The organism is Rhodopseudomonas palustris (assembly GCF_007005445.1).
GTDB lineage: Bacteria > Pseudomonadota > Alphaproteobacteria > Rhizobiales > Xanthobacteraceae > Rhodopseudomonas > Rhodopseudomonas palustris_G.
The window spans coordinates 2509551-2563662 of the sequence record NZ_CP041387.1 but is presented as its reverse complement, the minus strand read 5'-3'; the positions used below and the strand labels follow the sequence as shown (position 1 = coordinate 2563662).

The window sequence follows — 54112 nt, the reverse complement described above, 5'->3', positions numbered from 1 at the left end:
CGCCAGCCGCGCCGCCTCGCTGATCGAATTCCAGTTGCTGTTCGGCGTACTGGTCGGTGCCGCCACCGCCACTGTGTTCGCGCCGATGATGGCCTGCGTCACTGGCTGGTTCGATACCGGGCGGGGCCTTGCGGTGTCGCTGGTGTCCGCCGGCATGGGCATGGCGCCGCTGACGATGGCGCCGCTGGCGGCGTGGCTGGTGACGATCCACGACTGGCGCGGCGCGATGCTGATCATCGCAGCGGTCGTCGCCGCGCTGATGATCCCCGCGGCGCTGCTGGTGCGGCGTCCGCCGGCGCTCGAAGCTGGCGGCGCCGAGGCGGCGTCGGCCGATGCGCAGGACGAAATGACGGTGGGGCAGGCGGTGCGCTCGCCGCAATTCGTCACGCTGATGCTCGCCAACTTCTTTTGCTGCGCGACCCATTCCGGCCCGATCTTCCACACCGTCAGCTACGCGGTGACCTGCGGCATCCCAATGATCGCGGCGACCACGATCTACAGCGTCGAGGGACTGGCCGGGATGTTCGGCCGGATCGGCTTCGGCCTTGCAGGCGACCGCTTCGGCGCGCAGCGCGTGCTGGTCATCGGCCTGCTCGCGCAGGCGTTCGGCGTGCTGGCCTACGCCTTCGTCGGCGGGCTCGGCGGCTTCTATGCGGTCGCGGTCGCGGTCGGCTTCATCTACGCCGGAACCATGCCGCTCTACGCCGTGATCATCCGCGAGAACTTTCCGCTGCGGATGATGGGCACGATCGTCGGCGGCACCGCGATGGCTGGCAGCCTCGGCATGTCCACCGGCCCGGTGCTCGGCGGGCTGATCTACGATGCCTACGGCAGCTACGCGCCGATGTATGTCGCCTCCTGCGCCATGGGCCTCGCCGCGATGCTGATCCTGGCGACGTTCCGGCCGTTCCCGCAGCGGCGAGAGGAATTGGCGGTGGCGTAGGAGAGGGCGACGTCTGCTGGGGCGGCAGCACTGCTGTCGCCGCTACGGCGACAGCGCCTCGATGATGCGGCAGTCGGCGACAGTGCCGCAGTCACACTGCGTGATCATGTGATTCAGCTCCCTGCGCAGCGCTTGCAGGTCTGCGATCTTGCGGTCGACTTCGGCCAGATGCTGCTTGGCGATCGTGTCGATGGCATCGCAGGAGCGTTCCCGCTCGTCAGACAGATCCAAAAGCGCGCGGATCTGGTCGAGTGAAAAGCCGAGGTCGCGGGCGCGACGGATGAAGCTCAGCCGGTTCAGATGCGCCGTTGTGTAGGCGCGGTAGTTGCCCGGCGTGCGCGCTGGAGCCGACAGCAATCCGATCCGCTCGTAATACCGGATGGTTTCGACCTTGGTGTCCGTCTGGCGCCCGAGATCCCCAATCGCGAGGTGGTCCGTCGGCATGTCTTGACCCTGTAGCCGCTACAGGGTGCATATGGGGTGTCACAACGCTTTGTCGAGGTGATGCTGTGGCGACCGAGGCCTATAAAATTCGTGTGGAGGGCATGGACTGCGCCTCCTGCGCGCTCAAGATCGAGACCGCGATGCAGCGGCTGTCGGGTGTCGCGGATGTTCGCGTCAGCTACTCCGCCGGCACCTTGGCCCTTCGGCTTGATCGGGGCAGGATTTCGCCGAGCACCATCGACGAACAGCTTCGCTCGCTCGGTTACCGACCGCTAGCGACCGCGTCGTCGCCAAGCAGCCTCGCGACAGAACGACAACGCCTACCGTGGTGGCAGGACGCGAAGCTGCAATCGGTCATGTTCGCAGCGACGGTGTTTGCTCTGGCGTTCACCTTAGCGCAGCTCTTTCCGGCCTTCGAGCGATGGCTCTATTCCGCAGCGGCCGCGGTCTGTCTGATCCCGATCGCACGTCGGGCCTTGATCGGCGCGCGTTCGGGATCCCCGTTCAGCATCGAAACGCTGATGAGCGTTGCGGCGATCGGCGCGGTCATGATCGGCGAGGCCGAGGAGGCGGCCGTGGTCATCGTTCTGTTCAGCGTGGGCGAATGGCTGGAGACTTTCGCGGCGGGGCGCGCGCGATCCGGGATTGAAGCGCTGATCGGCGTGGTGCCGCGCACCGCGAGGCGGCTGCGCGATGGTTCAGACGAAGTCGAGGAGATTCCGGCTGCCGACCTCATGATCGGAGATGTGGTGGTGGTGCGTCCCGGCGACCGTATCCCGTCGGACGGCAAGGTTATCGACGGCCACTCTGACGTGAACGAAGCACCGATCACCGGCGAGTCCGTGCCGGTCGCCAAGGCGGTCGGCGATCACGTCTATGCCGGCAGCATCAACGCAAACGGAGAGCTGCGCATCGAGACGACGAATGCGGCGGCCGACAACACGATTGCGCGCATTATTCACCTCGTCGCAGAAGCGCAGGAATCCAAGGCGCCGACGGAGCGGATGATCGATCGTCTCAGCCGGTGGTACACGCCCGCCGCCATGCTGGTGGCGCTCCTTGTCATCATCGTACCGCCGCTTGGTTTCGGCGAGGATTGGACGACCTGGATCTATCGCGGACTCGCCACGCTGCTGATCGCCTGTCCATGCGCTCTCGTGATTTCGACGCCGGCCGCCATTGCGTCCGGACTTGCGGTGGGGGCTCGCAAAGGGCTGCTCATCAAGGGCGGTGCGGTGCTGGAGACGCTCGGCAAAGTCAAGACCGTCGCCTTCGACAAGACCGGCACGCTGACACTGGGTCGGCCTCAGGTGACCGACGTCATTTCCGTGATCGGCGATGAAGACCTCGTCCTCGCCCGCGCGGCGGCTGTCGAAGGCAACACCAACCACCCGATCGGACAGGCGATCGTCCGGACCGCGAAGGAGCGCAAGCTACAGCTTCCTGTGGCGTTTGGAGGCAGTCAGGCGGTCCCGGGCAAGGCGGTCTCGGCGCGCCTCAAAGATGGCTTCGCCTTCGTCGGGTCACCACGCTTTGCGGCAGAGCGGACGACGATTCCGCCGGAGCTTGCGGCGACGATCTCCCGTCTCGAGCGAGAGGGTAAAACCGTCGTGGTTCTGATCTCTGGAAAGACCTGCGACGGAGCGATTGCGCTGCGCGACGAGCCGCGTCCGGATGCGGCAGGTGCTTTGCGGCAACTCGCATCCAAAGGCATCGCGGTGGTCATGCTGACGGGCGACAACGCGCGAACGGCGGGCGCCATCGCGGACCGACTTGGCATGGAGGTCCGCGCGGAGCTTCTGCCCGACGCCAAGCTCGCGGAGATCAGCCGCCTGAAGGACGTATCCCCGGTGGCGATGGTTGGCGACGGCATCAATGATGCGCCGGCGCTCGCGGCTGCGTCCGTCGGCATCGCCATGGGGGGAGGAACGGACGTGGCGCTGGAGACCGCCGATGCTGCGCTGCTGAACGACCGCACACGCGGCGTCGTGGAATTGATTGCGCTGTCGCAGGCCACGCTCGGCAACATCTGGCAGAACATCTCGATCGCGCTCGGGCTGAAAGCGGTGTTCCTCGCCACCAGCCTGCTCGGCGTGACGACGTTGTGGATGGCGATCCTCGCCGACACCGGCGCCACCGTCCTGGTCACCGCGAACGCCCTCAGATTGCTGCGGTGGCGGGCGTCGGAGTCATGACGCCGGATGAGGGGCGGCTGGCTCGGCGTCGCGGCAGAGCCAGGCTGTGCTGATCGCCAGCAGCAGGGTGGAGGCGGCGCTGGCCCAGGCCATGCTGTCCCAGCCGGCCCAGGTGCCGGTGCCGAGCAGGCGAATGACGACCGGCCCGATGATCTGCCCGACGGCGAACGCCACCGTCATCCGCGCCAGCAGCGGCGTCGGATTGGCGGGACACAGCTCGCGGGCAAGCTGAAGTCCGGCCATCGTCGCGACCATGAAAGTGCCGCCGACCAGTACGGCGGAGGCGGCGAGGGACCACAGCGCGTGGCTGATCAGCGGCAGCGCCGTGCCGACCGCCATCGTCCCTTGCGCCAGCGCCCACACCCGCCGCCGCGGCCAGCCGTGGAGCCGATGCGCCGCGAGCGCCACCGAGATGGCGGCAGCCAGCCCGAACAGCGGCCAGGTGATGCCGAACACCAACGGGTTCGCGGTCAACTCCCGCGCCATCGCCGGCAGGAAGGTGGCCGGAATGATGTAGCCGAAGCCGAAGGCGCCGTAACACGCCACGATGCCCCACTGACGATCCGTACTCTTGGTCGCGAGTTGCGCGTGCGCAGGCGTGCCCGCCGGCGACGGCGCGCTGGTGCGGCGTCCGAGGCCGGCGGCGACGATGATCGTGCCGAGCGCCGTGATCGTTCCGAGTTCGAGCCAAAGCGCGGAAGCTGTCTGCTGCCCGCCGAGCCAGGCGATCGTCCCCGCCAGCGCAATGCCGAGGCCGACGCCGCAATAGATCCAGGCGCCGAGCTGCGCGCTGTGGCGCCGCGCGAGTTCAGTGAGGCACCAACTGCTGGCGCACACCAGCGCCCATGCGCTGCAGACCCCGGACACCGCGCGCAGCACGGCGCCGACAAGCTCCATCGAGCCGCGATCGATCCACGCTGGCGCCATCGTCGACAGCACGATGCCGATCAGCGACAAGCGCAGGCCGCGCTGCGGATGGCCGGCAAAGATCGAGGCGGTCAGCGCGCCCGCCAGGTAGCCGGCGTAGTTCGCCGCCGCCCATTCGGCACCGGCGGCGGCATTCAAGGTGCCGTCGCGCATCATCAGCGGCAACAGCGGCGTGAACGCGAACCGGCCGATCCCCATCGCGGCGGCGAGCGCCATAGTGCCGCTCATGACGATCAGCCAGGTCGGCGGATGAAGGTTGGCGGCTTCGACGGAAGTGCGGTGCATCAGGTTGCCCGATCAAGCCAAGCGAGGCATCGACAACAGCAAATCGGGCCAGCATTGAAAACTGAATTATTATGAACTACCGTTCTCGATATGAGAATGATGGACCTCGACGACCTCGAGATCTTCCGCGCCGTCGTCAGGGAGGGCGGGGTCACCCGCGCGGCGAACCGGCTGCACCGGGTGCCGTCCAACGTCACCACTCGCATCAAGCAATTCGAGGAGCGGATCGGGCACAGCCTGTTTCGCCGGCAGGGGCGCGGTCTGGTCCTCACCGATGTCGGCCGCACCCTGCTGAGCCACGCCGAACGTCTGCTGCAGATGGCTGATGCCGCCGAGCAGGAGTTGCGCAGCGGCAAGTCGAGGGGCGTGCTGCGGCTGGGCTCTCTGGAAAGTGCGGCCGGGGTGCGGCTGCCTCCGGTGCTCTCGCGCTTTCATGCGCGTTACCCCGACATCGCGATCCAGATGACGACGGACACCACCGCCGCGCTGCTTCGGCAATTGGAGCGGTTCGAGATCGACGCCGCCTTCGTCTCCGAGCCGTTCGAGCCGGGTAGCTTCGCCTCAGTTGCTGCGTTCGACGAAGAACTGGTGCTGATCACCGCCAAGGGCGACCGCCCGCTGCGCCGCTCCGCCGACCTCGGCGGTAAGACCGTGGTGGCGTTTCCGCACGGCTGCTCCTATCGCCGGCGCCTGATGGAATGGCTGGCATTGGAAGGCGTATCACCCGACCGAATTCTCGACCTCGGTTCGTATCACGCCATCGTCGCCTGCGTCGCGGCCGGCTCCGGCATCGCCATCGTGCCCGCAGGCGTGCTCGATCACGCCGCTTTGGGCACGGCGGTGGACCGCCACCCGCTGCCGGCCAAGCTGCGAAACAACCGGACGCATCTGGTCTGGTCCGGCGGGCCGAGTTCGTCGTTGCAGGCCCTGATGGCTCTGCTCCCGAATGCGGGCGCAAAGCGGCGGGGCGGTGGATAGCAGGGGGGCGTTTGACCGGCGCGCAATCTGTGGGAGGCTCGTCCTTCGACCGCTTCGAGATTGAAGCAGGCGTGCCGCCTTGCTTGGATGAGAATGGTGGTTGTGACCCGGAGCGGCCTTTGCGACCGAGTTACGGACGTGCGAATTCAGCCCCCTTCACCGACATGGCGACGACATTCTAGATCGGCGGTTTCGGGCCAATGCACAGCAGATCTCGGTACGCCTAACCAGAACTCTGCCAGGATTGCGTTGCGACCCGGCCTGAAGGGTGTGCCGGCGGGCGGCTATCAGGCTGCATCGCCGCTCCATCGCCACTGTTCTTAGCCACGCACTATCATGCGCACCGAAACAATGCTATTGACGAGCTTTCAACCAGACGAGCATCCGAGCATGTTCGACAAGACGCAAATCTCGTCCGATACGGCGATGTTCGATCAGATCGACGCGATCAACCTCTACATCGATCGTGTCCGGCAAACCCTTAAAGACAGCGTCAATATGGACCCGCTCGATGACGTATCGATGATACGAGGCCAAGCGGAGGTCTTCTTCCAGGCTCACATACGACGAGCACTGGCTTTTCTGGACGGCGGCAAACATGCGCTGGATGCCGGACACGGTTTGATCGCTTTGACTGCCGTCCGATGCTTGTACGAGTCCGCAGCATGTGTTCATGATTTCTGCAATCAGGTTATCAAACTTATCGACACCGATAGAGTGGTTGATGCTGTCGCCCTTGCGCACCAGCGCTCGTTAGCCCAGCGTTTCGAAGTCAAAAAGAAGAACACGGATCTTTACGACTACACTGCGGTCAGCATCCTCAAGCAGATCGACGCCATGGACAAGATCGTTCCTCATGCGCGGCGCGACTACGACCAACTTTCGGAATTCGTGCATCCCAACGCGTACGGGAGTGTCTATTACTTCATGCAGCCGACGGCTGATCAATCTATCGAATTTGGCTCACCGGAGAACGAGCGCAGCCAGACGATGGGCCTATTCCTATCGGGGGCTTCCCTCTTCAGCCTGATAGAAGGCGATCTATGGCGTTTTACGAGCTCAGTTCTTCATTTTGTCGAGAGACGCCTACAGGCTAAGATCGACGACTATTATGCTCGGAAAGCATCGGGTCAGTGCATTTAGCGCTTGCTCGCCGATGGCTACCGCTGGGCGTCGACCACTACGATATCCGCGGTTCTTTGGCCTGCGGCCCGATGCTCGGCTTGGAGTTTCTTAATGCTGGTGAGCTTCGAGCCCATCTTGCTCACGTCGATAATCAGGAATAGTGCCTCTTCGGTTTCCAAGCGCGTCGCGCTGCGGAGAGGGCATACGAGCCCTCGCGGTTCGTGCAAATCATGCGCGTTCATCAGCACGCCGCCTGCGCGGAGGATGGGCGTCAAGAGGTTCGAAGAGATGCTGATAGCCCCGCACGGTCATGTTGAAGAAATCGATGCGCATGTTGGCGAGTTCGTCGAGTATCCGATCGCGATGTTCGTCGTCGATGCGCGAGCCAAAATAGATCGCGTCGACCGCGTGGTGGTCGTCATAAGAAGTCCTCTTGATATTGCCTAAGACGCGCCATTCACGTTCGTAAGCCCAAGCCGCTTTCTTGTGCGAGAGGATTTTGATGGCAGCGCTCCTGCTATCCATAGCGTCGTCGTGGTCGACCGGCGGTGGAACATCTCCATAATTGACTCTGGCCACACAGACGTCGTTGGAAAGCCCGTCGAGTAACGCCTGCGTTTTGTATCGCACGCATATGCCTGCGTAGTTGTCTGCGTAATGTGCCCACATTAGCTCGTTGGAATTTGTTTCGCTGAAGCACGCGATACCGTGGTAGCTCTTGGCATCGTAGATGCGCCGTACGACGTGCTCATAGTCCTCTACCCCGCGTAGCCCCACGGTCGGGTCGTAGAAGCCCTCCATTGGGTCATTCATGGTGCGGAAGTTCGAGCAATAGAGGTACGCCTCGCGGATCGATCGTATCTCGCTCGCCAAACTGTTGGGCCGATGGGTTAGGGAGCGGTAGCGGTACAAGTTTGCCGGTGCCACCGGAGGTTCAATGCGGACCATCGATATACCTGTGATGAGTGAATAAGCCCGAGGGTTCAACCCTAGCGCTTGCATTCCGTCAATAGACCGCGATACCCGCGCACTGCGCGACGACTGCCTCGACATGTCCGAAATTCGCCCATAACTAACCTTTCGGGCGGGGGGCATCGACGTCCGTTTCCGGCCCATGGCAGCATCGGTCGCGCTCCCGCTTCGGTGCCGGTTCTCAGCGCAAGCGGACCTGCCTTGCCAGTTCTTCGTCAGATGCAAACGGCGGTCGCACCAAAGGCGGATCGGTCCGCGTCGCTGTCCACGATACCTGCGCGGTGATGCAGAATAGGTGGTTGTCGGTGTCGTCGATCTTGCGAGGGTCGATCACGCCTCCAGCTCCGCGCCGACGTCGCTCGCTTCCTCTGCGGTTGGCCTCGCCGCGATGCCGAGTCTCGCGGCGTTCGGGCTTGTTGCTCTGCCCGCTGGCGTCATCCGATCCGCACGGTGAATTCGTTGCCGCGGCCTTCGTCGATGTCGAGCGAGCGGGAGAAATAGCCATTGGCGGGGGCGCGGACGTAATCGAGATAGTCCTGCGCAAACGCGTTCTCGCCGAGGATCACGGCGCCGGGTGACAGCCGGGGCTCGATCAGTTTGAGCACCGGCAGGTACAGCGAGAACGCGCCGTCGATCGACAGGACGTCGACGTCGCCGCCGACGTCTTTCAGCGTGTCGAGTGCATCGCCCTCGCGGATCTCCACCAGATCGGCCAGCCCCGCCGCTTCGAGGTGAGCCCGCGCCCGCGTGACTTTGGTGGGCTCGATCTCGGAGCCGATCAGCCGGCCGCCGCCATTGTCGCGTAGCGCAGCCGCGAGGTAGATCGTCGAGATTCCCATCGATGTGCCGAACTCGACGATCCGGGTCGCTCTGCGGGCGCGCGCGATCGCGTAAAGGAAGCGGCCATAGGCTGGAGAAATCGCCAGAAAATGATCGGCGTGCTCTCGATAAGTCGTTCGATAGTTGAGACGTTCCTCATCGACAAATCTGGCGGCCAAGTCCTTCAGCGTTTCACCGGACCTTTCGGCCTGCGCCATCATCTCGGCCATCAGGGCGCGATCCGCGGCCTCGGCCTCTGCGTGCAGTTTGTCGAGCGTCTCTGCGATGCGCTTGCTGCTCTGCGATGTCATGCAAGTCCCTTTCGGTCATGCCGAGACCGGTTCGGCCTCGGCTGTCCGGGTGAGTAAAGGGAGGCTGCGGTGGCGTCATTACGTAGCTTAGACAGATTGTTATCCATTTGCGCCAAGCGGCATGGTAGGTCGGACCATGCCACTTCTCACTGAAAGCTCCACTGCGGCCGACTGGATCGAACCCGACGAGGTCGCGCGCCCGGTGGTTGCCTATGGCATCGCGTCGGAGATGATCGGCTCGTTCGAGATCGATCTGCACTGCCATGCCAAGGCGCAGATCCTGCTGGTGCAGCGCGGTGCACTGAGTTGCCGGGTGGAAGGCGGATTGTGGATCGTGCCGCCGCGCAGCGCGGTCTGGATACCAGGCGGCACGCTGCACGCGATCACGGCGACCGGCAGGCTCGAAGGCTATGCTGCGTTCGTCGCCGCCGGCATCGATGTGGGACTGCCGCAACGCTGCTGCACCGTCTCGGTGACGCCGCTGCTGCGCGAACTGCTGTTCCGTGCCGCCAGGCTGCCGCTGCTGTACGACGAGGACGGAGCGGCTTCGCGTCTGATCGCGGTGTTGCTCGACGAGATCGGGGCTGCCAGGATCGAGGATCTGCATCTGCCGATGCCGTCCGATCCGCGGCTGCGCGCGTTGGCCGACCTGATGATGGCCGCGCCCGCCGATCGTGGTTCGCTGCAGGGCTGGGCCGAGCGCACCGGCCTCAGCGAGCGGACGCTGGGGCGGTTGATCAGCCGCGAGACCGGGATGAGCTTCGGGCGCTGGCGCCAGCAGCTCGGCGTCATGCTCGCGGTGCAGTGGCTGGCCGGCGGCGCCTCGATCCAGCAGGTCGCCGCCGATCTGGGTTACGAGAGTGTGCCGAGCTTCGTCACCATGTTCCGCAAGACGCTCGGCACGTCACCGGGCCGCTACATGGCGGAACGCCATGCCGGCGCCCGAGTCACTTGCTGCTCAGATACAGCGGCGTCCGCACCGTGAGCTGATAGGCCGGCTTCGGCGTCCACGCCACCTGCGCGGTGATGCCGTACAGGCGGTTGTCGTTGTCGTCCATCTTGTCGAGGTCGATCCGCAGGATCGGCTGGGTGAAGGCGTCGATCGGGGTGAAGCGCAGCAGTTCGGCGCCGCCGAACGACTGCAGGCCGGCGCGGCCGGTCAGCTTCCAGTTGCTGTCCCACTGGTAATAGCCCCCGAGCCAGCCGACCGTGTTGGGGTGGATCGCGGCGCGGTCGGCATCGATCGCCGTGGTGGTGTACTGCACGCCAGCCAGAACGCCGCGGGTCTCGTCGGCGTCGAATGCGTAGGACGCCTCCAGGATGGTGTTGAGCGAGGTGGTGGCGAGCGGTCCGCTCGGCACCGAGCGGGTGAGGGTGGTCTGTAGTGTCAAGGTCGGCAGCGATCCGCCGTCCTGGCGATAGATGTCGGCCTGGACGCCGACGTTCCAACTGGTGATGTCGACCGCGCTCCAGCCAGATCCGCCGTTGCTGGTGGTGGCGCTGAAGCCGCCATACAGCGAGACGCGGTCGTTGACGTCGACGGTCAGTGGCACGTCCAGTTCCACGCTCTGGCTCGCCGGCAGCGTCGGCGTCTGCAGCGGCGGCAGCGCCGTCAGCTCCCGGAGCCGGGACAGCACCGCGATGGTCGGGCTCGCAAAGCCGATCGACAGCGCCCCGGCCGGGGTGCGGCCGTAAGTGGTGCGGAGATCGAGGTAGATATTGGGATAGGTCTGCGCGGGCGCCGCGTCGTCGTCATCTGCGTCGGCCGCCAAGGCGGGGGCGGCGAGGAGATGCAACACGCCGGCAGCGATGGCGGCGGCCGCGAGATGCCATGGCCGCCGGGTCAACCGAGCTCGCCCCCAACTCGCCATCTGATCCCATCTCTTGCTGCGGCCGGCCGATCGCGGCGTCCAGCTCCGGCAGTAAGCCACAGCGTCGCTGCGGCCGGCAATCGGGATCGTCTGCCATCTGTGGATCGCGGGACCGCGGGACGCGATCGTCCTTGAATCGGGCGGCGGTCGTTGGTCGAATGCGTCTCGGTCTCGATGTGGTGTTTAAATACCGTAGGGCGCCGAGGCGCGCAGGAAGGTCCGGTTTGTGCCGAATCGAGACGGCGGGAGCGGTCGATTCCCCCGACTCGGTGCCGGAATCGCCTGGGCAACACCTGACGATTCTATGAATCGCGCCCTGCAGACCCCGGATCGAGCCGCTGCGGACCCCACCCGGAGTCCGAAATCGGCGTCCCTGCGCGAGCCTGCCGCGATGCGATAACGCCCCATTCCATCGGCGTTTCATGCCGGTCGGATGGAGTGCGAAAAGTCGTCGCCGAACCGTCATCTGGCGGCTGTTTTGCCTTGACTTAGGGGGAGTGCGCCGATACAACCCGCCCACTTCAAGACAGGCGGTGAGCTTCGCCAACGTCGGAACGGACAACCCGGGCCGTCCTTTCAAGGACTTTCGGGCACCACCCTCGACCCAAGTCGCTCAAACGCTGTCGACATAAGCCAGGCAATGCCAGGACATTGAGCGTTCTTACGGGGCTCTTTCTCGTCGGAACGGTTTTGGAAGCATGACCTCGGTCGGAGCCGGTCAGTGGAAGCTGCCCGGTCTTTGCTGCGGTCCTCTGTTGCGTGGAAGCGCTTTCCGCTCAGCGATGGGTGGCTGGCGCGATTTCGCTTTGCGTGATCGGGCGTGGGTCCGGTCGAGCAGGGCGGCCGCTGGGGCGGGTAGCCCCGAATGAATTTGCGAAGCCGACTGATCGGTTTCGCGCGAAGCTTGAGGGTGAAGGCGAAGATGCCGACGATCAACCAGCTGATCGCAAATCCGCGCGTGGTGCAGAAGTCGCGCAAGAAGGTTCCCGCGCTGCAGCAGTCGCCGCAGAAGCGCGGCGTGTGCACCCGCGTCTACACCACGACGCCGAAGAAGCCGAACTCGGCGCTGCGTAAGGTTGCCAAGGTGCGCCTGACCAACGGCTTCGAGGTCATCGGTTACATCCCGGGTGAGGGTCACAACCTGCAGGAGCACTCGGTGGTGATGATCCGCGGCGGCCGCGTCAAGGACTTGCCGGGCGTGCGCTACCACATCCTCCGCGGCGTCCTCGATACCCAGGGCGTCAAGAACCGTAAGCAGCGCCGTTCGAAGTACGGCGCGAAGCGTCCGAAGTAAGCGGGGAGAGCATCCATGTCCCGTCGTCACGCCGCCGAAAAGCGCGAAGTTCTTCCGGATCCGAAGTTCGGGAACATCATCGTCACCAAGTTCATGAACTCGGTGATGTATGCCGGCAAGAAGTCGGTCGCCGAAAGCATCGTCTACGGTGCCTTCGACATCATCGAAGCCAAGACCAAGCAGCCGCCGCTCGGCGTGTTCGAGCAGGCGCTCGAGAACGTCATGCCGGCGATCGAAGTGCGCTCCCGCCGCGTCGGCGGCGCCACCTACCAGGTGCCGGTCGAGGTTCGCTCCACCCGCCGTCAGGCGCTGGGCATTCGCTGGCTGATCTCGGCCGCCCGCGGCCGCAACGAAAAGACCATGACCGAGCGTCTCTCCGCCGAGCTGCTCGACGCCTCGAACAATCGCGGCAACGCCGTGAAGAAGCGCGAAGACGTGCACAAGATGGCGGAAGCCAACCGCGCGTTCTCGCACTATCGCTGGTAACGGCGAAGCAACGGAATCAAGGAAGACGTCATGCCCCGCGTTCACGCCATCGAGGACTACCGCAACTTCGGCATCATGGCCCACATCGATGCCGGCAAGACCACGACGACCGAGCGCATCCTGTTCTACACCGGCAAGAGCCACAAGATCGGCGAAGTGCACGAAGGTGCCGCGACGATGGACTGGATGACGCAGGAGCAGGAGCGGGGCATCACCATCACGTCCGCCGCCACCACCGCGTTCTGGAACGGCAAGCGTCTGAACATCATCGACACCCCCGGCCACGTCGACTTCACCATCGAAGTCGAGCGTTCGCTGCGCGTGCTCGACGGTGCGGTGTGCGTTCTCGACTCCAACCAGGGCGTCGAGCCGCAGACCGAGACCGTGTGGCGCCAGGGCGACAAGTACAAGGTTCCGCGCATCGTCTTCGCCAACAAGATGGACAAGACCGGCGCTGACTTCTTCAAGTGCCTGCAGGACATCGTCGACCGTCTCGGCGCCAAGCCAGTGGCGATCCAGCTCCCGATCGGCTCGGAGAACAACTTCAAGGGCGTGATCGATCTGGTCCGCATGAAGGCCGTGGTGTGGAACGATGAATCGCTCGGCGCCAAGTTCGAGGACGTCGATATTCCCGAGGATCTGCTCGATCAGGCCAAGGAATATCGCGAGAAGATGATCGAAGCCGCCGTCGAGCTCGACGACGACGCGATGGGCGCCTATCTCGAAGGGACCATGCCGGACGAGGCGACCCTGAAGCGTCTGATCCGCAAGGCTGTGCTGACCGGTGCGTTCTATCCGGTGCTGTGCGGCTCGGCGTTCAAGAACAAGGGCGTGCAGCCGCTGCTCGACGCCGTGGTCGACTACCTGCCGTCGCCGCTCGACGTGCCGGCGATCAAGGGCACCGACGATCAGGGCAACGAAGTCGTGCGCAAGGCGGACGACAAGGAGCCGCTGTCGCTGCTCGCGTTCAAGATCATGGACGACCCGTTCGTCGGCACCATCACGTTCTGCCGCATCTACTCTGGCGTCCTGCAGAGCGGTACCGGCGTGGTGAACTCGACCCGCGAGAAGAAGGAGCGCATCGGCCGCATGCTGCTGATGCACGCCAACAACCGCGAAGACATCAAGGAAGCCTATGCGGGCGACATCGTCGCGCTGGCCGGCCTGAAGGAAGCCCGCACCGGCGACACGCTGTGCGATCCCGCCAACCCGGTGATCCTCGAAAAGATGGAATTCCCGGAGCCGGTGATCGAAATCGCGATCGAGCCGAAGTCGAAGGCAGACCAGGAGAAGCTCGGCGTCGCGCTGGCGAAGCTGGCCGCCGAGGATCCGTCGTTCCGGGTGTCGACCGACCTCGAGTCCGGTCAGACCATCCTGAAGGGCATGGGCGAACTTCACCTCGACATCAAGGTCGACATCCTGAAGCGCACCTACAAGGTCGATGCCAACATCGGCGCGCCGCAGGTGGCGTTCCGTGAGCGCATCACCAAGAAGGCCGAAGTCGACTACACCCACAAGAAGCAGACCGGCGGTACTGGTCAGTTCGCGGCGGTGAGCTTCGTCGTCGAGCCGAACGAGCCGGGCGCCGGCTACGTGTTCGAGTCGAAGATCGTCGGCGGTGCGGTGCCGAAGGAGTACATCCCGGGTGTCGAAAAGGGCATCGAGAGCGTGCTGTCTTCGGGCGTGGTCGCGGGCTTCCCGGTCGTCGACGTCAAGGTGACGCTGGTCGACGGTAAGTACCACGACGTCGACTCGTCGGCGCTGGCGTTCGAAATCGCCTCGCGCGCCGCGTTCCGCGAAGCGCTGCAGAAGGGCAAGTCGGTCCTCCTCGAGCCGATCATGAAGGTCGAGGTGGTGACGCCGGAAGACTACACCGGCTCGGTGATCGGCGACCTCAACTCGCGGCGTGGCCAGATCCAGGGTCAGGACATGCGCGGCAATGCCAACGTGATCAACGCGATGGTGCCGCTGATGAACATGTTCGGTTACGTCAACAACCTGCGCTCGATGAGCCAGGGCCGGGCGAACTTCACCATGCAGTTCGACCACTACGCTGAAGCGCCGGCCAACGTGTCGGCTGAAGTCCAGAAGAAGTTTGCCTGATTGTCGCCGGTGTGAGCCGCGACTGAACGGAGAGAGCAATGGCCAAAGCAAAGTTTGAACGTACGAAGCCGCATTGCAACATCGGGACGATCGGTCACGTCGACCATGGCAAGACGTCGCTGACGGCGGCGATCACCAAGGTTCTGGCGGAGACGGGCGGTGCGACGTTCACGGCCTACGACCAGATCGACAAGGCGCCGGAAGAGAAGGCGCGCGGCATCACGATTTCGACCGCGCATGTCGAGTACGAGACGCAGAACCGTCACTACGCGCACGTCGACTGCCCCGGCCACGCCGACTACGTGAAGAACATGATCACCGGAGCGGCGCAGATGGACGGCGCGATCCTGGTGGTGTCGGCGGCCGACGGCCCGATGCCGCAGACCCGCGAGCACATCCTGCTGGCCCGTCAGGTCGGCGTGCCGGCGCTGGTGGTGTTCCTGAACAAGTGCGACATGGTCGACGATCCGGAACTGCTCGAGCTGGTCGAGATGGAAGTGCGCGAGCTTCTGTCGAAGTACGACTTCCCGGGCGACGACATTCCGATCGTCAAGGGCTCGGCGCTGGCGGCGCTGGAGAACTCCGACCAGAAGCTCGGGCACGACGCGATCCTGGAGCTGATGCGCCAGGTCGACGCCTACATTCCGCAGCCGGAGCGTCCGATCGACCAGCCGTTCCTGATGCCGGTGGAAGACGTGTTCTCGATCTCGGGCCGCGGCACCGTGGTGACCGGCCGTGTCGAGCGCGGCGTGATCAAGGTCGGCGAGGAAATCGAGATCGTCGGCATCCGCGACACGCAGAAGACCACCTGCACCGGCGTGGAAATGTTCCGCAAGCTGCTCGATCAGGGCCAGGCGGGCGACAACATCGGCGCGCTGCTGCGCGGCACCAAGCGTGAGGACGTCGAGCGCGGCCAGGTGCTGTGCAAGCCGGGCTCGGTGAAGCCGCACACCAAGTTCAAGGCCGAAGCCTACATCCTCACCAAGGAAGAGGGCGGCCGCCACACCCCGTTCTTCACCAACTACCGTCCGCAGTTCTACTTCCGCACCACCGACGTGACCGGTGTGGTGCACCTGCCGGAAGGCACCGAGATGGTGATGCCGGGCGACAACATCGCGATGGAAGTGCACCTGATCGTGCCGATCGCGATGGAAGAGAAGCTGCGCTTCGCCATCCGCGAAGGCGGCCGCACGGTGGGCGCCGGCGTCGTCGCCGCGATCATCGAGTAAGAACGCGAATAGCGAATAGCGAGCGGCGGATAGGAGACTATTCGCTGCTCGCCACTCACCACTCGCTCTCTAAAGAAAGAATACGGCAATGAACGGCCAGAATATTCGCATTCGCCTCAAGGCGTTCGACCATCGGATTCTCGATACGTCGACCCGCGAGATCGTCAACACCGCGAAGCGAACCGGTGCGCAGGTGCGCGGGCCGATCCCGCTGCCGACCCGGATCGAGAAGTTCACCGTCAACCGTTCGCCGCACGTCGACAAGAAGAGCCGCGAGCAGTTCGAGATGCGCACCCACAAGCGCCTGCTCGACATCGTCGACCCGACTCCGCAGACCGTCGATGCTCTGATGAAGCTCGACCTGGCCGCCGGCGTCGACGTCGAAATCAAGCTCTGAGATTGTAACGTCCGGTTATCGAACGGACAGAAAGAACAGGAAGCACGCCGATGCGCTCCGGAGTGATCGCACAGAAGGTCGGGATGACGCGGGTCTTTACAGAGGCCGGCGAGCATATCCCTGTGACCGTGCTGAAGCTTGGCAATTGCCAGGTGTTGGGCCACCGCACCAAAGAGAAGAATGGCTACGTGGCGCTGCAGGTCGGTTCCGGCTCGCGCAAGACCGTGTACATGCCGAAGGCCGAGCGCGGCCAGTTCGCCGCCGCCAAGGTCGAGCCGAAGCGCAAGGTCGAAGAGTTCCGCGTGTCCGAGGATGCGCTGCTCCCGGTCGGCGCCGAGATCCAGGCCGATCACTTCGTCGTCGGACAGTTCGTCGACGTCACCGGCACTTCGACCGGTAAGGGCTTCGCCGGCGGTATGAAGCGCTGGAATTTCGGCGGTCTGCGCGCCACCCACGGCGTGTCGGTGTCGCACCGCTCGATCGGTTCGACCGGCGGTCGTCAGGATCCCGGCAAGACGTTCAAGAACAAGAAGATGCCGGGCCACATGGGCGTCGATCGCGTCACCACGCTGAATCTGCGCGTGGTGCAGACCGACGTCGAGCGCGGGCTGATCCTGGTCGAGGGCGCTGTGCCCGGCACCAAGGGTGGCTGGATCCGCGTGCGTGACGCGGTGAAGAAGGCGCTGCCGGCGGATGCGCCGAAGCCGGGCAAGTTCCGGCTCGCCAATGGCGATGCGGCTGCGGAAGCGCCGGCCGCCGAGCAGGAAGGTGCGTGAGATGGAACTGAAAGTCACCACCCTCGAGGGTAACGAGGCCGGTTCGGTCCAGCTCTCCGACGAGATCTTCGGTCTGGAGCCGCGCACCGACATCATTCAGCGCTGCGTGATCTGGCAGCTTGCCAAGCGGCAGGCCGGCACTCACAAGGCCAAGGGCCGCGCCGAAGTCTGGCGCACCGGCAAGAAGATGTACAAGCAGAAGGGCACCGGCGGTGCTCGTCACGGATCGCAGCGCGTGCCGCAGTTCCGTGGCGGCGGTCGCGCCTTCGGCCCGGTGGTGCGTTCGCACGCCATCGACCTGCCGAAGAAGGTGCGCGTCCTGGCGCTGCGTCATGCTCTGTCGGCCAAGGCCAAGGGCGGCGGTCTGATCGTGCTCGACAAGGCCGAGCTCGAAGCCGCCAAGACCAAGACGCTGGTCGGTCACTTCTCGGGCCTCGGCCTCGAGAGCGCGCTGATCGTCGACGGCGCCGAGGTGAACACCGGGTTCGCCGCGGCCGCCCGCAACATCCCGAACATCGACGTGCTGCCGATTCAGGGCATCAACGTCTATGACATTCTGCGCCGCAAGAAGCTGGTGCTGACCAAGGCGGCGGTCGATGCGTTGGAGGCGCGCTTCAAATGAAATCCATCGATCCGCGCCATTACGACGTGATCGTTGCGCCGGTCGTCACTGAAAAGTCGACGATGGCGTCCGAACACAACAAGGTCGTGTTCAAGGTGCAAGGCGGCGCGACCAAGCCGCAAATCAAGGAAGCCGTCGAAAAGCTGTTCGACGTCAAGGTGAAGAGCGTGAACACGCTGGTGCGCAAGGGCAAGACCAAGGCCTTCCGCGGCACCTTCGGCACGCAGTCGGACGTCAAGCGTGCGGTCGTGACCTTGGAAGAGGGCCACCGCATCGACGTCACCACCGGACTGTGAGGCGGGACAGACCATGGCATTGAAGACCTTTAATCCCACGACGCCGGGCCAGCGCCAGCTGGTGATGGTCGATCGTTCGGCCCTCTACAAGGGCAAGCCGGTCAAGCGGCTGACCGAGGGCAAGAGCTCGAACGGCGGTCGCAACAACACCGGCCGGATCACCGTTCGGTTCCGCGGCGGCGGTCACAAGCAGACCTATCGTCTGGTCGATTTCAAGCGCACCAAGGTCGACGTTCCGGCCAAGGTCGAGCGCCTGGAATACGATCCGAACCGCACCGCGTTCATCGCACTGATCAAGTACGAGGACGGCGAGCAGGCCTACATCCTGGCGCCGCAGCGTCTGGCGGTGGGCGACACCGTGATCGCCGGCTCCTATGTCGACGTGAAGCCGGGCAACGTGATGCCGCTCGGCAACATGCCGATCGGCACGATCGTGCACAACGTCGAGCTGAAGATCGGGAAGGGCGGCCAGCTCGCCCGTTCGGCCGGCACTTACGCTCAGATCGTCGGCCGAGACCACGACTATGTGATCCTGCGCATGAACTCGGGCGAGCAGCGCCTGGTTCACGGTCGCTGCATCGCGGCGATCGGTGCGGTTTCGAACCCGGACCACATGAACATCTCGATCGGCAAGGCCGGTCGCAAGCGCTGGCTCGGCCGTCGCCCGCACAACCGCGGCGTCGTCATGAACCCGATCGACCACCCGCACGGCGGCGGCGAAGGCCGCACCTCGGGCGGCCGTCACCCGGTCACCCCGTGGGGCAAGCCGACCAAGGGTAAGAAGACCCGTTCGAACAAGTCGACCGACAAGTTCATCCTCATCAGCCGCCACAAGCGGAAGAAGAAGTAAGGAAGCCGGACATGGTTCGCTCAGTCTGGAAGGGCCCGTTCGTCGAGGCCTCGCTGCTGAAGAAGGCCGATGCCGCGCGCGCGTCGGGCCGTCACGACGTGATCAAGATCTGGAGCCGTCGCTCGACCATCCTGCCGCAGTTCGTCGGCCTGACCTTCGGCGTCTACAACGGCCAGAAGCACGTCCCGGTGTCGGTGAACGAGGAAATGGTGGGTCACAAGTTCGGCGAATTCTCGCCGACCCGCACTTTCCACGGCCACGCCGGCGACAAGAAGTCGAAGAAGGGTTGAGGACGAGACGATGAGCAAACCCAAGCGCGAACGCAGCCTGCCCGATAACGAGGCCAAGGCTGTCGCCAGGATGCTTCGCGTCTCTCCGCAGAAGCTGAACCTGGTTGCCCAACTGATCCGCGGCCGCAAGGCGTCCGCGGCGCTCGCCGACCTGACGTTTTCGCGCAAGCGGATCGCGGTCGACGTGAAGAAGTGCCTGGAATCGGCTATCGCCAACGCCGAGAACAATCACGATCTCGACGTCGACGCGCTGGTCGTCTCCGAGGCGCATGTCGGCAAGGGCATCGTGATGAAGCGTTTCACCCCGCGCGGCCGTGGTCGCTCGGGCCGTATTTTCAAACCCTTCGCGCAGCTGACGATCGTCGTTCGTCAGGTCGAAGAAGCAAGCGCTTAAGCGAAGGCGCGGGAGACTTTCGATGGGTCAAAAGATCAATCCGATCGGGCTGCGGCTGGGTATCAACCGGACGTGGGATTCCCGTTGGTTCGCCGGCAAGAACGAGTACGGCAAGCTGCTGCACGAGGACGTCAAGATCCGCGAGATCCTGCACAAGGAACTGAAGCAGGCGGCGGTTGCGCGCATCGTGATCGAGCGTCCGCACAAGAAGTGCCGCGTGACGATTCATTCGGCGCGTCCCGGCGTGGTGATCGGCAAGAAGGGCGCCGACATCGACAAGCTGCGCAAGAAGGTCGCCGACATCACCTCGTCCGACGTGGTGATCAACATCGTCGAGATCCGTAAGCCCGAGCTCGACGCGACCCTGGTCGCCGAGTCGATCGCCCAGCAGCTCGAACGCCGCGTCGCGTTCCGCCGCGCGATGAAGCGGGCGGTGCAGTCGGCGATGCGTCTCGGCGCCGAGGGCATCCGGATCAACTGCTCGGGCCGTCTCGGCGGTGCCGAAATCGCCCGTATGGAGTGGTACCGCGAAGGTCGCGTGCCGCTGCACACCCTGCGCGCCGACATCGATTACGGCGTCGCGACCGCGTTCACGACCTTCGGCACCTGCGGCGTCAAGGTCTGGATCTTCAAGGGCGAGATCCTCGAGCACGATCCGATGGCCCAGGACAAGCGCATGGCCGAAGGCGATGGTGGCGGTTCGTCCCGTCCGCGCCGCGACGCCGCCTGATCGCGCAGAATTCGAATTGAGGGCGTAAAGCCATGATGCAACCAAAGAGAACCAAGTTCCGTAAGGCGCACAAGGGCCGCATCCACGGCGTGGCGTCCTCGGGCGCGACCCTGGCGTTCGGCCAGTTCGGCCTGAAGGCGATGGAGCCGGAGCGGATCACTGCGCGCCAGATCGAAGCTGCCCGTCGTGCGCTGACCCGTCACATGAAGCGTGCGGGCCGCGTCTGGATCCGGATCTTCCCGGATCTTCCGGTGTCCAAGAAGCCGGCCGAAGTCCGCATGGGCTCCGGCAAGGGGTCGCCGGAATTGTGGGTCGCCCGCGTCAAGCCGGGCCGTGTGATGTTCGAGATCGACGGCGTCAACCAGCAGATCGCCCGCGAGGCGCTCACCCTGGCCGCCGCCAAGCTGCCGATCAAGACGCGCTTCGTCGCGCGCATCGCGGAGTAATCGTCATGGCTGAGATGAAGACCGCCGACATCCGTGCGATGAGCGAAGACCAGATGGACGACGCGATCCTGGGGCTGAAGAAGGAGCGCTTCAACCTGCGGTTCCAGCGCGCCACCGGCCAGCTCGAGAACACCTCCCGGCTGCGCGAGGCGCGCCGCGACATCGCCCGCATCAAGACCATCGCCGCGCAGAAGCGCGCCGGCAAGACGAAGTAAGGACCTTTAGACATGCCGAAGAGGACCCTGCAGGGCGTGGTCGTCAGCGACAAGCAAGAGAAGACGATCGTGGTGCGCGTCGACCGCCGCTTCACTCACCCGATCTACAAGAAGACCATCCGGCGTTCGAAGAACTACCACGCGCACGACGAGAACAACCAGTTCAAGCCGGGCGACATGGTGTGGATCGAAGAGAGCAAGCCGATCTCCAAGTTGAAGCGCTGGACCGTCGTCCGGGGCGAACCGAAGAAGACCGCCTAAGCGCGCTTTTGCGCATCAGTTTAGCGCGCGAATAGCGCAGCAGAGAGAGGACGAGGTGCATCAATGATTCAGATGCAGACCAACCTCGACGTGGCCGACAATTCAGGCGCACGCCGTGTCATGTGCATCAAGGTGATTGGGGGATCCAAGCGCCGGTATGCGACCGTGGGTGACGTCATTGTGGTCTCGATCAAGGAAGCGATTCCGCGGGGCAAGGTGAAGAAGGGCGACGTGATGAAGGCCGTGGTGGTCCGTGTCCGCAAGGACATCCGGCGCCCGGACGGCTCCGTCATCCGTTTCGACCGCAACGCCGCCGTGCTGATCAACAATCAGTCGGAGCCGATCGGTACCCGTATCTTCGGGCCGGTGCCGCGCGAGCTGCGGGCGAAGAACCACATGAAGATCATTTCGCTGGCGCCGGAGGTGCTGTAATGGCCGCCAAGATCCGTAAGGGTGACAAGGTGATCGTGCTGAGCGGTCGCGACAAGGGCCGAACCGGCGAGGTGTTCGAGGTCCGTCCGGACGCCGGCAAGGCGCTGGTTCGCGGCATCAACGTGGTCAAGCGTCACCAGAAGCAGACCCAGACCCAGGAAGGCGGCATCATCTCGAAAGAGGCGCCGATCGACCTGTCGAACATCGCGATCGTCGGCAAGGACGGCAAGCCGACCCGCGTCGGATTCAAGATTCTCGCGGACGGCAAGAAGGTCCGCGTCGCCAAGCGTTCGGGAGCAGAGATCGATGGCTGAGACCGCTTACGTTCCGCGGCTGCGCACGGAATACGACCGCAGCATCCGCAGCCAGCTCACCGAGAAGTTCGGCTACGCCAACGCGATGCAGGTTCCCAAGCTCGACAAGGTCGTGCTGAACATGGGCGTCGGCGAGGCGGTGAACGATCGCAAGAAAGCCGAGCAGGCGGCGGCCGATCTGTCGCTGATCGCCGGCCAGAAGGCGGTCATCACCTATTCGCGCGTCGCGATTTCGACCTTCAAGCTGCGCGAGAACCAGCCGATCGGCTGCAAGGTGACGCTGCGCAGCGCCAAGATGTACGAGTTCATCGACCGCCTGATCACGGTCGCGCTGCCGCGCGTCCGCGACTTCCGCGGCCTGAACCCGAAGAGCTTCGACGGCCGCGGCAACTATTCGCTCGGCATCAAGGAGCACATCATTTTCCCCGAGATCGACTTCGACAAGACCGGTGAGTCGTGGGGCATGGACATCACGGTGTGCACCACCGCGCCCACCGACGACGAAGCGCGCGCGCTGCTTACCGCTTTCAATTTCCCGTTCCGGCAGTGAGACGCTGAAAAGCCTCTCAAACGCGGAAACCCAGGAGCCACACATGGCAAAGAAGAGTGCGATCGAGAAGAACAACCGTCGGAAGAAGATGGCAAAGAACGCGGCGCCGAAGCGCGCGCGGCTGAAGGCCCTCATCGCCGACAAGTCGAAGCCGATGGAGGAGCGCTTCGCGGCGACGCTGAAGCTCGCCGAGATGCCGCGCAACTCGTCGGCGACCCGGATCCGCAACCGCTGCGACCTCACCGGCCGTCCGCGCTCGGTCTATCGCCTCAACAAGCTGAGCCGTATCGCGATCCGCGATCTCGGTTCGAAGGGCCTGGTTCCGGGCCTGGTCAAGTCGAGCTGGTAAGGAGGGCGGCAGATGTCGACGCACGATCCGATCAGCGACCTGATCACCCGTATCCGCAACGCGCAGATGCGCTCCAAGTCCAAGGTTTCGACCCCGGGCTCGAAGATGCGCGCCAACGTTCTCGACGTGCTGAAGGCGGAAGGCTACATCCGCGGCTACGCTTCGGTCGAGCATCCGTCGGGGCGCAGCGAGCTCGAGATCGAGCTGAAATATTTCGACGGCGAGCCGGTGATCCGCGAGATCGAGCGCGTGTCGCGCCCGGGCCGCCGGGTCTACGCTTCGGTGAAGAACCTGCCGCGCGTCAACAACGGCCTGGGCATTTCGGTGCTGTCGACCCCGAAGGGGATCATGGCCGATCACGATGCCCGCGACGCCAATGTCGGCGGCGAGGTTCTGTTCACGGTGTTCTAATCGCCGGCGCGTTCGGCCGCAGGGTGCGGCCGGGGCGCGCTGGAGAACGGAAATTGGCGCATCGTCCCGGGCGGATTTCGCCGGAGGATGCAGGGTTTAAGAAGGATCGACCATGTCACGCGTTGGCAAGAAGCCCGTCACGGTCCCGTCGGGGGTGACGGCGACCGTCGAGGGACAGACCGTCAAGATGAAGGGGCCGAAGGGCCAGCTTCAGTTCGTCGTGCACGACGATGTCGACGTGAAGTTCGAGAACGGTTCGGTCTCGGTTTCGCCGCGGTTCGAGACCAATCGGGCGCGGGCGCTTTACGGCACGGCTCGCGCGCAGATCGCGAATCTGGTGGAAGGCGTCACCAAGGGCTTCGAGAAGAAGCTCGAAATCACCGGCGTCGGCTACCGCGCGGCAATGCAGGGCAAGAAGCTGCAGCTCGCTCTCGGCTACAGCCACGACGTCCTGTACGACATCCCGGAAGGGATCACCATCACGGTGCCGAAGCCGACCGAGATCAACGTCGCCGGCATCGACTCGCAGAAGGTAGGGCAGGTCGCCGCGGAAATCCGCGACTATCGTCCGCCGGAGCCGTACAAGGGCAAGGGCGTCCGCTACTCGGACGAATTCATCTTCCGCAAGGAAGGCAAGAAGAAGTAACGGAGCCGGTCATGTCGAAGATGAAGGTTACGAATGCCCGGCGCACCAACCGCGTCCGGACCGCCCTGCGGCGCACCGCGAACGGCCGTCCGCGGCTGTCGGTGTTCCGCTCGTCCAAGCACATCTATGCCCAGGTGATCGACGATTCGAAGGGCGAGACGCTCGCCTCCGCGTCGTCGCTGGAGAAGACGTTGCGCGAAGCCGGCAACACCGGCGCCGACATCGATGCGGCGAAGGCGGTCGGCAAACTGGTCGCCGAGCGCGCGGTGCAGAAGGGCGTCAAGGAAGTCGTGTTCGACCGCGGCGGCTATCTGTATCACGGCCGCGTTAAGGCGCTGGCGGATGCGGCCCGCGAGAGCGGCCTGAGCTTCTAAATTTCGGATTGAACGGATACCAGGATCGGGGCGCGAGCCTCGCAAGGATTGGAACACACCATGGCAGCTGAACGCGAACGCGGCGGACGCGAACGGAGCAGGGAGCGCGAGGAGCGCGACAGCGAGTTCGTCGACAAGCTCGTCCACATCAACCGTGTGGCGAAGGTGGTGAAGGGCGGCAAGCGCTTCGGCTTCGCCGCGCTGGTCGTGGTCGGCGATCAGAAGGGCCGTGTCGGCTTCGGTCACGGCAAGGCGCGCGAAGTGCCGGAAGCGATCCGCAAGGCGACCGAGTCGGCCAAGCGCAATCTCACCCGGGTGGCGCTGCGCGAGGGGCGTACCTTGCATCACGACATCGCCGGCCGTCACGGCGCCGGTCGCGTCTATCTCCGCGCCGCTCCGGCCGGTACCGGCATCATCGCCGGCGGCCCGATGCGTGCGGTGTTCGAGACGCTCGGCATCCAGGACGTGGTGGCGAAGTCGGTCGGTTCGTCGAACCCCTACAACATGGTTCGCGCCACCTTCGACGCGCTCAAGAGCGTCGACTCGCCGCGCTCGGTCGCCGCGCGCCGCAACATCAAGGTTTCCACCCTGCAGTCGCGCCGGATCGGTGGCGATGCCGAGGTGGTGGCCGAATAACAGCGTGATCGACGGCGATCACGCGGTCTTCTGACAAGACGCGATTCGGAGTGAACGAGATGGCCAAGGCCGCAAACATGATCAAGGTCGAGCAGATCGGCAGCCCGATTCGGCGCCATCACTCGCAGCGCGAGACGCTGATCGGCCTGAAGCTGAACAAGATCGGCCGCGTCGCCGAACTGCAGGACACCCCTGAGGTTCGTGGCATGATCGGCAAGGTGCAACACCTCGTCCGCGTCGTCGACGAGAAGTAAGGAGACAGGGCGATGAAGCTCAGCGAGATCGCCGACAACGTCGGTTCGCGCAAGAAGCGCATGCGGATCGGCCGTGGCATCGGTTCGGGCAAGGGCAAGACCGGCGGCCGTGGCGGCAAGGGCCAGACCGCGCGTTCGGGCGTGCGGATCAAGGGCTTCGAGGGCGGCCAGATGCCGCTGCATCGGCGCCTGCCGAAGCGTGGCTTCAACAACATCTTCGCGCTCGACTTCGCCGAGGTGAATCTCGATCGCCTCCAGGAGGCCGTCGATTCCAAGGCGATCGATGCCGGCAAGGTGGTCGACGCCGCGGCGCTGGTGGAAGCCGGCGTGCTGCGCCGTGCCAAGGATGGCGTTCGCCTGCTCGGCCGCGGTGAGCTCACCGCGAAGCTGAACATCGAAGTGTACGGTGCGACCAAGTCGGCGATCGCCGCGGTCGAGAAGGCCGGCGGTTCGGTCAAGATCCTCGCCCCGAAGACGGAAGAAGGCGAGGCGGCGTAATGTCCCCGTCAGCGCCCGCTGCTAAAGCGGGCGCCCGGCCTCGCCGGTACGGTGGATTTTTCGACACGCGCGCCCCAAATTGATGCCCGGCGCCGGCCCGGCCGTCGCATCCGGCGGCGGATCGGGACGAGCAGCGCGGGAGAAAGCCGGACATGGTCTCAGCAGCGGAACAACTTGCGGCAAACCTCAATTTTTCGGCGCTCGGTAAGGCCGAGGAGCTGAAGAAGCGGATCTGGTTCACGCTCGGCGCGCTGCTGGTGTACCGCCTCGGCACCTACATTCCGCTGCCCGGCATCGATCCGAACGTCTGGGAGCAGGTGTTCCGCCAGCAGGCCGGCGGCATCCTCGGCATGTTCAACATGTTCGCCGGGGGTGGCATCCACCGCATGGCGATCTTCGCCCTCAACATCATGCCGTACATCTCGGCATCGATCATCGTGCAGTTGCTGACGACGGTGTCGCCGCAGCTCGAGGCGCTGAAGAAGGAAGGCGAGTCCGGCCGCAAGACTATCAACCAGTACACCCGGTACCTCACCGTGGTGCTGGCGCTGTTCCAGTCCTACGGCATTGCCGTCGGCCTCGAAGGCGCGGGCAATGTGGTGTCCGACCCGGGCATGTTCTTCCGGCTGTCGACCACGATCACGCTGACCGGCGGAACCATGTTCCTGATGTGGCTGGGTGAGCAGATCACCTCGCGCGGCATCGGCAACGGTATTTCGCTGATCATCTTGGCCGGCATCGTCGCTGAGCTGCCGTCGGCGCTCGCCAGCATGCTCGAACTCGGCCGTCAGGGCGCGCTGTCCACCGGCCTGATCCTGGTCGTGCTGGTGATGGCCGTCGTCGTGATCGCCTTCATCGTGTTCATGGAGCGTGCGCAGCGCCGGCTGCTGATCCAGTATCCGAAGCGCCAGGTCGGCAACAAGATGTTCGAGGGCCAGTCCTCGCATCTGCCCCTGAAGCTCAACACCGCCGGCGTGATTCCGCCGATCTTCGCCTCGTCGCTGCTGCTGCTGCCGACCACGATCGCGAATTTCAACGCCGGCAGCGGGCCCGAGTGGTTCCAGTGGATCGTGACCCAGTTCGGTCACGGCCGGCCGCTGTTCCTGCTGTTCTACATCAGCATGATCGTGTTCTTCGCGTTCTTCTACACCGCGATCGTGTTCAACCCGACCGAGACGGCCGACAATCTGAAGAAGCACGGGGGCTTCATCCCGGGCATCCGTCCCGGCGAGCGCACCGCGGAATACATCGATTACGTGCTGTCGCGCATCACCGTGGTCGGGGCGATCTATCTGGCGGTCGTCTGTCTCATTCCCGAGGTGATGATCTCCTACGCGGCGGTACCGTTCTATTTCGGCGGAACTTCGCTCCTGATCGTCGTCAGCGTGACGATGGATACTGTGGCGCAGGTGCAGGGCTATCTGCTGGCGCACCAGTATGAGGGCCTGATCAAGAAGTCGAAGTTGCGGGGGCGCAAGAAATGAGACTGATCCTTCTCGGACCGCCTGGCGCGGGCAAGGGCACCCAGGCGGCCCGTCTGGTCGAGCAGCACGGCATCGTGCAGCTCTCCACCGGCGACATGCTGCGCGCTGCGGTCGCGGCGGGCACGCCGATCGGCCTCAAGGCCAAGGACATCATGGCGGCCGGCGGTCTGGTGCCGGACGAGGTGGTGATCGGGATCATCTCCGACCGGATCGATCAGGACGACGCCGCGCACGGTTTCATCCTGGACGGCTTCCCGCGCACCGTGCCGCAGGCCGAGGCCCTCGACCGTCTGCTAGGGGACAAGGGCTTCGATCTCGACGCCGTGGTCGAGCTGAAGGTGAATGAGGGCGCGCTGCTCGACCGGGTCGAGACCCGCGTCGCCGAGATGCGCGCCCGCGGCGAGGAGCCGCGCGCCGACGACAACGCCGAAGCGCTGGCCAAGCGACTTTCCGCCTATCGGGCGCAGACCGAGCCGCTGGTCGACTATTATTCCGAGAAGCGCAAGCTGCTGACCGTCGACGGCATGATGACGATCGACGAGGTCACCCGCGAGATCGGCCGGGTGCTCGATGCGGTTCGTGCCGCTGATGCCAAGAAGGACGCCAAGGCTAAGGGGACCAAGGCTGCCCGCGCCAAGCGCACGGTGAAAACCGGCGCCAACAAGCCGGCGACCAAGGCGAAGGCTGCCAAGTCCAGGTCCAAGTCCACGTCCAAGTCCGCGGCCAAGCCCAAGGCGCCCAAGAAGGCCGCGGCGAAGCCCGCCGCAAAGTCGGGTGCGAAGGCTGGTTCCACCAAAAAGTCTTCGGCCAAACAGGCGGTTGGCAAGACAGCTTCAAGTAAGAAGGTCGTCGCCAAGAAGGCTGCGGGCAAGCCTGCCGTTTCGAAGGCCGGCAAGGCTGCGGTCGGCAAGACCGCGAAGGCTGGTCTGAAGAAGGCGGCCAAAGCTGTTGCGAAGGCTGGTAAAAAGGCCGCCAAGGCAGTCGTGAAGGCCGCCAAGGGCGCGGCCAAGCCGGCGGCCGGCAAGAAGGCGGCTGGCAAGAAGGCGACCCGAAAGGCCGCCGCTGCGTCGAAGACCAAGGCTGTCGCCAAGGTTCAGACGCGTGGCAAGAAGGCCAAGAAGGTCACGAAGAAGCGAGCTTGAATTGGGATTCGGTTGACGAAGCGAAACGGAATCCTTTAATAAGGCCCGATATCCCGTCGGATAGGTTTCAGACGATGCCGGGCCCCGAACTGAGCAAGGGCATGGCGTCGTGTTGGCGTATGTGAACGCCGCCCGAGAGATCAAGGAATTGACCGGCTGCTAGCCGGTGACAGGAGAGAAGTCTGTGGCCCGTATAGCCGGCGTGAATATCCCGACCAACAAGCGCGTCCTGATTGCGCTTCAGTACATCCATGGCATCGGCCAGAAGCATGCCGCCGACATCGTCGAGAAGGTGAAGATCCCGCTCGACCGTCGCGTCAACCAGCTCAGCGACGCCGAAGTGCTGCAGATCCGCGAAGTGATCGACCGCGACTATCTGGTCGAGGGCGACCTTCGCCGTGAGACCGGTATGAACATCAAGCGTCTGATGGACCTCGGCTGCTATCGCGGCCTGCGCCATCGTCGCGGCCTGCCGGTGCGTGGTCAGCGCACCCACACCAACGCCCGTACCCGCAAGGGTCCGGCGAAGGCGATCGCCGGCAAGAAGAAGTAAGTTTGCGAATTGCGGATTGTGAATGGCGAGTAGGGGCTTCCCCTATTCGCCACTCGCTGTTCGCCATTCGTCGTTTCGGTGTAGCCGCTGGCGTTACGGCGGCGTTGAGATCACGTAGAAAGGTAGACTATGGCCAAGGACGCCACCCGCATTCGCCGTCGCGAGCGCAAGAACATCGCCTCCGGCATCGCGCATGTGAATTCGTCGTTCAACAACACCACCATCACCATCACCGACGCGCAGGGCAATGCGATCGCCTGGTCGTCGGCCGGCACGATGGGTTTCAAGGGCTCGCGCAAGTCGACCCCGTACGCCGCCCAGGTCGCGGCGGAGGACGTCGCCAAGAAGGCGCAGGAGCACGGCATGCGCACCCTCGAAGTCGAGGTGGCGGGCCCCGGTTCGGGTCGCGAGTCGGCGCTGCGCGCGCTGCAGGCGGCGGGCTTCACGGTGACCTCGATCCGCGACGTCACCACCATCCCGCACAACGGCTGCCGCCCGCGCAAGCGTCGTCGCGTCTGAGTTTTCGTCGCTGGCGGCCCCGTGCCGCCGGCGAATCTATTCGTTGTTTCCCGCGGATTGATCCGCAGTTTCCAATGCCAGTGACGATGCGCCGGGGCCCCGGCGTTCATTGACCGGCCAGGAAGGTGACACAGTGACGATCCAGAAAAATTGGCAGGAATTGATTCGGCCGAACAAGCTCCAGGTTACGGCCGGGAGCGATGCCACCCGGTTCGCGACGCTGGTCGCCGAGCCGCTTGAGCGCGGCTTCGGCCAGACGCTCGGCAACGCGCTGCGCCGCGTGCTGCTGTCGTCGCTGCAGGGCGCGGCGGTGCAGTCGGTGCATATCGACGGCGTGCTGCACGAGTTCTCCTCGATCGCCGGCGTGCGCGAGGACGTCACCGACATCGTGCTGAACATCAAGGACATCTCGCTGAAGATGCAGGGCGAAGGCCCGAAGCGGATGGTCATCAAGAAGTCCGGTCCGGGCGTCGTCACCGCCGGTGACATCCAGACCGTCGGCGACATCGTCGTGCTGAACCCGGATCTGCAGCTCTGCACGCTGGACGACGGCGCCGAGATCCGCATGGAGTTCACCGTCAACACCGGCAAGGGTTACGTCGCCGCCGAGCGCAACCGTCCCGAGGACGCGCCGATTGGCCTGATCCCGGTCGACAGCCTGTATTCGCCGGTTCGCAAGGTGTCGTACAAGGTCGAGAACACCCGCGAGGGTCAGATCCTCGACTACGACAAGCTGACCATGACGGTGGAGACCAACGGCGCGATCACGCCGGAAGACGCCGTCGCCTATGCGGCGCGCATCCTGCAGGATCAGCTCAACGTCTTCGTCAACTTCGAAGAGCCGCGCAAGGAAGTCACCCAGGAGATCATCCCGGATCTGGCCTTCAACCCGGCGTTCCTCAAGAAGGTGGACGAGCTGGAGCTGTCGGTGCGTTCGGCGAACTGCCTGAAGAACGACAACATCGTCTATATCGGCGACCTGGTTCAGAAGTCGGAAGCCGAAATGCTCCGCACCCCGAACTTCGGCCGCAAGTCGCTGAACGAGATCAAGGAAGTGCTGGCGCAGATGGGCCTGCATCTCGGCATGGAAGTGCCGGGCTGGCCGCCGGAGAACATCGACGAGCTCGCCAAGCGCTTCGAAGATCACTACTGAGCCGATCGGCCTCATGGTTCGCCATGAGGCCTCTTCCTCGTCCTGAAGGAGCGGCGCTGCCGCTCTCGAAGGGGGAGGCTCCACCAGGGCGAACGCAGGTAGCCCGCCTGCAACTCCGACGAACCGTCGGGTATCATCGAATGAAGGACTGACAACATGAAGCACGGCAAGGTTCATCGGAAGCTCAACCGCACTGCCGAACACCGCAAGGCGATGTTCGCCAACATGTGCGCCGCGCTGATCAAGCACGAGCAGATCGTCACCACGCTGCCGAAGGCCAAGGAGCTGCGGCCGATCGTCGAGAAGCTGGTCACCCTCGGCAAGAAGGGTGGCCTTGACAAGCGCCGGCAGGCGATCGCCGAAATGCGCGACCTCGAGCAGGTCAAGAAGCTGTTCGACGTGCTGGCGCCGCGCTACGCCGACCGCAACGGCGGCTACACCCGCATCATCAAGGCCGGCTTCCGCTACGGCGACAATGCCGCGATGGCGGTGATCGAGTTCGTCGACCGCGACGAGGACGCCAAGGGCAAGGATTCGGGTCCGACGCAGGACAGCGAAGCCGAAGCGGCGTAACCGGCTTCCTTCCAGTCTGAGATTTCAAAAGGCGGTGCCGCAAGGCGCCGCCTTTTTCGTTGTGCGGATGCCGCTGAGGAAGCCTGATCCCTGGGGGCTGAATGTGCCCCAGCATCAGCCGTCATCGCCGCGTATGCGGGGATCCAGTATTCCAGGGCGTCGATGATGGGCTCGAAGGCTCTGCGATACTGGGTCGCCCGCCTTCGCGGGCGACGACGGTGTGTAGTTGTGGCCTGTCAGTCCGGGCGGTCACGTCGCGCCGGACGAACTGCCGTCCGATCGAGCCACGACGTTGTGAATCGCAGGCCCCGGCATTCTGACCGATGCTTCGTACAACAAGGAGCTCTCCATGCACATCGATCTGTCCGGCAAGACCGCGCTCGTCACCGGCTCGACCGCCGGCATCGGTCACGCCATCGCCAAGGGGCTCGCCGCGGCCGGCGCGGAGGTCGTGGTCAACGGCCGCAGCCAGGCCAAGGTCGACGCCGCGCTCACCGCGCTCGACCACGCGGTACCCGGCGCCAAGCTGTGCGGCGTCGCCGCCGATGTGTCCACGGCGGAGGGCTGCGCCGCACTGCTGGTGGAGATTCCGCGCGTCGACATCCTGATCAACAACGCCGGCATCTTCGAGCCGAAACCGTTCTTCGACATTCCCGACGCCGATTGGCAGCGCTTCTTCGACGTCAACGTGATGAGCGGGGTGCGGCTGTCGCGCGCCTATATGCCGGCGATGCTGGAGCGCAACTGGGGCCGCATCGTCTTCATCTCGTCGGAGTCCGCCCTGATGATCCCGCAGGAAATGATCCACTACGGCATGACCAAGACCGCGCAGCTATCGATCTCGCGCGGCCTTGCCGAGATGACCCGCGGCACCGCGGTCACCGTCAATGCGGTGATGCCCGGCCCGACGATGAGCGAGGGCGTGCAGACCTTCGTGGCGGATCTGGCGCAGCAGAACGGCCAGTCGGAGGCCGAAGCCGCCGCCAACTTCATCAAGCAGCACCGCCCCGGCTCGCTGATCCAGCGCTTCGCCACCGTCGAAGAGATCGCCAACATGGTGGTTTATGTGTCGTCCAAGGAAGCCGCCGCCACCAACGGCGCCGCGCTCCGCGCCGAAGGCGGCCTGCTGCAGACGATCGCGTAGTTGGGTTCTCGAGTCACGGCGCACTTGATCCATTCCCGTCATTCCGGGGCGCTCGCGGAAGCGAGCGAACCCGGAATCCAGATGTTGTTACGAAGAAATCTGAGTGCGAGAGATGATGCAGAGATTCCGGGTTCGCGCTGCGCGCGCCCCGGAATGACTCGGAGAGAGCGCGGTGCTCAATCCGTCCTGCTAGAACCAAACAGCAGAACTACTCCCACCCCTCCAGCACAATCTTCCCGATCGACGTGCCGCTCTCCAGCAACGCATGCGCGCGTTTCAGGTTGGCGGCGGTGATGGTGCCGAAGGTCTGTTGATGAGTCGTCCGCAGTACGCCGGTGTCGATCAGGCCGGCGACCTCGTCGAGCAAATCGTGCTGCGCGATCATGTCGGCGGTCTGATACGAGGAGCGGGCGAACATCGCTTCCCAATGCAGCGACGCTGATTTCGGCTTCAGCAGCATCGGGTTCAGCGCCGCCGGATCGTCGATCAGGCCGATCTTGCCCTGCGGCGCCAGGATCTCGACCAAATCCGGGAAGTGTCGTTCGGTGCCGGTGAGGCTGGCGATCAGCGCGACCGGCGGCAGCTTCAGAGCGTCGATCTGCGGCTTCATCTGTTGGCTGTGATCGACCACCGCGTGGGCGCCGAGGTCGAGACACCATTGCCGGGTTTCGGGCCGCGACGCCGTGGCGATGATCGTCAGCCCGGTGAGCCGCCGCGCGAGTTGGATCAGGATCGAGCCGACGCCGCCGGCGCCGCCGACGATCAGCAGCGTACGCGGATCGAACCCCTTGCTCGGCCGCGCGCCGAGCCGGTCGAACAGCAGTTCCCAGGCGGTGATCGAGGTCAGCGGCAGCGCCGCGGCCTGCGCGAACGACAGCGTGGTCGGCTTGCGGCCGACGATGCGCTCGTCGACCAGATGCAGTTCGGCGTTGGTGCCGGGCCGCTGGATCGAGCCGGCGTAAAACACCTCGTCGCCCGGCCGGAACAGTGTCACCTCGGCGCCGACCGCCTCGACCACGCCGGCCGCGTCGTAGCCGAGGATCTTGTGCTCGCCGGCCGGCGGCGCGGCGCGCCTGCGTACCTTGAAGTCGACCGGATTGACCGAGATCGCCTTCACCGCAACCCGCAGGTCGCGTGGACCCGGTTCGGGCGCGGGCAGCTCGAAATCGAGCAGCGCCTCCGGATCGTCGATCGGGAGGCTCTTGGTGTATCCGACAGCTTTCATGGGGGACTCCTTGCACGGGGCGTTTGTTGCCGTGCAAGGTCGCCTTCACCGGCCTTTATTGCAAGTACTGTCGTTTTGGGGATATAGTCACCAATCGGATACTATTGGACGTCCAGCATGAAACGTCGCGATTTCGCCTGTGCCCCCGGCTGCTCGGTCGAGGTGACGCTCGACCTGATCGACGGCAAGTGGAAGGGCGTCATCCTGTATCATTTGCAGGACGGCCGGCTGCGGTTCGGCGAGCTGCGCCGGCGGATGCCGGGCATCACCCAGCGGATGCTGACCAAGCAGCTCCGCGCTCTGGAAGACGACGACCTGATCACCCGCGAGGTGTTCGCCGAGGTGCCGCCGCGGGTGGAATACGCGCTGTCGGAGACCGGCGAGCGACTGCGCCCGGTGATCGATGCGCTCAAGCGCTGGGGCGAGGAACATCGCGCCCGCCAGCAGCAGCTTCCCCCGCGGTCCGAGCCCGCAGCCGAAACCGCCGAGGCTCAGCCGGCGTGAGCGCCGGCCGCTTTTCCTTCTCCTGGCTGGGCCGGCGGACTATATCTGCTGCGCTATCGATGCCCCTGTAACGGATTCCCGCATGAACCCGATCCGCACGTTCGCCGTCCTGTGTCTGTCGCTCGCCCTCACCACGCCGCTCGCGGCGCAGGAGCGGCGGGTGCCGTCGTCGCCGGCGGATTTGAAGCTGTCCTACGCGCCGATCGTGCAGCACGTGCAGCCGGCGGTGGTGAACGTCTACGCCGCCAAGCTGGTGCAGAATCGTAACCCGCTGCTCGACGATCCGATCTTTCGCCGGTTCTTCGGCGTGCCCGGCCAGCCGGAGCAGATCCAGCGCTCTCTCGGCTCCGGCGTGATGGTCGACGCCTCCGGCCTCGTGGTCACCAACAACCACGTCATCGAGGGGGCGGATCAGGTCAAAGTTGCGCTCGCCGACAAGCGCGAGTTCGAGGCCGAGATCGTGCTGAAGGACAGCCGTACCGATCTGGCGGTGCTGCGTATCAAGGACGGCCGCGAGAAGTTCGCGACGCTCGATTTCGCAAACTCCGACGATCTCTTGGTTGGCGACGTGGTGCTGGCGATCGGCAATCCGTTCGGTGTCGGCCAGACCGTGACTCATGGCATCGTCTCGGCGCTGGCGCGCACCCAGGTCGGCATCACCGACTATCAGTTCTTCATCCAGACCGACGCGGCGATCAATCCCGGCAATTCCGGCGGTGCGCTGGTCGACATCACGGGCAAGCTGATCGGCATCAACACCGCGATCTTCTCGCGCTCCGGCGGCTCCCAGGGCATCGGCTTCGCGATCCCAGCCAACATGGTGCGGGTTGTGGTCGCCTCGGCCAAGAGCGGCGGCAAGGCGGTGAAGCGGCCGTGGCTGGGCGCGCGGCTGCAAGCGGTGACGCCGGAGATCGCCGAAACCCTCGGCCTGAAACGGCCGGGAGGCGCGCTGGTCGCCAGTGTCACCCAGGGCAGCCCGGCGGAGCGGGCCGGGCTGAAACTATCCGACCTGATCGTCTCGATCGACGGCTTTGCGATCGACGATCCCAACGGCTTCGATTATCGCTTCGCCACCCGGCCGCTCGGCGGCGCCGCGCAGCTCGAAGTGCAGCGCAGCGGCAAGCCGGTGAAGCTCTCGATCCCGCTCGAAACCGCGCCGGACACCGGCCGCGACGAGCTGGTGATCACCTCGCGGTCGCCGTTCCAGGGTGCCAGGATCGCCAACATCTCTCCGGCGATCGCCGACGAGATGCGGCTCGATCCGAGCGTCGAAGGGGTCGTCGTCACCGAACTTGCCGGCGACAGCACCGCCGCGAATGTCGGATTCCAGAAGGGCGACATCATCGTCGCGGTCAACAACACCCGGATCGCCAAGACCGGAGACCTCGAACGAGTCGCCGGCCAATCGCCGCGGCTGTGGCGCATCATGCTGGTCCGCGGCGGCCAGCAGATCCAAGTCACCCTCGGCGGTTAGCCGTTCGGGACACGACGCCCACCAGAGACCTCTGCCGATGAATTCCGGCACTGACTTAGCCCCACGTCATGCCCGGCCTTGTGCCGGGCATCCACGCCTTGCAACAGCTTTTGCAAGGAAGACGTGGATGGCCGGGACAAGCCCGGCCATGACGAAGGTGAGTGGACGGGGCCGCTATCCGGTCGGCACGCAGAATCTTCGCGCAGCGGATGGGGGCACAACGGCATGAGCCCGAAGCGCCCGCAACAATCCGAAAATCTGTTCGCCGCCGCGGGTCTCGAGCGCGAGGCGCCGCGGCCGTTGCCGGATCGGCTGCGGCCGCGCTCGCTTGCCGACGTCGTCGGGCAGGATCACATCGTCGGCCCCGACGGCGCATTGACGCGGATGCTGGAGACCCGCACGCTCGGCTCGCTGGTGTTCTGGGGCCCGCCCGGCACCGGCAAGACGACGGTCGCGCGGCTGCTGGCCGACGCCACCGAGCTGCATTTCGAGCAGATCTCCGCGGTGTTTTCCGGCGTCGCCGATCTGAAGAAAGTGTTCGATGCCGCCCGCGCCCGCCGCGAGATGGGCACCGGCACGCTGCTGTTCGTCGACGAGGTGCACCGCTTCAACAAAGCGCAGCAGGACTCGTTTCTGCCGGTGATGGAAGACGGCACCGTGGTGATGGTCGGCGCGACCACCGAGAACCCGTCGTTCGAGCTGAATGCGGCGTTGTTGTCTCGTGCGCGTGTGCTGGTGTTTCGTTCGCTCGATGCCGAGGCGATCGAGAAGCTGTTCGTTCACGCCGAAGAGGTCGAGGGAAGGAAGCTGCCGCTCGACGCCGAGGCGCGCGCGGTGCTGGTGCGGATGGCGGACGGCGACGGCCGCGCCTCGTTGACGCTGGCCGAAGAGGTCTGGCGCTCGGCGCGCGCCGGCGAAGTGTTCAATGCCACGCAGCTTCAGGACATCCTGCAGCGCCGCGCGCCGATCTACGACAAGGGCGCCGACGGTCACTACAACCTGATCTCCGCGCTGCACAAATCGGTGCGCGGCTCCGATCCGGACGCCGCGCTGTACTATCTGTGCCGGATGTTCGACGCCGGCGAGGATCCGCTGTTCCTGGCGCGGCGGGTGGTGCGGATGGCGGTCGAAGACGTCGGGCTGGCCGATCCGCAGGCGCTGGTGATCGCCAACGCCGCCAAGGACGCTTACGACTTTCTCGGCAGCCCGGAGGGCGAACTGGCGATCGCGCAAGCCGTGATCTACGTCGCCACCGCGCCGAAATCGAATGCCGCCTATACCGCCTACAAGACGGCGATGCGCACCGCCAAGCAGGCCGGCTCGCTGCTGCCGCCCAAGCATATCCTCAATGCCCCCACCGGGCTGATGAAGAACGAGGGCTACGGCTCGGGCTATCAGTACGACCACGACACCCCGGAAGGTTTCTCCGGCCAGGACTACTTCCCGGAAACGCTCGGCCGTCAGACCTTCTACGATCCGCCTGACCGCGGCTTCGAGCGCGAGATCCGCAAGCGGCTGGACTATTGGGCCAAGCTGCGCGCCGCCAAGGGCAATTAGTCCGCAACTTGTTCGCAATTGCGGCAGGTTCCCTGTTCTTAGATCATCATTGAAATCTGCGTATTAGTTGCATTCGAGGTTCGAGGGGCGAGGTGCTGGCCGCTTAGCGCACGCGAAGGCCGAATGCCGTCTGCTGCGCTCGCCTTCGCGGCTGATCTTTCCAAACCGGAAACCAATCGGTTCGGATTGTCTCGGCGCGGTCGTTTTGCCGCTGCGTGCAAAGCCGATGTTAAAAAGCCGCTGGTTGACTGGCTGCTCCGAACATCAGCGGCATTTCCAATCACCGATCGATTTTCTGCATGACCCGCGCCGACAGCAGCTTCAAGGCGATCGCTCTCGCCAAGGCCCAGGCCCGCACGGCGTTGCGCAACGTCCGGCTCACCTTGCTCTCCAACATCGTGATCGCGCTGTCGCTCGCGGCGCTGCTATATCGCGAGAACGGCGAGACCCCGATCCTGTGGTGGCTCGGCGCCGCGACGGTGCTGGCGCTGTTTCGGGCCTGGTGGGTTGCGCGGTTGGCGAGGACGGGGGCAGTGGAGACGGCGCCGTATCAGGTGCTGCGCCAGTTGACGCTGCTGGCCTTCGCCAGCGGTCTGTTGTGGAGCGTCGTGCCTGCGGCGGTCGGGGTGTTCGCCGCCCATCAGGGCATCGACTACATCACCTTCATCATGGTCGGCGCCACCACCGGCGCGATCATCCAGGGCGCCGCCTATGCCCGCGTCGCGCTCGCCTTCGCGGCGCCGGTGATGGCGGCGACGCTGTTCCGGATCATGATGTCCGGTAACAGCTCTGACTACATCATCTTGTTCGACGGGGTGTTCCTCACCTTCATGCTGTTCCGTGCTGCGATCGGCGGCGAGCGGGAGTTCACTGCCAGCCAGATGACCGCGCTGGAGGCGACCGATCTCGCCAATTCGCTGGCAAGCGCTAACAACGAAGTGCTGAGTTCGAACCGCGCGCTGGAGCAGATCGCGCGAGCCGATCCGCTTACCGGGCTCGCCAACCGCAGTCACTTCCGCGACGCCGCGGCGGCCGCGTGTCGCTCGGGGCAGGGCGTCGCCTTCGTGCTGTTCGACGTCGACAACTTCAAGACCATCAACGACACCCGCGGCCACGATGCCGGCGACCGGGTGATCGCCGCGGTGGCCGAACTGCTGCGGTCGTCGTGCGGGCCGCACGATCTGCCGGTGCGGCTCGGCGGCGATGAATTCATTGTGGTGCTGCAGGGCGAAGACGTCGCGGCGCGGGCGCTGGCCCTGGCGCGGCGGCTGAGCGGCGCGCTGACCCGGCCGCTGCGGGTTGCGGGGCAGCCGCTGGCGATCAGTTGCTCGATCGGCATCGCGGCGCATTCGGGCGGGCCGATCGATGTCGAGGACGTGTTCTCGCGCGCCGACGCCGCGCTGTACCGCGCCAAGGACGACGGCCGCGCCTGCATCCGGCTGTTCGACGGGCGGATGCAGGAGGAGTTCCTGCTGCAGCGCTGCATCGACGGCGATCTGCCGGGCGCGCTGGCGCGGGGCGAACTGCATCTCGAATTCCAGCCGCAGGTAGTGCTCGCCACCGGACAGGTGGTCGGCTTCGAGGCGCTGCTGCGCTGGCGCCATCCGACCGCCGGGCTGATCCCGCCGCCGGACATCATCCATGCCGCGATCCGGCTGCAACTGTCGGCGCGGCTGCTGTCGTTCATCGGCGACGCGTCGTGCGAGTTCCTGCGTGCGCTCGACCGCAGCGGCGCGCCGCCGCTCACTGTCGCGATCAACGTTTCGCCGCGCGAACTGACGCTGCATTCGCCGTCCAAAATCCTGATCGACCTGACCCAGCGTCACGGCATCGATCCGCGCCGGATCGAGATCGAGATCACCGAAGAGGCACTGTTCGATCCCAAGCAGTGCGCCCGCGAGTTGCAGCGGATCGAGCACTACGGCTTTGGCCTTGCGATCGACGATTTCGGCGTCGGCCATTCGTCGATCTCGAATCTGATGAGCATCGCGCTCGACACCATCAAGATCGACCGCTCGTTCGTGCACGGCGTCAGCGCCAATGTTCAGAACCAGCAACTGATCGCCGCGATCACCGCGGTGGCGCGGCCGCTCGGCCACCGCATCATCGCCGAGGGCGTCGAGAGCCAGGGCGAGGCCGAGACGCTGCGGATGCTCGGCTGTTCCTACGGTCAGGGCTGGCTGTACGGCCGCCCGATGCGCGCCGCCGACGCGGTGGCGTGGCTCGCCGGCCGCGACGACGAGCGTCGCAGCGAACGGCAGCTCGCCTGAGCGCTTTACGCCGCGCCGCGGTCGCCGCATGGTTCGGCCCAACCGATCACACGGACAAAGGAGAGCTGCGCGATGAAGTCGTATCGCAAGGAGCTGTGGTTTCAGACCCCGGGGCGGCGGGCGTTCATCAACATCACCGGCGAGGTCGAGCAGGCGCTGCGTGACAGCGGCGTGCGCGAGGGGCTGGTGCTGGTGAATGCCATGCACATCACCGCGTCGGTGTTCATCAACGACGACGAGAGCGGGTTGCACGCCGACTACGACAAATGGCTGGAGCAGCTCGCGCCGCACGAGCCGGTGTCGTCCTATCGCCACAACCGCACCGGCGAAGACAACGCCGACGCGCATATGAAGCGCCAGGTGATGGGCCGCGAGGCGGTGGTGGCGATCACCGAAGGCCGGCTCGATTTCGGCCCCTGGGAGCAGATCTTCTACGGCGAATTCGACGGCGGCCGCAGGAAGCGTGTGCTGATCAAGATCATCGGCGAGTAGTTCGTTCCCCGCCCGTCCGAACTAATTCGGCGATTTCCCGATCAGCTCGCGGATTCGCGCCGCCAGCGTGTCGACCGCGAACGGCTTGGTCAGCACCGCCATGCCGGGTTCGAGCTGGCCGTTGTTGAGCAGCGCGTTCTCGGCGAAACCGGTGATGAACAGCACGTTGAGCCCGGGGCGGATCTGGCGGGCGGCGTCGGCGAGCTGGCGGCCGTTCATGCCGCCGGGCAGGCCGACGTCGGTGACCAAGAGATCGATCCGCGCTTCCGATTGCAGCAGCTTCAGGCCGCCGACGCTGTCGGAGGCTTCCAGCGCGGAGTAGCCGAGGTCTTCGAGTACGTCGGCGACCAGCATCCGCACCGTGGGCTCGTCGTCGACCACCATCACGGTCTCGCCGGTGTGGGCGAACGGGATCGCGGTGGAGTCCGGGAAGCGCTCGTCCTCGGCGGCCTCGCCGCGGTGCCGCGGCAGATAGATGCACACCATCGTGCCCTGGCCGACTTCGGAATAGATCCGCACCTGTCCGCCGGACTGCTGCGCGAAGCCGTAGATCATCGACAGCCCGAGCCCGGTGCCCTGGCCGATCGGCTTGGTGGTGAAGAACGGATCGAATGCCTTGGCGATCACGTCCGGGGTCATGCCGGTGCCGGTGTCGGAGACGCACAGCGAGACGTATTGCCCGGTCGGAATGTCGTACAGCCGCGACTGCGCCCGGTCGATCCAGCGATTGCCGGTCTCGATCGTGATCTTGCCGCCGCTCGGCATCGCGTCGCGGGCGTTGATACACAGATTGAGCAGCGCGCTTTCGAGCTGCGGCACGTCGACCAGCACGCTCCACAGCCCGGCGGCGCCGACGTGCTGCACGTCGATGCCCGGGCCGACGCTGCGCTGGATCAGGTCGATCATGCCGCTGACCAGCCGGTTGACGTTGGCGGCGGTCGGCGTCAGCGTCTGGCGGCGTGCGAAGGCGAGCAGGCGGTGGGTCAGCGATGCGGCGCGCTTCACCGCGCCTTGCGCCGCCACGACGTACTTGTCGATCTCGCCGATCCGGCCCTGGCGAATCCGCGTGCTCATCAGCTCGAGGCTGCCGGAGATGCCGGCGAGCAGATTGTTGAAGTCGTGCGCCAGCCCGCCGGTGAGCTGGCCGACGGCTTCCATCTTCTGCGACTGGCGTAGCTGTTCGGCGGAGCGCAGCAGCTCGGCGCGGGCTTCGGCGATGCGCTGTTCCAGGGTCTCGTTCAGCGCGCGCAGCTCGGCGATGGCGCGGTCGCGCTCGGCGGCCAGTGCGCGGCGGTCGTCGATGTCGATCAGCACGCCGGGAAAGCTCAGCGGCGTGCCGTCCGGCCCGTGCTCGACCCGGCCGTTGGCCTCGAGCCAGTAGTACTTGCCGTCGGCGCGGCGCACCCGGTACTGATGAGCGTAAGGCCCGCCGCGCTTGACCGCTTCCTCGATCGCGGCCGCGAGGCCGGCCTGATCGTTGGGATGCACGGTGGCGACGACCTGCGCCAGGCTGAGGCCGTCGCGGCCGAGCGCCGGATCGAGCCCGAATGCCCGCGCGAACGCTTCATCGACGGTGAAGCGATCGGTCGGCAGGTCCCACAGCCAGGTTCCGATGATCGCGCCGGCGGCGAGCGCGAGCTGCACCCGCTGCACGTTGTCGCGCGCCAGTTGCTCGCTGTCGCGGAGCGCCGCCTCGGCGCGCTTGCGCGCGGTGATGTCGCGGAACAGCACCGCGACCTGGCGCAGCTCGGGCGGCTCGATCCGTGTCGCCGACACTTCGATGATGCGGTTCACGGCGATGAACTCGCGCTCGAAATGGATCGGCCGGCCGGTCAGCAGCACGCTGCGGATACAGTTCCGCCCAGCCGTCGGCCTCGTCCGGCACCAGATCGCGCAAGGTGCGGCCGATGATGTCGGGAATGCCGGTCTGCTTCTCGTAGCCGGCGTTGGCTTCGATGTGGCGATAGTCGCTGAGCGGGCCGTGCGGGCCGTCGAAGAATTCGATGATGCAGAAGCCGTCGTCGATCGCTTCGAACAGCGCACGATAGCGTGCCTCGCTCTGGCTGACCGCGGGACTGGAGGGGGACTGCATCGGGATCGACAACCGGCGAGCGTGACACGAACTGTGCGATACAGGACGGGAAGGGCGGCCGCGTTGTTGCGGCCGGCCCGTGCGGTGACCGCTCGGGCGCGGCTGCTTGCATTACTCTCCGAATTGCGAGGGTTTGTCAAAGCAGCTTGACACACGCCGCACCCCGCGGCGCCGGGCCGCGGAGCGATGTCACATCAAAAGCCAGTCAGCCGCCGAATCCGACGAACCGCGCGGCGTCGCGCACCGGCTTGCGCTCGGACACCACCGCATTGGCGGGGAACTCGTCGTCCGGCCAGCCGAGCGCGATCGCCTTCATGATCACCTGATCGTCGGCGATGCCGGCATGCTCGCGCACCACCGGCGATTGCATGATGCCCTGGCTGTTGATCACCGCACCTAAGCCGCGCGACCACGCGGCGTTGACCAGCGCATTGGTCACCGCGCCGCAATCGAACGCGGTGTCATCGCTGTCGCTGAGCACGCGGTCGTAGGTGATGATGATGCACACCGGCGCATCGAACTGGCGGAAGCCGCGCAGCACCCAGTCCTGCCGCTTGGCCTGATCGTCGCGCGCGATCCCCATCGCCGAGAACAGCTGCTTGGCGACGGTGACCTGCCGCTCGCGATGAGGGCCGGCGAACGGCTGACCGATCCGGAATTCGCGGCTGTGCGGCACGCCGGCGAGATTGCGCTCGGTGTTGCCGGCGCGGATGCGGTCGAGCGGCTCGCCGGTGAGGACGGTGAAATTCCACGGCTGGCTGTTCATCGAGGAGGGCGCCCGCATCGCCAGTTCGAGGATTTCCTCGATCAATTCCCGCGGCACGGGATCAGGCTTGTAGCCGCGGATCGAGCGGCGGCCGCGGACCACGTCGTCGTATTGCATGCGTCTGGTTTCCCCCAAGAGCTTCTGATTGCCGCGGAGTGTCGCGGTTTCGGATGCCGAGCGCAAGATGGCGCAACAGGCCGTCATTCCGGGGCGCGCGCACAGCGCGCGAACCCGGAATCCCGCGATGAGCTGCGCGGGACTCGCCCGATAAAGAACCGCGGAACCGTAGCCCGCATGAGCGCAGCGATATGCGGGGCGGCGCCTTCCGAACTATTCGGCTTTCACCAATTCGACGCGGCGATTTTTCGCGCGGCCGGATTCGCTGGCATTGCTCGCCACCGGCGCCGCCGGCCCGGCGCCGAACGGGCGCAGCCGCGCGGTCGCAACGCCCATGCCGGTCAGCGCTTTCACGACCGCCTCGGCGCGCCGCTTCGACAGGTCGATGTTGTAGTCGAAGCCGCCTTTCCAGTCGGTATGCCCGGCGACGATCAGCTTCATGGACGGATTGGCGCCGAGATATTTGGCGATCTCGTTCAGCGTCGGCTGTGAATCCGGCCGGATTGTCGCCTGATCGAAATCGAACAGGATGCCGTAAAGCGCGACGCGGCCGGTGGCGTCGATGTCCTTCTGCATCTTGGCGGCGTCGACGAACACGATCTTGCCTTCATCCATCGGCGATGTCTCGACGACGTCGACCAGCACCTCCGGAGCCTTGTTGAAGTCGCCGACATAGATCGTCGCATAGACGTCGCCTTCGGCGCGCGTCAGCTTGGCCGCGGTGAACACCTGCGAGCCCGGATTGGAATGGATGTCGCCCTTGCCGAGCGGGCTTTCGTCCTGGAGCGCGAAATACAGCTCCGAGCCGGACAGGTCCGAACACTCGCCGCCCTTGCATTCGAACAGGATGTCGAAGCCCTTAGCCTTCAGTCCGCTCTGGAAGTTACGCGCAACTTCGAGCGGCGAGCGTCCCGCCGGCCCGTCGTAACGGATCCGGAACGACCGGCCGGCAGCCGGCACGCTGTTGGCGACGTTGAGGCGTTTGCCGGTCGCGCGGCGGTCGGCCGAGGTGATCGGCTTTGTCAGGATGTTCTGCTCGGCATAGTCGCTGGTCTTGTACAGCGTCAGCGCGGCGCCGTCGTAGCGGCCGATCAGCGGATGATCCTTGCCGCCGGGAATGTCCTTGGCGCCGGCCGCGCCGGCACCGATCCCCATCACCGCCACACAAATCAGGACACGCTTCAGCATCGATCAGCTCCGCACCATGAAGAATCAAGGGCGCGACACCGGGGCGAAGCGTTCCATCGTGCTCACGGCTTCCGAAAGGGTCGCGCGGTGGCCCGAAATGGCGCACCTGGCGTTCGTCGAGCGGAGGGCTTGTTCGGTTCATCGGCGTTGCGCGGTGCGATCCGCCCAGCCGAACGAATCCGGCATCGCGCATGCAGTCCGCTGAACGAGGTCACGACATCATTCCGGGGCGCGCAAATCCGAGGACCGGAGGACCGTCCCGATTGTGGGACCGTAGGACCGTAGCCCGCATGAGTGCAGCGAGATGCGGGGCGGCGGATCATCCTGTGATCCCGGGTATCGCTCCGCTCACCCGGGCTCCGCGTTACGTGCTGATGCCGATCACGCTGCCCGCCCGCCGCCGACACGCCCGGTTAAGTAATCCCGCGTAGCCTTGCACCATGTCACCAACTTCGGTGCGCACATGATCAGATCGTATCTCGAAGCCCATTGGGTCGCGGCCGCGCTTTTCATGGGCGTGGCGCTGCTCCTGCTGCTGCCGATCGGCGTCGCCGGCGGCGACCGCGCGCTGCTGCTGATCTATCTGGCGTCGCCGATCTACATGCTGCACCAGGTCGAGGAGCATCTCGGCGACCGCTTCCGCCGCTTCGTCAACGCCCGCGTGTTCGGCGGCGTCGAGGCACTCACCCCCGGCGACGTGCTGGTGATCAATCTGCCCGGCGTCTGGGGCATCAATCTGGCGGCGCTGTATGCGGCGTATTTCGTCGGCCCAGGCTGGGGCCTCGCCGCGGCCTGGCTGATTTTCGTCAACGGCCTCAGCCATCTCGGCATGGCGGCGCATCTGCGCAGCTACAATCCCGGCCTCGTCAGCGTGGTGCTGGTGTTCATCCCGTTCGGCCTGGTCGCCGTCCTCACCATTCCCGCCACGACGCTCCAGCTCGTCGTCGCGCTCGCCATCGCAATCGGCATCCACGCCGCCATCGCGCTGCACGCGCTGCAGCGGGCAAGGGCGGGGCGGGGGGCGATCGCGCAGGCGTAAGTCCCCGACGGCCCGTAGGGGGGCGCCGAGCGCCTCGTCCGCCATAGCTCGAAGAGCGACGGCGGAAAGCGAAGCTGACGCGAAACGCGGTGTGCAACAGCGCGTGGGCACGGCGCGTGCGCGCCTTTGCCCACCCTACGCTTGCTTACGCTTGATGCGTCTCAGTCATTTGTGGTCCAGGGATCGATCACGGTCAGACCGGCGGCGTCGAACGCACTCGCGTCGCGCGACGCGACAGCGAACCCGTGCGCGGTGGCGATCGCGGCGATGTAGCCGTCGGGCGTGGGGAAGCCCTTGCCGGCCGCGCGCGCCTTGACGGCGAGATCGGCATAGCGCTGCGCAGCCGGGGTATCGAACGGCAGGATGCGGGTGGCAAACACGTCCAACACATCGTCGAGCGCAGCGCCCAAGGCGTTCTTACGCTTTCCGGCCGGCAAGACGCTAACGCCGAACAGAAGTTCGGCGACGGTGATGCTGGACAGGAACAAAGTCTCGGCGGACTGAGCATTGAGCCATTCGCGCACCCGCGGATGCGGTTCGCGCGTCATCGCTTCGGAGACGACGTTGGTGTCCAGCACGATCATTCGAAGCGCCGGTCACTCAAACTTCATCGGCTTGGCAGGACGCTTGTCTCGGACCTGTTCGATGGCTTCGATATCAGCATTGGTGATGTCGTATTTCTGCCCGATCTCCTGCAAAGCCGTGCCGAGCAGCAAGCGGCCCTCGGGGCGGACCGCGGCTTCCAGAATGGCGCGCATCTCCGCTTCCGCGCTGCGATTATGCTGCGCCGCGCGGACCTTCAGGGCGCGATGCGCCTCCTCGGAGAGGTTGCGAATGGTGACGGCGACCATGATGGCGTCCTCCGCGAAATGATGGCGATGCTATCAGAATAGGAAAAATGATGGCATTTTTCAAGGGTTACCGGCACTCGCGAGCCACCAGACCTCCCAGGCGGAAGCGGGGCGGTGCGATCACGCCGCGTGAATCCGTGGGTGGATCAGCCGAAGGCGTCGTTCGCCTGACGCGACGAGCGAACGCGGCCCGTAGGGTGGCGCTGAGCGGCTTGTCCGCCATAGCTCGAAGAGCGACGGCGGAAAGCGAAGACCGCGCGGCGCAGCGGCCCAGCATCGCGGAGCGACCTATACGTGGGCCCGGCACTGACGCGCCTTTGCCCACCCTGCGCTTGCTGAGAAAGAACCAACGCCCCATTCTGAAACTCCGAGCCACCAATTGCGCAGATAGTAGGCGGGTTAGTTAAAGGTGTAATCCGGCATTGCGACGCCTCGGCGAATTGCGGTGGGCGAGTCGGCGGATTACGCTTCGCTATTCCGCCCGACGGGCTCTATATGCTGCAGCTCAAGCAGAAATCGGTGAACCGGCTCAGCGGTTGTGAAATCCACAGAATGAGGCCTGTTCTCTCTTCGAATAGAACCCAGAGCAAGATAGCGCCGCAAAGAAACGGGGGAGCAACATCAAGCGCGATCCTCAGTTTGGTCGCCCAACCGCCGAAGGCGAGGCGTTTGGTTCCGACAAGATTCACGGCGACAGTGTTGAATAGCTCGTAGGATTGATGCTCATACTTTACTATGCCCAATTCCACCCTCTGAGCGGTATCGGCCGCGTTCTTCGCAATCGCATCGAATAGTGAGAGGGTTTTAGACAAAGCGTTGCCTTCGTCCGAATTCCCGCTGAAACAGTTCATCACGCGCTGCTCGATGCGGCTCACTTCAGTGTTGAGCATCTTTGCTGTTTCATCAAGCGTGGCCTTAATCTCTTTCTTATCATCGATGTCTCGTTGAAGTAGCTTCCCAACTTGTTCGATCTGGTGGACTGCGCTGCCGAGAGAATCTTGTAGCTGTGAGAATATGTCTTCGCCTCGTAAGAAGGCCCAGCTTTCAGTGAATCGGCTGGTCCAGCGAATTAAGGTGTAAGTAGATGCGACAAAGAGGCTGAACACGATGTAGCTACGAAGATACGCATTGTGGCCAGGTTTGATCTTAAGTTCAATGCCGGCAATCTTCATCTCATCAATGTTACCAAAGAAGAGGACTATGAACACTAATGTAGTAACTAGTATGACGAGGATTATCTTCTCCCGATTGATATCTAGAAATAGCCCTGGCGGTCTATACGGGAGTTTCTCGCGTCTTGCCTGTAGCATTCCGGTGCGCTCGCTCGATAATTTGCCGATCAGAAAATGCCTATTGAAACTCGTATATGCTTTTCGAAGGAATTTGAGTATTGGGCTCGCGGTCATCACGGGCGGATGCTCAGATTTCATTATTGCCTGACTCTTGATAAAATTCTTATAGGATTATATACCCACATCCGTCCCGTCCATGAGGGGCGCTTCTAGAGGCGTCTTGGAGTGGGGCGGGTCGTGGCGCCTGCGGGCGGGGGCAGACGTGTTCTCCGCACTCGGGGCGCTTCGGGTTGCCGTCCGGGCCCATTACGGGGCTCTGCCACTTGTTAGTTGGCTGGACGCGGCACAGGCGAAGGCGAGAGAAATTCCGCCGGATCAACAGGGTTTCATTACCCGGACCTGCGCCCGGAAGCACGGCCCCGAAGCGAAAAATCGCCACGGTGGAGCGCCGGAAGGCGTTTCCGCGGCCTCTGATTGCCGGCGATCCGGTGATCACGCTGCGGCAACCACGACCAAGGTGCGCCTTTCGGCGCTCCGCCGAGCCGCGGCTCCGCGCCGCGCGGCGGTCCCGGATGTCGCTGCGCTCATCCGGGCTACCGGGCAGGCCACGCGCCAGCGCACCGCATTCCGGCCGTGACCCGATGGCGCTTTTGCGCTAGGCACAGCCTCAACCCCGGAGCTTTCATCCTATGAGCCGTCGTACCAAGAAACCCCTCGCCAAGCGCGGTCCCGGCGGCGATCGCCCGAAAGGCGGCCGGCCGGCCACGAAGCGGGGGCCGGCTGCCAGCGGGCCGGTCCGCGGTAATCGCGGCGAGGACGGCCGTCCGATCTCGGCGCGGCCGCGTGGCGAGCGCGCCGAGCGGCCTGCCACGAAGCGTCCCGCCGCCGAGCGGTCGGCCGCTGAACGTCCCGTGTCCGATCGCCCGCAGAGCGCGCGTCCCGGCCGTCCGCCGGCGCGGTTCGGCGCTTCGTCCGCCACGCGTCCGCCGCGCGCGCAGCGCCCCGAGGCCACAGTCGAGCCCGAGAAGGCCGCCAAGCCCGACGCGCCGCTGCCGACCAAGGTCGAGACCGTCACCGTCACCGCCGACGAAAACGGCATGCGGGTCGATCGCTTCCTCGAAGCGCGGTTTCCCGGCCTGTCGTTCTCCCACATCCAGCGCATCGTCCGGAAAGGCGAGCTGCGGGTGAACGGCAAGCGTGCCGATTCGAAGGACCGGCTCGAAGAAGGCCAGAGCGTGCGGATTCCGCCGCTCAAGCTCGATACCCCGAAGCCGCACGGGCATCTGTCCGAGGTCGAGCAGAAGACCCTTCAGACGCTGAAGGCCATGACGCTGTTCGAAGACGCCGACGTGCTGGTGCTGAACAAGCCGGCCGGGCTCGCGGTGCAGGGCGGCTCGGGCACCACCCGGCACATCGACCAGATGCTGGAAGTGCTGCGCGACAGTAAGGGCCAGAAGCCGCGCCTGGTGCACCGGATCGACAAGGAGACCGCCGGCTGTCTGCTGGTCGCCAAAACCCGGTTCGCTGCGACCGCGCTGACCGGGTCGTTCCGCCACCGTTCGGCGCGCAAGATCTATTGGGCGCTGGTCGCGGGCGTGCCGAAACCGAAGCAGGGCCGGATCTCGACCTATCTGGCCAAGGACGAGAGCGAAGAGGATTCGATCATGCGCGTCGCCAAGCATGGTGACGACGGCGCCAGCCACGCGGTGACCTACTACGCGGTGGTCGAGACCTCGGGGCAGAAGCTGGCCTGGGTGTCGCTGAAGCCGGTGACCGGGCGCACCCATCAGCTCCGCGCCCACATGGCGCATATCGGCCACGCCATCGTCGGCGATCCGAAGTACTTCAACATCGAGAACTGGCAGCTCCCCGGCGGCCTGCAGAACCGGCTGCATCTCTTGGCGCGGCGGATCGTGATCCCGCATCCGCGCGGCGGCGTGATCGACGTCTCGGCGCCGCTGCCGCCGCATATGCTGCAGAGCTGGAACCTGCTCGGCCTCGAGCACGACCGGTTCGATCCGATCGAACATGCGCCGGAAGAATGAGGGCGTGCGCCGGCTTGCGTCCGCGCGCGGCGATGCCGACATGGCCAAGATGGCAACGCTTCCTCTCCACTCACTCTCCCGTCATGCCCGGGCTTGTCCCGGGCATCCACGTCTTGCAGCGTGTCTGCCGAAGAAGGCGTGGATGGCCGGGACAAGCCCGGTTATGACGAACCGGGGTCTGAAGCCTCTGGTACTCGGGTTGATGGCCAGTGCGTTGCTGATCGCAGCGCTCGCTGCCCCCGCAGCCGCGCAGGTGGTGCTGCCGGGCGCCGCGCCCTCGGCGATTCCACCGCCGGCCCCGCCGCCATCGGCGCCGCCGCCGGTGATCACCGTGCCGAAGGTGCCGCAACTCGCCGCTCCGCCGCCGCTCACCCACGAGCGGATCCAGCCGGCGCCGGATCTTCCGAAGGCGCAGTTGCAGCAGCGCGGCCATTTCGGCGACCGGATTTCGCGCTGCCTCGACGAAGGCGCCGCGATGGGGCTCAACGCCAGCGAGCGCGCCGCCTATTCGCGCGCCTGTGCCAATCAGTGATTCAGTCGAGAAACCAGGATGCGTGATCTGTTCGACGAGGTGGCCGGCAAGTCGCAGCTCGATCCCAACGAAGCGGTGCGGCGCACCAGCCGGGCGCAGCTGCCGAAGCGGTTCTATACCAGCGCCGGCGTCGCCGAGAGCGAGGGCGGCGGCTTTGCGGTGCGGCTCGACGATCGCCCGATCAAGACGCCGTCGCGTCACGCGCTGGCGGCGCCGGATCGCGCGCTCGCCGAAGCGATCGCCGCCGAATGGCAGGCGCAGGGCGAGACCATCGACCCGTCGACGATGCCGCTGACGCGGCTCGCCAACAGCGTGATCGACGGCGTCACCGGCCGGATCGAGGCGGTGACCGACGACATCGCCAAGTACTTCGGTTCGGATCTGCTGTGCTATCGCGCCGCGCACCCGGAGGAACTGATCGCGCGCGAAGCTGAGCATTGGGATCCGGTGCTGTATTGGGCGGCGGAGGCGTTCGGCGCGCATTTCATCCTGGCGCAGGGGATCGTCCACGCCGCGCAGCCGGAGACCGCGCGTGCCGCGGCGCGCGCGGCGCTGCCGGCCGATCCCTGGCTGCTCGGCGCGCTGCACGTCGTCACCACCATCACCGGCTCGGCGCTGCTGGCGCTGGCGCTAGCGCATGGCCGGCTCGACGCCGATCAGGTGTGGGCGGCGGCGCATGTCGACGAGGACTGGAACATCGAGCAATGGGGCCTCGACGAGGAGGTCGCCGCGCGCCGCGCCGCCAAGCAGGCGGAGTTCGCCGCCGCCGCCCAGGTGATTGCGGCGCTGGGTTCCCGGAGAAGTTAACGGCGGGTTTACGACCCTCGCTTAGTCTGATCGGATCGCGATTCAGCGGCCGCCCGCAAAGGACAGCGATGGCGATTTCGGTCAATCCGAACCTTCCCCTCGTCGCCCTGCAAGGCGTCACGGCGGACCTGCTGCTGCAGCCCGGGGCGGTGCTGCAGGCCAAGGTGCTGTCGGTCGGCGACAACAATCAGGTGCGGATCGCGATCGGCGGCCAGACCGTCGAAGCCACCACCCAGGTGCCGCTGCAGGCCGGGCAGACGTTGCAGGTGTCGGTGTCGCAGACCGACGCCGGGGTGCGGCTCGCGATCGTCAATCAGCCGGTCACCACCACCACCGCGCAAGCCGCTCTGGCGGCGTCCGGCCCGGCGGTCGACCGCGTCACGCTCGGGCCGCAGGCGATCGTCGTCACTTCTGCGCAGGCGGCGCCGAGCATCGTGCCGGCCGCGACACCGGCGCTGACGCCGCAGCAGGCGGCCGCGGTGGCGACCGCAGCCCAGACCGCGGTGACGCAGCAGACCGGGCTGTCGGCGCTGTTCGCCGATCTCGGCGCGGCCGCGAAGTCCGGCGGGATGCCGGCGGCGGTGCGCGAGGCCGCGGCGCAGGTGCTGGCGCAGCAATTGCCGACCGCAGGCGGCCTGACCGGCGCCGATATCCAGAAGGCATTTCAGAGTTCCGGGATTTTCCTCGAAGCGTCGCTGGCGAGCAGGACAGCCGGCACCGGCGCGGCCACCGATCTGAAGGCGGCGCTGCTGGTGCTGCGCCAGGTGCTCACTACCGCGCTCGGGGCTGCGACCGCGCAGGCCGGCGGCACCACGGCGACACCGGTGCTGCAGAACGGGCAGGGCACCTCGCTGCTGGCGCTCACCGCCCAGCTGAAAGCCGAAGCCGATCTGCTCGGCCTCACCGGGCGGACGGCGGCGACCGCCGCGAACGGCGCGACCCCCGCGCTGCCGCTGACCGCGTCGCCGACGCTGGCCTCGCTGGCGGGCTCGACCGCCGCGGGCGCAGCCGCGTCCACCGCCGAGCAGTCGCTGGTAAAGAACGTCATCGCCCAGCTCACCGGCACCGCGACCGCGGCGACCGCGTCCGCCGCGCAGGCCGAGACCGCCGCCGGCAGCGCGGCGACGCTGAGCGCGTTGCAGCGAGCGCTGCAGGCCGATCCGCAGACCGCCGCGGTGCTCGCCAAGGCCGGGCTCAGCAATCCGGTGCTGCTGTCGCTGCTGCCGGCGCTGACCGGTAACCGGGTCGTCAAGGACGACAGCGGTATCGCCCGCACCAACACCCCGCCGCCGCCGTTTCCCGGCGCGCTGCCGGCTGCCCAGCCGGTGATGCCGGCCAATCTCGATCCACGCGCCGCGCCGGATACCAATTTGCGCCGGATTCTGACCGAGACCGAGGGCGCGCTGGCGCGGCAGACGCTGCTGCAGGTCGCCTCGCTACCGGACCGGGTCGACGCCGCCGCGGCCCGGGTCGAGGCCGCTCCGCCGCGCTGGAGCTTCGAGATTCCGCTCGCCACCCCGCACGGGACCGCGGTGGCCCAATTCGCGATTTCGCGTGACCGCGACGAGGCGGCCCAGCCCGGCGACACCGGCGGTACGGTATGGCAGGCGCGGTTCTCGCTCGATGTCGAGCCCGCCGGCCCGGTGCACGCCCTGATCTCTCTGCGCGGGGAGAAGACCATGGTGCGGCTGTGGGCGGAGCGCCCCGCCACCACCGCGCAACTGCGCGCCGGCGCCGCCGAGCTCGGCCGCGCGCTCGCCCGCGCCGATCTGGTGCCCGGCGATATTGTGGTGCGCGACGGCGCGCCGCCCGCGCCACGCCCGGCGGCGGCCGGCCACTTCCTGGACCGCGCGCTGTGACCACAACAGACACCAAGAATCCGCTCGCGATCGCGCTGCACTACGATTATGCCGGCGCCCCCCGGGTGGTCGCCAAGGGCAAAGGCGTGCTCGGCGCCAAGATCATCGAAGTCGCCAAACAGCACGACATTCCGATCGAAGAGAACGAAATGCTCGCCGGCGCACTGTCCCACGTCGAACTCGGCGATGAAATCCCCGAGGAGCTGTACAAGGCGGTGGCCGAGGTCCTGGCCTTCGTGCTGCGGCTGTCGGGGCGCGGCCCGGTTCGCTGACTCAGGGCTGGCCGGCCGGCGCCCTGCCGATCCGGCCGAGATGGGTGAAGCGGAAGCCGGCGTTGTATTTCAGGCCGAAGCCGAGCGCGCGGTCGAATCCGATATGCGCCAGCCAGATCATCGCGACGGTGCCGGCATAGGGGGCCAGCAGCACGATCCCTGCGATCGCCAGCAGCAGCGGCCCGATGGTGGAATGCAGCGCGTTGTAGACCGCCGCGCCGACCTTCGGGCCGGCCAGATAGCCGAGAAAGCCCAAGTCTGGCGCGAAGAACAGCAGCGCATACAGTTCCCACGGCGCGTCCGAGATCACATAGAACAACGTGCACCCAACGAACAGCGCCAGCCCCTCGGCCCGCAGTACAGTCAGGACGCCGCCATTGGCCACCGTCGGATCGGCAATGGTCGGATGGGCCATGGTCGGATCGGCGGTGGGCGGGGCGGTGGTCATCGGGCGGCTCCGTGTGGCGGCCCCGCGATATAGGAGGGTTCGGCGCACCGCGCCATCGCGGTTTCGCATCCGGCCGTTGCGGATTTGGCGGCGGTGCGGGGCTGCCGGCGCGCCGATCGGTCCAAAGCCCGCCGAAAGCGCTAGGCCGGAGCGGTCCTAGGCGGTTTCCCCGCGCGAAACGCCCGTGCTAGAAGGCCTTGATTGTTGCGGTGAAACAAGGGCAAAAGCTCCGCACGCCCAACCAAGAAAAGAAATTCGGCTTATTGATCATGAAGCACATCCTGGAAGCATTGGACGAACGGCGCACGGCAGCCAAGCTCGGCGGCGGCGAGAAGCGCATCGACGCGCAGCACGCCCGCGGCCGGCTCACCGCACGCGAACGGATCGACCTGCTGCTCGACAAGCATTCGTTCGAGGAGATGGACATGTTCGTCCAGCACCGCTCGACCGAATTCGGGATGGAGAAGACCAAGATCCCCGGCGACGGCGTCGTCACCGGCTGGGGCACGGTCAACGGCCGCAAGGTGTTCGTGTTCGCCAAGGACTTCACCGTGTTCGGCGGCTCGCTGTCCGAGACCCACGCGGCGAAGATCACCAAGATCCAGGACATGGCGCTGAAGGCGCGGGCCCCGATCATCGGCCTGTACGATGCCGGCGGCGCCCGCATCCAGGAGGGCGTCGCGGCGCTCGCCGGTTACTCCTACGTGTTCCGCCGCGTGGTGCAGGCCTCCGGCGTGATCCCGCAGATCAGCGTCATCATGGGCCCGTGCGCCGGCGGCGACGTCTATGCGCCGGCGATGACCGACTTCATCTTCATGGTGAAGAACACCAGCTACATGTTCGTCACCGGCCCCGACGTCGTGAAGACGGTGACCAACGAAGTCGTCACCCCGGAAGAACTCGGCGGCGCCTCGGTGCACGCCACCAAGTCGTCGATCGCCGACGGCGCGTTCGAGAACGACGTCGAGACCCTGCTGCAGATGCGCCGGCT

62 protein-coding genes and 1 pseudogene (2 of these 63 only partly in view) are annotated in these 54112 nt (G+C 65.5%); 50 read left to right on the top strand and 13 right to left on the bottom strand.

The features are described from left to right. Window positions 1–943, top strand: the 3' portion of a protein-coding gene (locus tag FLL57_RS11745; RefSeq protein WP_142882969.1) for an MFS transporter. 266 nt of this gene lie to the left of the window's left edge; the window shows 943 of its 1209 coding nt (coding positions 267–1209); its start codon lies off the left edge, out of view; the stop codon is at window positions 941–943. A 42-nt stretch (window positions 944–985) separates the two neighbouring features. Here FLL57_RS11745 and FLL57_RS11740 read toward each other — a convergent pair whose 3' ends face one another. Next, window positions 986–1387, bottom strand: a complete 402-nt coding sequence (locus tag FLL57_RS11740) for a MerR family transcriptional regulator (protein WP_142882968.1) — start codon at window positions 1385–1387, stop codon at window positions 986–988. Window positions 1388–1452: 65 nt separating this feature from the next. On the opposite strand from FLL57_RS11740, the gene FLL57_RS11735 reads away from it, so the two are divergent. Next, window positions 1453–3582: a heavy metal translocating P-type ATPase gene (locus FLL57_RS11735; RefSeq protein ID WP_142882967.1), complete on the top strand. Its 2130-nt coding sequence runs from the start codon at window positions 1453–1455 to the stop codon at window positions 3580–3582. Here the strand turns inward: FLL57_RS11735 and FLL57_RS11730 are convergent. Continuing rightward, window positions 3577–4794 (bottom strand): YbfB/YjiJ family MFS transporter, encoded by a 1218-nt coding sequence (locus FLL57_RS11730; RefSeq protein WP_185966137.1) that lies wholly within the window; start codon window positions 4792–4794, stop codon window positions 3577–3579. The genes FLL57_RS11735 and FLL57_RS11730 overlap by 6 nt on opposite strands. Window positions 4795–4890: 96 nt before the next feature. On the opposite strand from FLL57_RS11730, the gene FLL57_RS11725 reads away from it, so the two are divergent. Beyond that, on the top strand, window positions 4891–5772 hold the full coding sequence (locus tag FLL57_RS11725) for a LysR substrate-binding domain-containing protein (protein WP_235677124.1): 882 nt from the start codon (window positions 4891–4893) through the stop codon (window positions 5770–5772). 390 nt (window positions 5773–6162) lie between these two features. Then, entirely contained in the window at window positions 6163–6915 is a 753-nt protein-coding gene (locus tag FLL57_RS11720; protein ID WP_142882965.1) for a hypothetical protein, read from the top strand. A 210-nt stretch (window positions 6916–7125) separates the two neighbouring features. On the opposite strand, the gene FLL57_RS11715 is transcribed toward FLL57_RS11720, so the two are convergent. Both FLL57_RS11715 and FLL57_RS11710 read right to left on the bottom strand, forming a co-directional pair. Beyond that, window positions 7126–7845 carry a DUF2971 domain-containing protein gene (locus tag FLL57_RS11715; RefSeq protein ID WP_185966136.1) on the bottom strand — a complete coding sequence of 240 codons (720 nt, stop codon included), beginning with the start codon at window positions 7843–7845 and terminating at the stop codon, window positions 7126–7128. A 458-nt stretch (window positions 7846–8303) separates the two neighbouring features. Next, window positions 8304–8999, bottom strand: coding sequence for an O-methyltransferase (locus tag FLL57_RS11710; RefSeq protein ID WP_142882963.1), 696 nt, complete (start codon window positions 8997–8999; stop codon window positions 8304–8306). Between the two features lie 136 nt (window positions 9000–9135). Here FLL57_RS11710 and FLL57_RS11705 point away from each other — a divergent pair, with 136 nt between their 5' ends. Beyond that, on the top strand, window positions 9136–9984 hold the full coding sequence (locus FLL57_RS11705; RefSeq protein WP_142882962.1) for an AraC family transcriptional regulator: 849 nt from the start codon (window positions 9136–9138) through the stop codon (window positions 9982–9984). On the opposite strand, the gene FLL57_RS11700 is transcribed toward FLL57_RS11705, so the two are convergent. Continuing rightward, window positions 9947–10870 carry a hypothetical protein gene (locus tag FLL57_RS11700; RefSeq protein ID WP_142882961.1) on the bottom strand — a complete coding sequence of 308 codons (924 nt, stop codon included), beginning with the start codon at window positions 10868–10870 and terminating at the stop codon, window positions 9947–9949. The genes FLL57_RS11705 and FLL57_RS11700 overlap by 38 nt on opposite strands. Before the next feature lie 922 nt (window positions 10871–11792). Here FLL57_RS11700 and rpsL point away from each other — a divergent pair. The 32 genes from rpsL to FLL57_RS11540 all read left to right on the top strand — a co-directional run bounded on the left by rpsL (window position 11793) and on the right by FLL57_RS11540 (window position 32291). Continuing rightward, a complete protein-coding gene (gene rpsL / locus FLL57_RS11695; RefSeq protein WP_008969396.1) occupies window positions 11793–12164 on the top strand; it encodes a 30S ribosomal protein S12 in 372 nt (123 codons plus the stop codon). Window positions 12165–12179: 15 nt separating this feature from the next. Then, a complete protein-coding gene (rpsG, locus tag FLL57_RS11690) occupies window positions 12180–12650 on the top strand; it encodes a 30S ribosomal protein S7 (protein ID WP_013501916.1) in 471 nt (156 codons plus the stop codon). Between the two features lie 30 nt (window positions 12651–12680). After that, window positions 12681–14753, top strand: coding sequence for an elongation factor G (fusA, locus tag FLL57_RS11685; RefSeq protein ID WP_013501917.1), 2073 nt, complete (start codon window positions 12681–12683; stop codon window positions 14751–14753). A 38-nt stretch (window positions 14754–14791) separates the two neighbouring features. Continuing rightward, window positions 14792–15982: an elongation factor Tu gene (tuf, locus tag FLL57_RS11680; protein WP_013501895.1), complete on the top strand. Its 1191-nt coding sequence runs from the start codon at window positions 14792–14794 to the stop codon at window positions 15980–15982. A gap of 88 nt (window positions 15983–16070) precedes the next feature. Continuing rightward, window positions 16071–16379 (top strand): 30S ribosomal protein S10, encoded by a 309-nt coding sequence (rpsJ, locus tag FLL57_RS11675; RefSeq protein WP_002712302.1) that lies wholly within the window; start codon window positions 16071–16073, stop codon window positions 16377–16379. Window positions 16380–16429: 50 nt separating this feature from the next. Then, window positions 16430–17155: a 50S ribosomal protein L3 gene (gene rplC, locus FLL57_RS11670; RefSeq protein ID WP_011158795.1), complete on the top strand. Its 726-nt coding sequence runs from the start codon at window positions 16430–16432 to the stop codon at window positions 17153–17155. A 1-nt stretch (window position 17156) separates the two neighbouring features. Beyond that, window positions 17157–17777, top strand: coding sequence for a 50S ribosomal protein L4 (rplD, locus tag FLL57_RS11665; protein WP_013501918.1), 621 nt, complete (start codon window positions 17157–17159; stop codon window positions 17775–17777). After that, window positions 17774–18073: a 50S ribosomal protein L23 gene (locus FLL57_RS11660; protein WP_011158793.1), complete on the top strand. Its 300-nt coding sequence runs from the start codon at window positions 17774–17776 to the stop codon at window positions 18071–18073. The genes rplD and FLL57_RS11660 overlap by 4 nt, the downstream gene beginning before the upstream one ends. 13 nt (window positions 18074–18086) lie before the next feature. Then, entirely contained in the window at window positions 18087–18923 is an 837-nt protein-coding gene (gene rplB, locus FLL57_RS11655; protein ID WP_013501919.1) for a 50S ribosomal protein L2, read from the top strand. A gap of 11 nt (window positions 18924–18934) precedes the next feature. Further along, window positions 18935–19213 (top strand): 30S ribosomal protein S19, encoded by a 279-nt coding sequence (rpsS, locus tag FLL57_RS11650; RefSeq protein WP_011158791.1) that lies wholly within the window; start codon window positions 18935–18937, stop codon window positions 19211–19213. A 10-nt stretch (window positions 19214–19223) separates the two neighbouring features. Next, complete coding sequence (gene rplV / locus FLL57_RS11645; protein ID WP_013501920.1) at window positions 19224–19607, top strand: 50S ribosomal protein L22; 384 nt, start codon at window positions 19224–19226, stop codon at window positions 19605–19607. A gap of 22 nt (window positions 19608–19629) precedes the next feature. Then, window positions 19630–20337, top strand: coding sequence for a 30S ribosomal protein S3 (gene rpsC, locus FLL57_RS11640; protein ID WP_011158789.1), 708 nt, complete (start codon window positions 19630–19632; stop codon window positions 20335–20337). Window positions 20338–20369: 32 nt separating this feature from the next. Further along, window positions 20370–20783: a 50S ribosomal protein L16 gene (rplP, locus tag FLL57_RS11635; protein ID WP_013501921.1), complete on the top strand. Its 414-nt coding sequence runs from the start codon at window positions 20370–20372 to the stop codon at window positions 20781–20783. Between the two features lie 5 nt (window positions 20784–20788). Then, window positions 20789–20998, top strand: coding sequence for a 50S ribosomal protein L29 (rpmC, locus tag FLL57_RS11630; protein ID WP_013501922.1), 210 nt, complete (start codon window positions 20789–20791; stop codon window positions 20996–20998). Window positions 20999–21010: 12 nt separating this feature from the next. Continuing rightward, a complete protein-coding gene (rpsQ, locus tag FLL57_RS11625) occupies window positions 21011–21259 on the top strand; it encodes a 30S ribosomal protein S17 (RefSeq protein WP_013501923.1) in 249 nt (82 codons plus the stop codon). Between the two features lie 63 nt (window positions 21260–21322). Next, window positions 21323–21691, top strand: a complete 369-nt coding sequence (rplN, locus tag FLL57_RS11620) for a 50S ribosomal protein L14 (protein ID WP_013501924.1) — start codon at window positions 21323–21325, stop codon at window positions 21689–21691. Beyond that, complete coding sequence (gene rplX, locus FLL57_RS11615) at window positions 21691–22005, top strand: 50S ribosomal protein L24 (RefSeq protein ID WP_011158784.1); 315 nt, start codon at window positions 21691–21693, stop codon at window positions 22003–22005. Before rplN ends, rplX begins: the two co-directional genes overlap by 1 nt. After that, window positions 21998–22555, top strand: a complete 558-nt coding sequence (gene rplE / locus FLL57_RS11610) for a 50S ribosomal protein L5 (protein WP_013501925.1) — start codon at window positions 21998–22000, stop codon at window positions 22553–22555. Before rplX ends, rplE begins: the two co-directional genes overlap by 8 nt. Before the next feature lie 43 nt (window positions 22556–22598). Next, on the top strand, window positions 22599–22904 hold the full coding sequence (rpsN, locus tag FLL57_RS11605) for a 30S ribosomal protein S14 (RefSeq protein ID WP_013501926.1): 306 nt from the start codon (window positions 22599–22601) through the stop codon (window positions 22902–22904). Between the two features lie 12 nt (window positions 22905–22916). Further along, window positions 22917–23315 carry a 30S ribosomal protein S8 gene (rpsH, locus tag FLL57_RS11600; protein ID WP_013501927.1) on the top strand — a complete coding sequence of 133 codons (399 nt, stop codon included), beginning with the start codon at window positions 22917–22919 and terminating at the stop codon, window positions 23313–23315. Window positions 23316–23427: 112 nt separating this feature from the next. Continuing rightward, a complete protein-coding gene (gene rplF / locus FLL57_RS11595; RefSeq protein WP_013501928.1) occupies window positions 23428–23961 on the top strand; it encodes a 50S ribosomal protein L6 in 534 nt (177 codons plus the stop codon). An 11-nt stretch (window positions 23962–23972) separates the two neighbouring features. Then, a complete protein-coding gene (gene rplR, locus FLL57_RS11590; protein WP_013501929.1) occupies window positions 23973–24335 on the top strand; it encodes a 50S ribosomal protein L18 in 363 nt (120 codons plus the stop codon). Between the two features lie 60 nt (window positions 24336–24395). Continuing rightward, a complete protein-coding gene (rpsE, locus tag FLL57_RS11585; RefSeq protein ID WP_013501930.1) occupies window positions 24396–24971 on the top strand; it encodes a 30S ribosomal protein S5 in 576 nt (191 codons plus the stop codon). 59 nt (window positions 24972–25030) lie between these two features. Further along, window positions 25031–25225, top strand: coding sequence for a 50S ribosomal protein L30 (gene rpmD / locus FLL57_RS11580; protein ID WP_011158777.1), 195 nt, complete (start codon window positions 25031–25033; stop codon window positions 25223–25225). 12 nt (window positions 25226–25237) lie between these two features. Continuing rightward, window positions 25238–25723, top strand: coding sequence for a 50S ribosomal protein L15 (rplO, locus tag FLL57_RS11575; protein WP_013501931.1), 486 nt, complete (start codon window positions 25238–25240; stop codon window positions 25721–25723). Window positions 25724–25875: 152 nt separating this feature from the next. Continuing rightward, complete coding sequence (secY, locus tag FLL57_RS11570; RefSeq protein WP_013501932.1) at window positions 25876–27207, top strand: preprotein translocase subunit SecY; 1332 nt, start codon at window positions 25876–25878, stop codon at window positions 27205–27207. After that, window positions 27204–28349, top strand: a complete 1146-nt coding sequence (locus FLL57_RS11565) for an adenylate kinase (RefSeq protein ID WP_142882960.1) — start codon at window positions 27204–27206, stop codon at window positions 28347–28349. The genes secY and FLL57_RS11565 overlap by 4 nt, the downstream gene beginning before the upstream one ends. Before the next feature lie 184 nt (window positions 28350–28533). Then, entirely contained in the window at window positions 28534–28902 is a 369-nt protein-coding gene (gene rpsM / locus FLL57_RS11560) for a 30S ribosomal protein S13 (protein ID WP_013501934.1), read from the top strand. Window positions 28903–29031: 129 nt separating this feature from the next. Continuing rightward, window positions 29032–29421, top strand: coding sequence for a 30S ribosomal protein S11 (rpsK, locus tag FLL57_RS11555; RefSeq protein ID WP_011158772.1), 390 nt, complete (start codon window positions 29032–29034; stop codon window positions 29419–29421). A 109-nt stretch (window positions 29422–29530) separates the two neighbouring features. Beyond that, window positions 29531–30574 carry a DNA-directed RNA polymerase subunit alpha gene (locus FLL57_RS11550; protein WP_185966135.1) on the top strand — a complete coding sequence of 348 codons (1044 nt, stop codon included), beginning with the start codon at window positions 29531–29533 and terminating at the stop codon, window positions 30572–30574. A 156-nt stretch (window positions 30575–30730) separates the two neighbouring features. Continuing rightward, the gene (rplQ, locus tag FLL57_RS11545) at window positions 30731–31147 is read left to right on the top strand and encodes a 50S ribosomal protein L17 (protein ID WP_142882959.1); all 417 of its coding nucleotides are present in this window, start codon (window positions 30731–30733) and stop codon (window positions 31145–31147) included. A gap of 349 nt (window positions 31148–31496) precedes the next feature. Continuing rightward, window positions 31497–32291, top strand: coding sequence for an SDR family NAD(P)-dependent oxidoreductase (locus tag FLL57_RS11540; RefSeq protein ID WP_142882958.1), 795 nt, complete (start codon window positions 31497–31499; stop codon window positions 32289–32291). Between the two features lie 208 nt (window positions 32292–32499). On the opposite strand, the gene FLL57_RS11535 is transcribed toward FLL57_RS11540, so the two are convergent. Further along, the gene (locus FLL57_RS11535; RefSeq protein ID WP_142882957.1) at window positions 32500–33516 is read right to left on the bottom strand and encodes a zinc-binding alcohol dehydrogenase family protein; all 1017 of its coding nucleotides are present in this window, start codon (window positions 33514–33516) and stop codon (window positions 32500–32502) included. A 117-nt stretch (window positions 33517–33633) separates the two neighbouring features. Here FLL57_RS11535 and FLL57_RS11530 point away from each other — a divergent pair, with 117 nt between their 5' ends. From FLL57_RS11530 to FLL57_RS11505, 6 genes are all read left to right on the top strand, one after another. After that, window positions 33634–34020 (top strand): winged helix-turn-helix transcriptional regulator, encoded by a 387-nt coding sequence (locus tag FLL57_RS11530; RefSeq protein WP_047307197.1) that lies wholly within the window; start codon window positions 33634–33636, stop codon window positions 34018–34020. 82 nt (window positions 34021–34102) lie between these two features. Further along, the gene (locus tag FLL57_RS11525; RefSeq protein ID WP_013501940.1) at window positions 34103–35494 is read left to right on the top strand and encodes a DegQ family serine endoprotease; all 1392 of its coding nucleotides are present in this window, start codon (window positions 34103–34105) and stop codon (window positions 35492–35494) included. A gap of 225 nt (window positions 35495–35719) precedes the next feature. Next, window positions 35720–37051, top strand: coding sequence for a replication-associated recombination protein A (locus FLL57_RS11520; RefSeq protein ID WP_142882956.1), 1332 nt, complete (start codon window positions 35720–35722; stop codon window positions 37049–37051). 123 nt (window positions 37052–37174) lie between these two features. After that, window positions 37175–37354: a hypothetical protein gene (locus tag FLL57_RS11515; protein WP_142882955.1), complete on the top strand. Its 180-nt coding sequence runs from the start codon at window positions 37175–37177 to the stop codon at window positions 37352–37354. Then, a complete protein-coding gene (locus FLL57_RS11510; protein ID WP_142882954.1) occupies window positions 37351–39321 on the top strand; it encodes a putative bifunctional diguanylate cyclase/phosphodiesterase in 1971 nt (656 codons plus the stop codon). Before FLL57_RS11515 ends, FLL57_RS11510 begins: the two co-directional genes overlap by 4 nt. 72 nt (window positions 39322–39393) lie before the next feature. After that, the gene (locus FLL57_RS11505) at window positions 39394–39813 is read left to right on the top strand and encodes a secondary thiamine-phosphate synthase enzyme YjbQ (RefSeq protein ID WP_142882953.1); all 420 of its coding nucleotides are present in this window, start codon (window positions 39394–39396) and stop codon (window positions 39811–39813) included. A gap of 21 nt (window positions 39814–39834) precedes the next feature. On the opposite strand, the pseudogene FLL57_RS11500 reads toward FLL57_RS11505, so the two are convergent. From FLL57_RS11500 to FLL57_RS11490, 3 genes and pseudogenes are all read right to left on the bottom strand, one after another. Then, window positions 39835–41905, bottom strand: a pseudogene (locus FLL57_RS11500) (ATP-binding protein). A gap of 205 nt (window positions 41906–42110) precedes the next feature. Further along, window positions 42111–42788, bottom strand: a complete 678-nt coding sequence (locus FLL57_RS11495) for a nitroreductase (RefSeq protein WP_142882952.1) — start codon at window positions 42786–42788, stop codon at window positions 42111–42113. 213 nt (window positions 42789–43001) lie between these two features. Then, window positions 43002–43976: an OmpA family protein gene (locus FLL57_RS11490; RefSeq protein WP_142882951.1), complete on the bottom strand. Its 975-nt coding sequence runs from the start codon at window positions 43974–43976 to the stop codon at window positions 43002–43004. Window positions 43977–44439: 463 nt separating this feature from the next. Here FLL57_RS11490 and FLL57_RS11485 point away from each other — a divergent pair, with 463 nt between their 5' ends. Then, entirely contained in the window at window positions 44440–45015 is a 576-nt protein-coding gene (locus FLL57_RS11485) for an HXXEE domain-containing protein (protein WP_142882950.1), read from the top strand. A 161-nt stretch (window positions 45016–45176) separates the two neighbouring features. Here FLL57_RS11485 and FLL57_RS11480 read toward each other — a convergent pair whose 3' ends face one another. The 3 genes from FLL57_RS11480 to FLL57_RS11470 all read right to left on the bottom strand — a co-directional run bounded on the left by FLL57_RS11480 (window position 45177) and on the right by FLL57_RS11470 (window position 47038). After that, window positions 45177–45599 carry a type II toxin-antitoxin system VapC family toxin gene (locus FLL57_RS11480; protein ID WP_047308695.1) on the bottom strand — a complete coding sequence of 141 codons (423 nt, stop codon included), beginning with the start codon at window positions 45597–45599 and terminating at the stop codon, window positions 45177–45179. Between the two features lie 12 nt (window positions 45600–45611). After that, entirely contained in the window at window positions 45612–45866 is a 255-nt protein-coding gene (locus FLL57_RS11475) for a FitA-like ribbon-helix-helix domain-containing protein (protein ID WP_142882949.1), read from the bottom strand. A gap of 491 nt (window positions 45867–46357) precedes the next feature. Further along, the gene (locus tag FLL57_RS11470) at window positions 46358–47038 is read right to left on the bottom strand and encodes a hypothetical protein (RefSeq protein WP_142882948.1); all 681 of its coding nucleotides are present in this window, start codon (window positions 47036–47038) and stop codon (window positions 46358–46360) included. An 809-nt stretch (window positions 47039–47847) separates the two neighbouring features. Between FLL57_RS11470 and FLL57_RS11465 the strand changes: the two genes are divergently transcribed. The 5 genes from FLL57_RS11465 (at window position 47848) to FLL57_RS11445 (ending at window position 52673) form a co-directional block, all read left to right on the top strand. Then, on the top strand, window positions 47848–49203 hold the full coding sequence (locus FLL57_RS11465; RefSeq protein ID WP_142882947.1) for an RluA family pseudouridine synthase: 1356 nt from the start codon (window positions 47848–47850) through the stop codon (window positions 49201–49203). Between the two features lie 163 nt (window positions 49204–49366). Further along, a complete protein-coding gene (locus tag FLL57_RS11460; protein ID WP_047308690.1) occupies window positions 49367–49735 on the top strand; it encodes a hypothetical protein in 369 nt (122 codons plus the stop codon). Window positions 49736–49753: 18 nt separating this feature from the next. Continuing rightward, window positions 49754–50542: an ATP12 family chaperone protein gene (locus FLL57_RS11455; RefSeq protein WP_142882946.1), complete on the top strand. Its 789-nt coding sequence runs from the start codon at window positions 49754–49756 to the stop codon at window positions 50540–50542. 68 nt (window positions 50543–50610) lie between these two features. Beyond that, the gene (locus FLL57_RS11450; protein ID WP_142882945.1) at window positions 50611–52401 is read left to right on the top strand and encodes a flagellar hook-length control protein FliK; all 1791 of its coding nucleotides are present in this window, start codon (window positions 50611–50613) and stop codon (window positions 52399–52401) included. After that, the gene (locus FLL57_RS11445) at window positions 52398–52673 is read left to right on the top strand and encodes an EscU/YscU/HrcU family type III secretion system export apparatus switch protein (protein ID WP_012496627.1); all 276 of its coding nucleotides are present in this window, start codon (window positions 52398–52400) and stop codon (window positions 52671–52673) included. The genes FLL57_RS11450 and FLL57_RS11445 overlap by 4 nt, the downstream gene beginning before the upstream one ends. Before the next feature lies 1 nt (window position 52674). Here FLL57_RS11445 and FLL57_RS11440 read toward each other — a convergent pair whose 3' ends face one another. Beyond that, window positions 52675–53121 carry a DUF4260 domain-containing protein gene (locus FLL57_RS11440; protein WP_047308687.1) on the bottom strand — a complete coding sequence of 149 codons (447 nt, stop codon included), beginning with the start codon at window positions 53119–53121 and terminating at the stop codon, window positions 52675–52677. A gap of 269 nt (window positions 53122–53390) precedes the next feature. Here FLL57_RS11440 and FLL57_RS11435 point away from each other — a divergent pair, with 269 nt between their 5' ends. Next, window positions 53391–54112: the beginning of an acyl-CoA carboxylase subunit beta gene (locus FLL57_RS11435; RefSeq protein WP_013501952.1), read on the top strand. The gene runs 811 nt beyond the window's last position; only the first 722 of its 1533 coding nucleotides appear in the window; it begins with the start codon at window positions 53391–53393; its stop codon lies beyond the right edge, outside the window.

What these genes read in the sequence shown, in the direction of transcription:
- rpsC (WP_011158789.1), top strand. Translation starts at nt 19,630, where the DNA reads ATGGGTCAAAAGATCAATCCGATCGGGCTGCGGCTGGGTATCAACCGG.
- rpsJ (WP_002712302.1), top strand. Translation starts at nt 16,071, where the DNA reads ATGAACGGCCAGAATATTCGCATTCGCCTCAAGGCGTTCGACCATCGG.
- FLL57_RS11455 (WP_142882946.1), top strand. Translation starts at nt 49,754, where the DNA reads ATGCGTGATCTGTTCGACGAGGTGGCCGGCAAGTCGCAGCTCGATCCC.
- FLL57_RS11515 (WP_142882955.1), top strand. Translation starts at nt 37,175, where the DNA reads ATGCCGTCTGCTGCGCTCGCCTTCGCGGCTGATCTTTCCAAACCGGAA.
- FLL57_RS11480 (WP_047308695.1), bottom strand. Translation starts at nt 45,599, where the DNA reads ATGATCGTGCTGGACACCAACGTCGTCTCCGAAGCGATGACGCGCGAA.
- FLL57_RS11495 (WP_142882952.1), bottom strand. Translation starts at nt 42,788, where the DNA reads ATGCAATACGACGACGTGGTCCGCGGCCGCCGCTCGATCCGCGGCTAC.
- rplQ (WP_142882959.1), top strand. Translation starts at nt 30,731, where the DNA reads ATGAAGCACGGCAAGGTTCATCGGAAGCTCAACCGCACTGCCGAACAC.
- FLL57_RS11740 (WP_142882968.1), bottom strand. Translation starts at nt 1,387, where the DNA reads ATGCCGACGGACCACCTCGCGATTGGGGATCTCGGGCGCCAGACGGAC.
- rplB (WP_013501919.1), top strand. Translation starts at nt 18,087, where the DNA reads ATGGCATTGAAGACCTTTAATCCCACGACGCCGGGCCAGCGCCAGCTG.
- FLL57_RS11700 (WP_142882961.1), bottom strand. Translation starts at nt 10,870, where the DNA reads ATGGCGAGTTGGGGGCGAGCTCGGTTGACCCGGCGGCCATGGCATCTC.
- rpsK (WP_011158772.1), top strand. Translation starts at nt 29,032, where the DNA reads ATGGCCAAGGACGCCACCCGCATTCGCCGTCGCGAGCGCAAGAACATC.
- rpmD (WP_011158777.1), top strand. Translation starts at nt 25,031, where the DNA reads ATGGCCAAGGCCGCAAACATGATCAAGGTCGAGCAGATCGGCAGCCCG.
- FLL57_RS11720 (WP_142882965.1), top strand. Translation starts at nt 6,163, where the DNA reads ATGTTCGACAAGACGCAAATCTCGTCCGATACGGCGATGTTCGATCAG.
- FLL57_RS11565 (WP_142882960.1), top strand. Translation starts at nt 27,204, where the DNA reads ATGAGACTGATCCTTCTCGGACCGCCTGGCGCGGGCAAGGGCACCCAG.
- rplC (WP_011158795.1), top strand. Translation starts at nt 16,430, where the DNA reads ATGCGCTCCGGAGTGATCGCACAGAAGGTCGGGATGACGCGGGTCTTT.
- rpsN (WP_013501926.1), top strand. Translation starts at nt 22,599, where the DNA reads ATGGCAAAGAAGAGTGCGATCGAGAAGAACAACCGTCGGAAGAAGATG.
- rpsE (WP_013501930.1), top strand. Translation starts at nt 24,396, where the DNA reads ATGGCAGCTGAACGCGAACGCGGCGGACGCGAACGGAGCAGGGAGCGC.
- rplX (WP_011158784.1), top strand. Translation starts at nt 21,691, where the DNA reads ATGGCCGCCAAGATCCGTAAGGGTGACAAGGTGATCGTGCTGAGCGGT.
- rpsL (WP_008969396.1), top strand. Translation starts at nt 11,793, where the DNA reads ATGCCGACGATCAACCAGCTGATCGCAAATCCGCGCGTGGTGCAGAAG.
- rplV (WP_013501920.1), top strand. Translation starts at nt 19,224, where the DNA reads ATGAGCAAACCCAAGCGCGAACGCAGCCTGCCCGATAACGAGGCCAAG.
- FLL57_RS11470 (WP_142882948.1), bottom strand. Translation starts at nt 47,038, where the DNA reads ATGAAGATTGCCGGCATTGAACTTAAGATCAAACCTGGCCACAATGCG.
- FLL57_RS11460 (WP_047308690.1), top strand. Translation starts at nt 49,367, where the DNA reads ATGACGAACCGGGGTCTGAAGCCTCTGGTACTCGGGTTGATGGCCAGT.
- rplP (WP_013501921.1), top strand. Translation starts at nt 20,370, where the DNA reads ATGATGCAACCAAAGAGAACCAAGTTCCGTAAGGCGCACAAGGGCCGC.
- rplR (WP_013501929.1), top strand. Translation starts at nt 23,973, where the DNA reads ATGTCGAAGATGAAGGTTACGAATGCCCGGCGCACCAACCGCGTCCGG.
- FLL57_RS11490 (WP_142882951.1), bottom strand. Translation starts at nt 43,976, where the DNA reads ATGCTGAAGCGTGTCCTGATTTGTGTGGCGGTGATGGGGATCGGTGCC.
- FLL57_RS11440 (WP_047308687.1), bottom strand. Translation starts at nt 53,121, where the DNA reads ATGACCACCGCCCCGCCCACCGCCGATCCGACCATGGCCCATCCGACC.
- rplD (WP_013501918.1), top strand. Translation starts at nt 17,157, where the DNA reads ATGGAACTGAAAGTCACCACCCTCGAGGGTAACGAGGCCGGTTCGGTC.
- rpsQ (WP_013501923.1), top strand. Translation starts at nt 21,011, where the DNA reads ATGCCGAAGAGGACCCTGCAGGGCGTGGTCGTCAGCGACAAGCAAGAG.
- FLL57_RS11520 (WP_142882956.1), top strand. Translation starts at nt 35,720, where the DNA reads ATGAGCCCGAAGCGCCCGCAACAATCCGAAAATCTGTTCGCCGCCGCG.
- FLL57_RS11510 (WP_142882954.1), top strand. Translation starts at nt 37,351, where the DNA reads ATGACCCGCGCCGACAGCAGCTTCAAGGCGATCGCTCTCGCCAAGGCC.
- FLL57_RS11475 (WP_142882949.1), bottom strand. Translation starts at nt 45,866, where the DNA reads ATGGTCGCCGTCACCATTCGCAACCTCTCCGAGGAGGCGCATCGCGCC.
- FLL57_RS11465 (WP_142882947.1), top strand. Translation starts at nt 47,848, where the DNA reads ATGAGCCGTCGTACCAAGAAACCCCTCGCCAAGCGCGGTCCCGGCGGC.
- fusA (WP_013501917.1), top strand. Translation starts at nt 12,681, where the DNA reads ATGCCCCGCGTTCACGCCATCGAGGACTACCGCAACTTCGGCATCATG.
- rplO (WP_013501931.1), top strand. Translation starts at nt 25,238, where the DNA reads ATGAAGCTCAGCGAGATCGCCGACAACGTCGGTTCGCGCAAGAAGCGC.
- FLL57_RS11530 (WP_047307197.1), top strand. Translation starts at nt 33,634, where the DNA reads ATGAAACGTCGCGATTTCGCCTGTGCCCCCGGCTGCTCGGTCGAGGTG.
- rpsH (WP_013501927.1), top strand. Translation starts at nt 22,917, where the DNA reads ATGTCGACGCACGATCCGATCAGCGACCTGATCACCCGTATCCGCAAC.
- FLL57_RS11505 (WP_142882953.1), top strand. Translation starts at nt 39,394, where the DNA reads ATGAAGTCGTATCGCAAGGAGCTGTGGTTTCAGACCCCGGGGCGGCGG.
- FLL57_RS11485 (WP_142882950.1), top strand. Translation starts at nt 44,440, where the DNA reads ATGATCAGATCGTATCTCGAAGCCCATTGGGTCGCGGCCGCGCTTTTC.
- rplN (WP_013501924.1), top strand. Translation starts at nt 21,323, where the DNA reads ATGATTCAGATGCAGACCAACCTCGACGTGGCCGACAATTCAGGCGCA.
- tuf (WP_013501895.1), top strand. Translation starts at nt 14,792, where the DNA reads ATGGCCAAAGCAAAGTTTGAACGTACGAAGCCGCATTGCAACATCGGG.
- rpsS (WP_011158791.1), top strand. Translation starts at nt 18,935, where the DNA reads ATGGTTCGCTCAGTCTGGAAGGGCCCGTTCGTCGAGGCCTCGCTGCTG.
- rplF (WP_013501928.1), top strand. Translation starts at nt 23,428, where the DNA reads ATGTCACGCGTTGGCAAGAAGCCCGTCACGGTCCCGTCGGGGGTGACG.
- FLL57_RS11535 (WP_142882957.1), bottom strand. Translation starts at nt 33,516, where the DNA reads ATGAAAGCTGTCGGATACACCAAGAGCCTCCCGATCGACGATCCGGAG.
- FLL57_RS11660 (WP_011158793.1), top strand. Translation starts at nt 17,774, where the DNA reads ATGAAATCCATCGATCCGCGCCATTACGACGTGATCGTTGCGCCGGTC.
- FLL57_RS11730 (WP_185966137.1), bottom strand. Translation starts at nt 4,794, where the DNA reads ATGCACCGCACTTCCGTCGAAGCCGCCAACCTTCATCCGCCGACCTGG.
- FLL57_RS11525 (WP_013501940.1), top strand. Translation starts at nt 34,103, where the DNA reads ATGAACCCGATCCGCACGTTCGCCGTCCTGTGTCTGTCGCTCGCCCTC.
- FLL57_RS11705 (WP_142882962.1), top strand. Translation starts at nt 9,136, where the DNA reads ATGCCACTTCTCACTGAAAGCTCCACTGCGGCCGACTGGATCGAACCC.
- secY (WP_013501932.1), top strand. Translation starts at nt 25,876, where the DNA reads ATGGTCTCAGCAGCGGAACAACTTGCGGCAAACCTCAATTTTTCGGCG.
- rplE (WP_013501925.1), top strand. Translation starts at nt 21,998, where the DNA reads ATGGCTGAGACCGCTTACGTTCCGCGGCTGCGCACGGAATACGACCGC.
- FLL57_RS11725 (WP_235677124.1), top strand. Translation starts at nt 4,891, where the DNA reads ATGATGGACCTCGACGACCTCGAGATCTTCCGCGCCGTCGTCAGGGAG.
- rpmC (WP_013501922.1), top strand. Translation starts at nt 20,789, where the DNA reads ATGGCTGAGATGAAGACCGCCGACATCCGTGCGATGAGCGAAGACCAG.
- FLL57_RS11715 (WP_185966136.1), bottom strand. Translation starts at nt 7,845, where the DNA reads ATGGTCCGCATTGAACCTCCGGTGGCACCGGCAAACTTGTACCGCTAC.
- FLL57_RS11710 (WP_142882963.1), bottom strand. Translation starts at nt 8,999, where the DNA reads ATGACATCGCAGAGCAGCAAGCGCATCGCAGAGACGCTCGACAAACTG.
- FLL57_RS11540 (WP_142882958.1), top strand. Translation starts at nt 31,497, where the DNA reads ATGCACATCGATCTGTCCGGCAAGACCGCGCTCGTCACCGGCTCGACC.
- rpsG (WP_013501916.1), top strand. Translation starts at nt 12,180, where the DNA reads ATGTCCCGTCGTCACGCCGCCGAAAAGCGCGAAGTTCTTCCGGATCCG.
- FLL57_RS11450 (WP_142882945.1), top strand. Translation starts at nt 50,611, where the DNA reads ATGGCGATTTCGGTCAATCCGAACCTTCCCCTCGTCGCCCTGCAAGGC.